The 52,009-nt window shown below is 70.5% G+C and carries 46 protein-coding genes; 30 read left to right on the top strand and 16 right to left on the bottom strand.

What is annotated here, in order from left to right; all coding sequences use genetic code 11:
* Positions 1-8: 8 nt before the first annotated feature.
* The 3 genes from ACFUPX_RS18555 to ACFUPX_RS18565 form a co-directional block, all read right to left on the bottom strand.
* Entirely contained in the window at positions 9-1,499 is a 1,491-nt protein-coding gene (locus ACFUPX_RS18555) for a glutamate synthase subunit beta (protein WP_383323062.1), read from the bottom strand.
* A 151-nt stretch (positions 1,500-1,650) separates the two neighbouring features.
* Positions 1,651-2,130, bottom strand: coding sequence for a DUF1772 domain-containing protein (locus tag ACFUPX_RS18560; protein WP_383323065.1), 480 nt, complete (start codon positions 2,128-2,130; stop codon positions 1,651-1,653).
* 424 nt (positions 2,131-2,554) lie between these two features.
* Positions 2,555-3,250, bottom strand: coding sequence for a DUF2293 domain-containing protein (locus ACFUPX_RS18565; RefSeq protein WP_383323068.1), 696 nt, complete (start codon positions 3,248-3,250; stop codon positions 2,555-2,557).
* A gap of 65 nt (positions 3,251-3,315) precedes the next feature.
* Here ACFUPX_RS18565 and ACFUPX_RS18570 point away from each other — a divergent pair, with 65 nt between their 5' ends.
* From ACFUPX_RS18570 to ACFUPX_RS18580, 3 genes are all read left to right on the top strand, one after another.
* Complete coding sequence (locus tag ACFUPX_RS18570) at positions 3,316-3,957, top strand: uridine kinase (RefSeq protein ID WP_383323070.1); 642 nt, start codon at positions 3,316-3,318, stop codon at positions 3,955-3,957.
* 63 nt (positions 3,958-4,020) lie between these two features.
* Positions 4,021-4,425 carry a PPOX class F420-dependent oxidoreductase gene (locus tag ACFUPX_RS18575; protein ID WP_383323072.1) on the top strand — a complete coding sequence of 135 codons (405 nt, stop codon included), beginning with the start codon at positions 4,021-4,023 and terminating at the stop codon, positions 4,423-4,425.
* 197 nt (positions 4,426-4,622) lie between these two features.
* The gene (locus ACFUPX_RS18580; RefSeq protein WP_383323075.1) at positions 4,623-5,042 is read left to right on the top strand and encodes a CBS domain-containing protein; all 420 of its coding nucleotides are present in this window, start codon (positions 4,623-4,625) and stop codon (positions 5,040-5,042) included.
* 12 nt (positions 5,043-5,054) lie between these two features.
* Here ACFUPX_RS18580 and ACFUPX_RS18585 read toward each other — a convergent pair whose 3' ends face one another.
* Both ACFUPX_RS18585 and corA read right to left on the bottom strand, forming a co-directional pair.
* Positions 5,055-7,295, bottom strand: a complete 2,241-nt coding sequence (locus tag ACFUPX_RS18585; protein ID WP_383323078.1) for a PQQ-binding-like beta-propeller repeat protein — start codon at positions 7,293-7,295, stop codon at positions 5,055-5,057.
* A 49-nt stretch (positions 7,296-7,344) separates the two neighbouring features.
* Positions 7,345-8,481, bottom strand: coding sequence for a magnesium/cobalt transporter CorA (gene corA / locus ACFUPX_RS18590; protein WP_383323081.1), 1,137 nt, complete (start codon positions 8,479-8,481; stop codon positions 7,345-7,347).
* 146 nt (positions 8,482-8,627) lie between these two features.
* On the opposite strand from corA, the gene ACFUPX_RS18595 reads away from it, so the two are divergent.
* Positions 8,628-9,443, top strand: coding sequence for a methyltransferase domain-containing protein (locus ACFUPX_RS18595; RefSeq protein ID WP_383323083.1), 816 nt, complete (start codon positions 8,628-8,630; stop codon positions 9,441-9,443).
* 689 nt (positions 9,444-10,132) lie between these two features.
* On the opposite strand, the gene ACFUPX_RS18600 is transcribed toward ACFUPX_RS18595, so the two are convergent.
* On the bottom strand, positions 10,133-11,098 hold the full coding sequence (locus tag ACFUPX_RS18600; RefSeq protein ID WP_383323086.1) for a carbohydrate kinase family protein: 966 nt from the start codon (positions 11,096-11,098) through the stop codon (positions 10,133-10,135).
* A gap of 56 nt (positions 11,099-11,154) precedes the next feature.
* Positions 11,155-12,099: a pseudouridine-5'-phosphate glycosidase gene (locus ACFUPX_RS18605; RefSeq protein WP_383323087.1), complete on the bottom strand. Its 945-nt coding sequence runs from the start codon at positions 12,097-12,099 to the stop codon at positions 11,155-11,157.
* A gap of 158 nt (positions 12,100-12,257) precedes the next feature.
* On the opposite strand from ACFUPX_RS18605, the gene ACFUPX_RS18610 reads away from it, so the two are divergent.
* Positions 12,258-12,626 carry a cupin domain-containing protein gene (locus ACFUPX_RS18610; protein ID WP_383323090.1) on the top strand — a complete coding sequence of 123 codons (369 nt, stop codon included), beginning with the start codon at positions 12,258-12,260 and terminating at the stop codon, positions 12,624-12,626.
* A gap of 64 nt (positions 12,627-12,690) precedes the next feature.
* Here ACFUPX_RS18610 and ACFUPX_RS18615 read toward each other — a convergent pair whose 3' ends face one another.
* The 3 genes from ACFUPX_RS18615 to ACFUPX_RS18625 form a co-directional block, all read right to left on the bottom strand.
* Positions 12,691-13,953: an MFS transporter gene (locus tag ACFUPX_RS18615; protein ID WP_383323092.1), complete on the bottom strand. Its 1,263-nt coding sequence runs from the start codon at positions 13,951-13,953 to the stop codon at positions 12,691-12,693.
* Between the two features lie 63 nt (positions 13,954-14,016).
* Positions 14,017-14,595: a methylated-DNA--[protein]-cysteine S-methyltransferase gene (locus ACFUPX_RS18620; RefSeq protein ID WP_383323095.1), complete on the bottom strand. Its 579-nt coding sequence runs from the start codon at positions 14,593-14,595 to the stop codon at positions 14,017-14,019.
* 104 nt (positions 14,596-14,699) lie between these two features.
* A complete protein-coding gene (locus tag ACFUPX_RS18625) occupies positions 14,700-15,596 on the bottom strand; it encodes a glycerophosphodiester phosphodiesterase (RefSeq protein WP_383323097.1) in 897 nt (298 codons plus the stop codon).
* A gap of 249 nt (positions 15,597-15,845) precedes the next feature.
* Here ACFUPX_RS18625 and ACFUPX_RS18630 point away from each other — a divergent pair, with 249 nt between their 5' ends.
* The 7 genes from ACFUPX_RS18630 (at position 15,846) to ACFUPX_RS18660 (ending at position 24,409) form a co-directional block, all read left to right on the top strand.
* Positions 15,846-16,715 (top strand): MHYT domain-containing protein, encoded by an 870-nt coding sequence (locus ACFUPX_RS18630; RefSeq protein WP_383323100.1) that lies wholly within the window; start codon positions 15,846-15,848, stop codon positions 16,713-16,715.
* 40 nt (positions 16,716-16,755) lie between these two features.
* Positions 16,756-18,894 carry an excinuclease ABC subunit UvrB gene (uvrB, locus tag ACFUPX_RS18635; protein ID WP_383323103.1) on the top strand — a complete coding sequence of 713 codons (2,139 nt, stop codon included), beginning with the start codon at positions 16,756-16,758 and terminating at the stop codon, positions 18,892-18,894.
* Between the two features lie 134 nt (positions 18,895-19,028).
* Positions 19,029-19,607: a TerD family protein gene (locus ACFUPX_RS18640; RefSeq protein WP_383323106.1), complete on the top strand. Its 579-nt coding sequence runs from the start codon at positions 19,029-19,031 to the stop codon at positions 19,605-19,607.
* Between the two features lie 46 nt (positions 19,608-19,653).
* A complete protein-coding gene (locus ACFUPX_RS18645) occupies positions 19,654-21,603 on the top strand; it encodes a TerD family protein (RefSeq protein WP_383323109.1) in 1,950 nt (649 codons plus the stop codon).
* A gap of 299 nt (positions 21,604-21,902) precedes the next feature.
* A complete protein-coding gene (locus ACFUPX_RS18650; protein WP_383323112.1) occupies positions 21,903-22,892 on the top strand; it encodes a TerC family protein in 990 nt (329 codons plus the stop codon).
* An 83-nt stretch (positions 22,893-22,975) separates the two neighbouring features.
* Positions 22,976-23,278: a hypothetical protein gene (locus ACFUPX_RS18655; RefSeq protein WP_383323115.1), complete on the top strand. Its 303-nt coding sequence runs from the start codon at positions 22,976-22,978 to the stop codon at positions 23,276-23,278.
* A 33-nt stretch (positions 23,279-23,311) separates the two neighbouring features.
* Positions 23,312-24,409: a calcium:proton antiporter gene (locus ACFUPX_RS18660; RefSeq protein WP_383323118.1), complete on the top strand. Its 1,098-nt coding sequence runs from the start codon at positions 23,312-23,314 to the stop codon at positions 24,407-24,409.
* A 25-nt stretch (positions 24,410-24,434) separates the two neighbouring features.
* Here ACFUPX_RS18660 and ACFUPX_RS18665 read toward each other — a convergent pair whose 3' ends face one another.
* Entirely contained in the window at positions 24,435-25,697 is a 1,263-nt protein-coding gene (locus ACFUPX_RS18665; protein WP_383323199.1) for an MFS transporter, read from the bottom strand.
* A gap of 169 nt (positions 25,698-25,866) precedes the next feature.
* Here ACFUPX_RS18665 and aroQ point away from each other — a divergent pair, with 169 nt between their 5' ends.
* On the top strand, positions 25,867-26,328 hold the full coding sequence (aroQ, locus tag ACFUPX_RS18670; RefSeq protein ID WP_363314384.1) for a type II 3-dehydroquinate dehydratase: 462 nt from the start codon (positions 25,867-25,869) through the stop codon (positions 26,326-26,328).
* A gap of 19 nt (positions 26,329-26,347) precedes the next feature.
* Here aroQ and ACFUPX_RS18675 read toward each other — a convergent pair whose 3' ends face one another.
* Entirely contained in the window at positions 26,348-27,004 is a 657-nt protein-coding gene (locus ACFUPX_RS18675) for an MBL fold metallo-hydrolase (protein ID WP_383323122.1), read from the bottom strand.
* Between the two features lie 10 nt (positions 27,005-27,014).
* Positions 27,015-27,740 (bottom strand): maleylpyruvate isomerase family mycothiol-dependent enzyme, encoded by a 726-nt coding sequence (locus tag ACFUPX_RS18680; protein ID WP_383323125.1) that lies wholly within the window; start codon positions 27,738-27,740, stop codon positions 27,015-27,017.
* Between the two features lie 223 nt (positions 27,741-27,963).
* On the opposite strand from ACFUPX_RS18680, the gene uvrA reads away from it, so the two are divergent.
* Entirely contained in the window at positions 27,964-30,999 is a 3,036-nt protein-coding gene (gene uvrA, locus ACFUPX_RS18685; protein WP_383323128.1) for an excinuclease ABC subunit UvrA, read from the top strand.
* 115 nt (positions 31,000-31,114) lie between these two features.
* Complete coding sequence (locus ACFUPX_RS18690; RefSeq protein WP_383323131.1) at positions 31,115-31,885, top strand: crotonase/enoyl-CoA hydratase family protein; 771 nt, start codon at positions 31,115-31,117, stop codon at positions 31,883-31,885.
* Here ACFUPX_RS18690 and ACFUPX_RS18695 read toward each other — a convergent pair.
* Positions 31,882-32,457: a YceI family protein gene (locus ACFUPX_RS18695; RefSeq protein WP_383323134.1), complete on the bottom strand. Its 576-nt coding sequence runs from the start codon at positions 32,455-32,457 to the stop codon at positions 31,882-31,884. The genes ACFUPX_RS18690 and ACFUPX_RS18695 overlap by 4 nt on opposite strands.
* Positions 32,458-32,559: 102 nt before the next feature.
* Between ACFUPX_RS18695 and ACFUPX_RS18700 the strand changes: the two genes are divergently transcribed.
* Positions 32,560-33,414 carry a helix-turn-helix domain-containing protein gene (locus ACFUPX_RS18700; protein ID WP_383323137.1) on the top strand — a complete coding sequence of 285 codons (855 nt, stop codon included), beginning with the start codon at positions 32,560-32,562 and terminating at the stop codon, positions 33,412-33,414.
* 6 nt (positions 33,415-33,420) lie between these two features.
* On the opposite strand, the gene ACFUPX_RS18705 is transcribed toward ACFUPX_RS18700, so the two are convergent.
* The gene (locus ACFUPX_RS18705; RefSeq protein WP_383323140.1) at positions 33,421-34,350 is read right to left on the bottom strand and encodes a carbohydrate kinase; all 930 of its coding nucleotides are present in this window, start codon (positions 34,348-34,350) and stop codon (positions 33,421-33,423) included.
* Between the two features lie 192 nt (positions 34,351-34,542).
* On the opposite strand from ACFUPX_RS18705, the gene ACFUPX_RS18710 reads away from it, so the two are divergent.
* On the top strand, positions 34,543-34,965 hold the full coding sequence (locus tag ACFUPX_RS18710; protein ID WP_383323143.1) for a Rieske (2Fe-2S) protein: 423 nt from the start codon (positions 34,543-34,545) through the stop codon (positions 34,963-34,965).
* A gap of 16 nt (positions 34,966-34,981) precedes the next feature.
* Here ACFUPX_RS18710 and ACFUPX_RS18715 read toward each other — a convergent pair whose 3' ends face one another.
* Positions 34,982-35,929 carry a hypothetical protein gene (locus ACFUPX_RS18715; protein WP_383323146.1) on the bottom strand — a complete coding sequence of 316 codons (948 nt, stop codon included), beginning with the start codon at positions 35,927-35,929 and terminating at the stop codon, positions 34,982-34,984.
* 229 nt (positions 35,930-36,158) lie between these two features.
* On the opposite strand from ACFUPX_RS18715, the gene ACFUPX_RS18720 reads away from it, so the two are divergent.
* The 13 genes from ACFUPX_RS18720 to pgi all read left to right on the top strand — a co-directional run bounded on the left by ACFUPX_RS18720 (position 36,159) and on the right by pgi (position 51,969).
* Positions 36,159-36,848 carry a papain-like cysteine protease family protein gene (locus ACFUPX_RS18720; protein WP_383323148.1) on the top strand — a complete coding sequence of 230 codons (690 nt, stop codon included), beginning with the start codon at positions 36,159-36,161 and terminating at the stop codon, positions 36,846-36,848.
* A gap of 5 nt (positions 36,849-36,853) precedes the next feature.
* Positions 36,854-37,714 (top strand): hypothetical protein, encoded by an 861-nt coding sequence (locus tag ACFUPX_RS18725; RefSeq protein ID WP_383323151.1) that lies wholly within the window; start codon positions 36,854-36,856, stop codon positions 37,712-37,714.
* 153 nt (positions 37,715-37,867) lie between these two features.
* A complete protein-coding gene (gene uvrC, locus ACFUPX_RS18730; protein WP_383323154.1) occupies positions 37,868-39,880 on the top strand; it encodes an excinuclease ABC subunit UvrC in 2,013 nt (670 codons plus the stop codon).
* Positions 39,877-40,809: an RNase adapter RapZ gene (gene rapZ / locus ACFUPX_RS18735; RefSeq protein ID WP_383323157.1), complete on the top strand. Its 933-nt coding sequence runs from the start codon at positions 39,877-39,879 to the stop codon at positions 40,807-40,809. Before uvrC ends, rapZ begins: the two co-directional genes overlap by 4 nt.
* On the top strand, positions 40,806-41,813 hold the full coding sequence (gene yvcK / locus ACFUPX_RS18740; protein ID WP_383323160.1) for a uridine diphosphate-N-acetylglucosamine-binding protein YvcK: 1,008 nt from the start codon (positions 40,806-40,808) through the stop codon (positions 41,811-41,813). The genes rapZ and yvcK overlap by 4 nt, the downstream gene beginning before the upstream one ends.
* Entirely contained in the window at positions 41,804-42,793 is a 990-nt protein-coding gene (whiA, locus tag ACFUPX_RS18745; RefSeq protein WP_383323163.1) for a DNA-binding protein WhiA, read from the top strand. The genes yvcK and whiA overlap by 10 nt, the downstream gene beginning before the upstream one ends.
* Before the next feature lie 159 nt (positions 42,794-42,952).
* Positions 42,953-45,925, top strand: coding sequence for a M14 family zinc carboxypeptidase (locus tag ACFUPX_RS18750; protein ID WP_383323166.1), 2,973 nt, complete (start codon positions 42,953-42,955; stop codon positions 45,923-45,925).
* A 189-nt stretch (positions 45,926-46,114) separates the two neighbouring features.
* Positions 46,115-47,125 (top strand): type I glyceraldehyde-3-phosphate dehydrogenase, encoded by a 1,011-nt coding sequence (gene gap, locus ACFUPX_RS18755; protein WP_383323169.1) that lies wholly within the window; start codon positions 46,115-46,117, stop codon positions 47,123-47,125.
* Positions 47,126-47,231: 106 nt separating this feature from the next.
* On the top strand, positions 47,232-48,443 hold the full coding sequence (locus ACFUPX_RS18760) for a phosphoglycerate kinase (RefSeq protein ID WP_383323172.1): 1,212 nt from the start codon (positions 47,232-47,234) through the stop codon (positions 48,441-48,443).
* 6 nt (positions 48,444-48,449) lie between these two features.
* Entirely contained in the window at positions 48,450-49,226 is a 777-nt protein-coding gene (gene tpiA / locus ACFUPX_RS18765; RefSeq protein ID WP_383323175.1) for a triose-phosphate isomerase, read from the top strand.
* Between the two features lie 124 nt (positions 49,227-49,350).
* Entirely contained in the window at positions 49,351-49,581 is a 231-nt protein-coding gene (gene secG, locus ACFUPX_RS18770; RefSeq protein WP_383283369.1) for a preprotein translocase subunit SecG, read from the top strand.
* 193 nt (positions 49,582-49,774) lie between these two features.
* Positions 49,775-50,110 carry an RNA polymerase-binding protein RbpA gene (locus ACFUPX_RS18775; RefSeq protein ID WP_078077905.1) on the top strand — a complete coding sequence of 112 codons (336 nt, stop codon included), beginning with the start codon at positions 49,775-49,777 and terminating at the stop codon, positions 50,108-50,110.
* 206 nt (positions 50,111-50,316) lie between these two features.
* A complete protein-coding gene (pgi, locus tag ACFUPX_RS18780) occupies positions 50,317-51,969 on the top strand; it encodes a glucose-6-phosphate isomerase (RefSeq protein ID WP_383323179.1) in 1,653 nt (550 codons plus the stop codon).
* Positions 51,970-52,009: the final 40 nt, after the last annotated feature.

Raw genomic sequence — 52,009 nt, forward strand, 5'->3', positions numbered from 1 at the left:
GGGCGGGCTCACGCGGTCATCGGCCGGTCGTACGGGCCGATCGGCGCCGCGAGCTGGGTCGTGCCGGTCAGCCACCGGTCCACCGCGGCGGCGGTCGCACGCCCTTCGGCGATGGCCCACACGACCAGTGACTGGCCGCGGCCCGCGTCTCCCGTCGCGAAGACACCCGGCACGCCGGTCGCGAAGTCCGCGTCACGGGCGAGGGTGCCGCGGTCCTCGACGTCTAGGCCGAACTGGTCGATCAGGCCGCCCGGCGTCCGCTCCGGGCCGGAGAATCCGAGCGCGAGAAGGACGAGATCGGCGGGGAGCGCCCGTGCCGTGCCGGGACGCGGGCGGCGGTCCGCCTCGACCTCGGTCAGGTGCAGGGCCTGTACCCGGCCCGACGCGTCCCCGGAGAAGCGGAGGGTGGACGCGGCGAACAGGCGCGCGTCGGCGTCCGCCGCGGGGGCGGTGCGCAGCTCGCCCGCCTCCTCGTGCGCGGCGGAGAGGCGGTAGACCTTCGGATACGTCGGCCAGGGCTCGGTCAGTTCGTCGCGCACGGCGTCCGGCTGCTCGTAGATGTCCAGCTGTGTGACGGAGGTGGCCCCCTCACGCACCGCCGTGCCAAGACAGTCCGCTCCGGTGTCCCCGCCGCCGACGATCACGACGTGCTTGCCCGCGGCGGACAGCGGGGAGGTGTCGAAGTCTCCCTCGCACACGCGGTTGGCGAGCGGGAGGTACTCCATGGCTTGCTGGATACCGCTCAACTCCCGCCCCGGCACGTTCAGTTCGCGCCACGCGGTGGCTCCGACGGCGAGCACCACCGCGTCGTGCCTGGCGCGCAGATCGGCGGCGCCGATGTCCCGCCCGACCGTGACGGACGTACGAAAGACCGTGCCCTCGTCCCGCATCTGCGCGAGCCGCCGCTCCAGGTGGTGCTTCTCCATCTTGAACGCGGGGATCCCGTACCGCAGGAGCCCGCCCGCGCGGTCCGCGCGCTCGTACACGGCGACGGTGTGTCCGGCCCGCGTCAGCTGCTGTGCGGCGGCGAGTCCGGCCGGCCCCGAGCCGACGACGGCGACGGTCCTGCCGGAGTGCCGGTCCGGGGGCCGTGACGGGTTGAGGCCGTCCTGCCAGGAGCGGTCGGCGATGGCGGCCTCGACGTTCTTGATGGTCACCGCGGGCTGGTTGATCGCGAGGACACAGCCCGACTCGCAGGGGGCGGGGCAGAGGCGGCCGGTGAACTCGGGGAAGTTGTTGGTGGCGTGCAGCCGGTCCGCCGCCGTGCGCCAGTCGGCGCGCGAGACGAGTTCGTTCCACTCGGGGATCAGATTGCCCAGCGGGCACGCGTCGTGGCAGAAGGGGATGCCGCAGTCCATGCAGCGGTCGGCCTGCCGCTCGACGAGGGGCAGCAGCGCGCCGGGGACGTACACCTCGTCCCAGTCCTTGATCCGGTCGCCGACGGATCGGCGCGGCCATTCCTGGCGGGCGGTGGTGAGGAAGCCTTTGGGGTCGGCCATGGCCGTCTCCCTCGCGTGCTTTCGAAGGATTTCGAAGGCTTTCGGCCACTGTACGACGGGTGGGTGGGGGCGGCGCGCTCGCGGGGCGGGGACGGGCTTCGGGGGTCTTTGGGCGCCTTTGGGTGCCTTTCGGGCGGGGCGGCCAGGTCGGTCAGGCCAGGGCGAGGATGAAGGACGCCGACGCGGCCAGTGAGGCTCCGACGCGGATGTGGTTCCACATGGTCCATTCACTGACGTACGTACGCCAGCGGTCCGCGCTCTGCGGCGCCTGCGCGTCGAGCTTGGCGAGGGCGTCGTTGCGGGGGACGTTCGCGACGATGGTCACTCCGAACGAGCCGAACAGATACAGCGCGCTGCCCAGCAGCAGCTCGACGGTGCCCTCGTCGGGCCAGAGCACGAAGGTGACGACGGCGACGACGGCGCTGAGCCCCGCGGCGCCCATGAACACGGTCATGAACCCGGCGGTGACCGCCTTGACGTTGATCGACTGCATCGCCGCGATGCCCTGCGCAGGGGGCAGCGCGGCCAGGGCGGGCATCACGAAGGTGGAGAACGCGACGAACGCTCCGGCGACCAGGCCGCAGGCGAGCGCGCCCAGGACGACGAGCACGAAGTAGGGTCCCTCGATCATGGCAACTCCCGCGTTATGTAAGGCAGCCGTCAGGTGAGCGAGCCGCAGTGATCCTCCATGGCGCGGCGCCGCACCACAAGTGAATTGCCCTTACCGGGTGGGGGGCCATGTGTGGGGCGCGCGGGCGCATAAGCGGGAGTCTGACCCCTGGGCCTTGGGCGGGGATTCGTTGCTGGGGGTGGGGGGGAGGGGTGTCCTGCCTGGGGTGGGGCTTTTGCTTTCCGTCGTCTGGGGCGATCCTGTTCCGCCGCTTCCCGGCGGGGTTTCCCCGCCCACCTACCCGATTGCCCGGGAGGGATCCGGAGAGGTCGGGAGGGCGGGTCGTGTCCGGCCCATCCGATTGCCCGGGAGGGCTGGTCGTGTCCGGCCCACTCGACTGCCCGGGAGGGGCGGGATCGGGCGGAGAGCTTCGCCGGCCCGGGGCTCAGCCCGCCACCCCCTGCCGCCCAGGTTCCTGCCAGGCCCGAAGGACCGCCTCCACCGTCGGGGCGATCCGGCGGCGTGCCTCGCCCCGGGGGACTCCGCTCATGAGGAGGCGGTCGTACGGCGTGTCCGTGTGCCGGACGGCGGCCACCACCGCCGCTGTCACCGCACCGGCAAAGAGGGCCCGCCCCGCCGCACTCCGCCCCACCCGCCCACTGCCCCGCACGGCCGCGTGCGCGGCGATCGCCCGGGACCGCTCCTCGGGGCACCCCGGGAAGAGGCGCCGTATCTCGTCCGCGAAGGCCGCGGTGAAGCGGACGTCCTGCGCGGCCCGCCGCACCGCGTCCCGTGCCCGCCGCCGCGCCCGCGCCTCCGCGTCCGCGAGGCACCGCTCCTCGGCCCGTGCGAGCGCCGGCTCCTCGACGAGCACCCCCTGGCGTTCGTACCGGCCCTGGCGCCGGTTGAAGCGGACGACCACCGCCGAGAGCCCGCTCCCCTCGCGGGCCCGCCGCGTCAGCGCGGTGTCGCCGCGCGGCAGGAAGACGAGATGGCCCAGGTCGGCGCAGTCCAGGCAGCGCGGCTCCGCGTCCTCGACGACCAGGAGGGTAAGCGGCCCGACGCGGCACTCCGCACAGTGGCGGCGCTTCAGGGGCTGGATGGCGAGAAGTCCTCTTCGGGCGAGGGGGGTTGGTGCCATACAGGGTTCATTCCCCGGCCGACGGGCGCGTACCGCCCGGGGGAGGGGTGGCAGGGCCCGGCATCATGGGACGGGTGCGACTCGAAGCGATCACCTGGGACCGGCTCACGGACACCCTCGCCGACCGGCTGCTCGACCTGAAGACGGCCGACGCGAGCCCCTGGCCCCGCGTCGCCTTCGACGGGGCCCCGGCGGGCAGGCCGGGCGAACTGGCCCGCGGTGTGGCCGACGCGCTGCGGGTGCGCGGGCGGTCCGCGCTCGTCGTCGGCGCGGAAGGGTTCCTGCGCCCCGCCTCGCTGCGCCTCGAATACGGGCGCGAGGACGTGGAGGCGTACTACAGCGGCTGGTTCGATCACGGCGCGCTCTGGCGCGAGGTCTTCGGGCCGCTGGATCCGGGCGGCACGGGCAGGGTGCTGCCCGACCTCTGGGACCCGGCAACGGACCGCGCGACGCGCAGCCCGTACGTCCGACTCCAGCCCGGCGCCCTGCTGTTGCTGCACGGCCCGCTGCTGCTCGGCCACTGGTTCCCCTTCGACCTGACCATCCACACGAGCCTGTCGCCGGGCGCCCTGCGACGACGTACGCCGGAGAGCGAGCGGTGGACGCTGCCCGCCTTCGAGCGGTACGAGGCGGAGGCGGATCCCGGCGCGGTGGCGGACGTGGTCGTACGCGCGGACGATCCACGGCATCCGGCATGGAGTGGATGAGAGATCGCGAGCAAGATGCCGAAACCCCTTTTATATGCACGTGCATGTAGTTAGAGTCTGGGCATGGCAACGACAGCGCTCCACTTCAGCGAATCGGTCCGCACCCTCCTCGACGGCAAGAACTTCGCCAGCGTCGCCACCCTCGGCCCCGCCGGCGCACCCCAGAACTCGGTGGTGTGGATCAAGCGGGAGGGCGACACCGTGCTGTTCTCCTCCACGGCGCGCCGCCAGAAGGTCCGCAACCTCGAACGTGACCCGCGCATCAGCGTCTCGGTCTTCGACCTGGCCAACCCGTACACGTCGACCGAGATCCGCGGCGTCGCCGAGATCCTCCCCGACCCGCAGAAGCGGCTCCCGCGCGAGCTCTCGCAGAAGTACCTGGGCATCGACCCGCCCGGCGAGAAGGACGAGGAGGCCCGGGTGATCATCAGGGTGACCCCGGAGAAGATCGTCGGATTCTCCGTCTGAGGGTGGCTCCCCGTCCGGCCCCGGCGGCTCCCGTCCGGCCCCGGCGGCTCCCCGCCGGAGGCCCGGCTGCTCCTTGGCCAAGGCCCGGCGGCCCGGGTCTCGGCGTGCGGACCTCCGGGGGCCCGGCGAGAATGTAGGGCGCCGGGACTAGCGGTGCCTCCGCGCCGCGCCGGCCGCCCGGCACCGGGAGGTACCTCATGACCACCGCCGGAGACATCATGCACCGCGGCGCCCAGTGGATCCCCGCACACGAGACCCTGGACCGCGCCGCCCAACTGATGCGTCAGCTCGACGTGGGCGCCCTGCCCATCAGCGACGAGAACGAGCGGCTCTGCGGCATCCTCACCGACCGCGACATCGTGGTCGGCTGCGTGGCGATGGGGCACGATCCGTCCAGGGTGACCGCGGGCGACATGGCCAAGGGCACGCCGCGCTGGATCGACGCGGGCGCGGACGTCGACGAGGTCCTCCAGGAGATGAAGGGCAGCCAGATCCGCAGGCTCCCGGTCATCGAGAACAAGCGCCTCGTCGGCATGATCAGCGAGGCCGACCTCGCCACGCACCTCGCCGACGACCAGCTCGCGAGCTGGGTCGAGAGCGTGTACGCGAAGGGCTGACCCGCCACCGGGTCAACCCTTGGCGGCCACCGAGAACGTCCCCTCGTCCGTCACCCCGTAGAGCACGCCCCCCAGCGACAGCGGGGCCACCCCGTTCGGGGAACGGTCGTCGACCGAGCCGCCTTGGTCGTCCTTGGAGCCACCGGCGTTCTTGGAGTCCTCGAAGCTGGGCTGCTCGGAGCGCCAACGCTCGCGTCCCGTACGTATGTTGATCGCGATGACGCTGCTGTCGGGCATCGTGGCGTACAGGTTGTCGCCCCGCACGGACGGTTCGCTGAAGATCCGCAGTTCGCGGGAGGTCGTCCAGAGCGGTTTGCCGCGCTTGAGGTCGAGCGCGAGCACCGTCTCGTTGGCGTAGTCGAAGAGGTACATGGCGTCGCCGCGCACCAGCGGCGGCGCCTCCGGCCTGACCGCCCAGGGGAAGTCGATGCCGCGCACTTTCCCCGACGTCAGGTCCTGGATGAAGAACCGTGACGAGACCCCGGAGTCGTCGTCCTCCCAGCGCGCGAAGTACCCCTTGCCCGCGTGCACCGTGGCCAGCCACAGATCGCCCTTCGGCGCCTTGGTCCCGCCCAGCTTCCGGCCGGTCCGCGCGTCATAGCGGGCTATCTCCGACGATGCGGCCCCGCCCTTGCGCGCGGCGGCGCGCAGATCGGCGAAGAGCGTCCCGTCCGGACCCGCGTAGAACGCGCCCGCCGAGTCGCTCGTCACCTCGTGGTGCCACAGCTCCCGGCCCGACCGCGGTTCGTACGCCGTGTACGTCGACGTGTGCGAGGCGTTCAACTCGCCCTTGTGCACCACGAGTACGCCGCTCAGATACTGGAACTCCGCGTGCGGCCCAGGCAGCCGCCACAGCCGCCTTCCGCTCTGCGCGTCGTACGCGTCGACTCCTCCAGAACCCTCCGCGCTGTACGTGAACACCGCGTCGGCGCCCACGACCGGATCGGTGACCGAGTACCCGGTGACCGCCTTCGGGCGGTGCATCGGCTTCGTCCAGCTGACCTTGCCCGTCAGGGGATCGAGCCGGGTCAGCGCCGTGGTCGGCGAGGCGCAGTAGACGCCCCGCGCGTGCGGAGTGCAGGCCTCCGACGAGGGCATCATGTCTTCCTCGTCCTTCTGGGCGCCGACATGCCACGGCTTCCAGCCCTCCGGGACCCCCGCTCTCGCCTCCGTGCCGCGCCCGCCGGAATCAGTGCCGTCCAGAAATGCCGCCGAGACCCCCGTGCCGATCATGGCCACCAGCGCCACGGCGCTCACGAGGGCGACCTTGAACCGGCGCCCGCGGCGCGGACGCGGAGCGGCGACGGCCGTCGCCCCCTCCTCTGCGTGTTCTGCGCGTTCTGCGTGTTCTGCGTGTTCTTCGGGCGTACGCTCCCGTGGCTCGCCCCGCGGACCCTCGTCCGGCAGTGCGGCCAGCGCGTCGAGGACCTGGGCCGGGGTGGGCCGGTCCTGCGGGGACTTGGCGAGGCAGGACATCACCAGCGGGTGCAACGCCTCGGGCAGCGCGCCCAGTTCGGGATCGTTGTGCACGGTCTGGTAGGCGGCCAGGTACGCGTTCTCCGCCTCGAACGGGCTGCGCCCCGTGGCCGCGTACACAAGGAGGGCGCCCAGCGCGAAGACGTCGACCGGCGGCCCGACGTCGCGCGGGCTGCTGAACTGCTCCGGCGCCATGAACGGCGGCGACCCCATCACCAGGCCGGTCTGCGTCCGCACGTCGCTCTGCGCGGCGCGGGAGATGCCGAAGTCGATGACGCGCGTCATCCCGCCGTCACCACCGGTGCCGCTGCCGCCGCCGCTGTCCGCGCCGTCCGTGGACTCGAGCAGCAGCACATTGCTCGGCTTCAGGTCGCGGTGCACCACTTCGGCGCGGTGGATCTCCCGCAGCGCCTCTGCCAGTTCGCCGCCGAGCCGCTTCAACTGCGGCCAGTCCAGCGGTCCTTGGTCGGCGATGCGCTGGGCGAGCGTGTCCCCGGGGACGTACGCCGTCGCCATCCAGGGCAGCGCGGCCTCCGGGTCGGCGTCCACGACCGGCGCGGTGAAGGCCCCGCTGACCCGGCGTGCGGCCTTGACCTCCTGGCGGAAGCGGGCACGGAACTCGGGGTCGTCCGCGTACTGCGTATGGACGACCTTGACCGCGACCGCGCGGCCCGAAGCCGAGCGGGCGAGATAGACGACGCCCATGCCACCGGCGCCGATCCGCGACTCGATCCGATAGCCGCCGATCGACTCCGGATCACCCTCGCGCAGAGGCATCGGTCACCGTCCCCCCGGTTTCCCCCGTAGTTGGCATGGCCCGTACACCCTAGAGCCAGCCGCTGCGCCGGAAGCCGCGGTAGAGCGAGAAACAGATGACGGCGATGACGCCGACCACCAGTCCGTAGCCGTACTTCCAGTGCAGTTCGGGCATGTGGTCGAAGTTCATGCCGTACAGACCGCAGATCATCGTCGGTACGGCGATCACGGCGGCCCAGGCGGTGATCTTCCGCATGTCCTCGTTCTGCGCGACCGTCACCTGTGCGAGATGGGCCTGGAGGATGGAGTTCAGGAGCTCGTCGAAGGACGCGACCTGCTCTGTGACGCGTTTGAGGTGGTCGTCCACGTCCCGGAAGTAGGCCTGTATCTCCGGGGCGACCGCCTGCATCGGCTGGGTGGCGAGGACCTGCAAGGGGCGGCCGAGCGGGACCACGGCCCGCTTCAGTTCGAGGAGTTCGCGCTTGAGCTGGTAGATACGACCCGGATCGGCGCGCTCCCCGTCCTTGGAGAACACGTCCATCTCCACCTGGTCGATGTCGGCCTGGACCGCGTCCGTCACGACGAGATAGTCGTCCACGACGTGGTCGGCGAGCGCGTGCAGGACCGCCGCCGGGCCCTTGGCGAGCTGCTCGGGCGCTGATTCGAGCTCCTCGCGCAGCGGGCCGAGCGAGCCGTGGCGGCCGTGCCGCACGGTGATCACGAACTCCTTGCCCACGAAGACCATGATCTCGCCGGTGTCCACCACCTCGCTGGTCGCGGTGAGTTCGGCATGCTCCACGTAACAGACCGTCTTGAACACGGCGAACAGCGTCTCGTCGTACCGCTCCACCTTCGGCCGCTGGTGGGCGTGGACCGCGTCCTCCACGGCGAGCGGGTGCAGGTCGAAGAGCTCGGCGATGCCGGCGAACTCCTGCTCCGTCGGTTCGTGCAGCCCGAGCCAGACGAATCCGTCACCGCTCTTGCGGACGCGCTCGACCTCCTCGACGAGATCACGGCCGCCCTCCTGGCGCACACCGCTCCGGTACGTCACGCATTTCACCACCGCTGAGCCCAGCGGGGAGCGGGCGGGGTGGCTCAGGTCGACGCGGCTGTGCTTGCGTACGAACTGGGCGACCCGCGCGACTTTCCGCAGGCCGCCTACCTTGCGGAGGTTCCCTACCTTTCGCAGGTTGCCTGCCATCGACATGCGTGGCTCCTCGTTCGGTGACTTGACGTGCCAGTCTGCCAGTCCGTTCCGACGGCTCCGCCTGAGCCTGGGGGAACGGAAGACTCCGCTCCGGGCCATCGGAGCTGCCTCCCGGGAGCAAGCGGAACAATTGGGATAATCGCCGCATGACGCTCATCGATCGCTATCTGACCGGTAATCGGAATCGACGTGCCGAGGGCGCGGGTGCGGGTGCGGGTGCGGGGCGCTCCGCCGAAGCCTTCTCCGCGCTCTTCGACCCCACGACCTTCCGGCACATCGAGCGGCTCGGCATCGGGCCCGGGTGGCGCTGCTGGGAGGTCGGCGCGGGAGGCACGTCCGTCGTCTCCTGGCTCGCGAAGCGGGTCGGCCCCACCGGGCGGGTCCTGGCCACGGACGCGGACATCTCCTGGCAGACGTCGGCCGCTCGTCCGCCGGTCGAGGTGCGTACGCACGACGTCGGGGTGGACGCGGCGCCCGCCCAGGGGGGCTTCGACCTCGTCCACGCGCGGCTCGTCCTCGCGGGGGCGGCGGACCGTGAGCTGGCCTTGCGGTCGATGATCCGGGCTCTGCGGCCCGGGGGGCGGCTGCTGGTCGAGGAGGCGGATCCGGCTCTGCAGCCCCTTCCCTGCCCGGACGAGTACGGTCCCGCGCAGCGGTTGGCGAATCGGCTGCGGCACGCGCTGCTCGCTCAGCGTGGGGCTGAGTCCGCGTATGGGCGCGGATTGCCCCGCCTGCTTCGGGAGGCGGGGCTGCGGCAGGTGGAGGCCGATGCGTACTTCCCTCTGGGCTCGGTCGGATGTGTGGCGCTGGAGGCGGCCACGGTGCAGCAGGCGCGGGCGGCTTTGACCTCGGCGGGTCTCGCCACGGACGAGGAGATCACCACTCACCTCGCGAACATCGCCGCGGAGCCGATGGACTTGGCCGCGGCCCCCCTGATCTCGGCCTGGGGCCGAAAGCCGTAGCCCCCCAACCACACAAGCCTCCCCACCCACCCGCCCGATTGCCCCGCATCCACCCTTCGGCGAACAAGCTTTCCCGCCCACCCGCCCGATTGCCCGCATCCGACCCTGGGCGAACGAGCGCCCCCCGCCTGTCCGATGGCCCCACGGTGCTGGGAGACCTGCAGCGGTGGGTGGGGGGCGGGGACGTACAGGCAGGGGGCAGGCGGGGCGCATCAATGACGTAGCACCGCACCCAGCGGTGGGGCCCCGAGCACCCGCGGTCGGCATCGAGACGCGAGGGGACGGGCCGGTATGTCTGCCCGGAGCACGGTTCGCACCACTCCGGAACCGAAGCAACAAGACGGCCACCGGACGATAGCGAGGACGGACATACCGGCACGGCCCCGCCCCCAACCCGAACCACCACCGCATCAGGCCCCCCGGACCCGCAGGCGCCCCGCCCTCAAGGACGGATCGGCCCGCAGGCGCCCTGCCCTCAAGATGGCAGCCGCCGCATCAGGCTCCCCGGCCGTAAGGCACCCCCGCCTCCAGGGACGGACCAGCCTCACAGCACACCTCCGGCCCGCAGGCGCCCCCGTCCCCAAAGCGACCTCCACCGCAACAGGCCCCCGGCCCGCAGCCGCCCCGGCCCCCAAGACGACCTCCACCGCAACAAACCCCTGCCCCGCAGGCACCCCCCACCCCGCAACCTAGGCCGGCCGTCCTCCCACCAGTTCAACCGCCCGCGCCCCCGCCCGACACCCCTCCGCCGCAGCCTCGCAGAGCCCCGCCCCGCTCAGCCGCGACGCAAGGAACGCCCCCGTGAACGCGTCGCCCGCCCCCGTCGTGTCCCGCGCAGCGGCAGGCAGCGCGGGAATCTCGGCCCGTACCTCACCGCCCAGGGCGACCACCGCACCCGCAGCACCGCGCTTGACCACCACCACCGGGTACCGACGGCTCAGCCTCGCCGCCGCTTCCGCCAGCCAAGACACATCCGCAGCATCCACTGGCCCTAGCCCATCCACCGCCCCCGCCCCAGGCGCCCCCGCCAGGCCCAGCACCTCCACCTCCCCCTCACTGGGCAGCAGCACCTCCACCCCCTCAGTCGCCGCCAGGAACCGCCCCGCACCCAGCTCCCCGAGGAACCCCGCCGATGCCGGGTCCACGCTCACCGGTATGCCACGCGCGCGTGCCGCCGCCAGCGCCTTCCTGGCCACCTCCCGGCTCGGTTCCGCGAAGAACAAGTAACCCGACAGGTGCAGCCACCCCACACCCTCCAGAAGCGAGGGCGACCAGTCGGTGCCCGACAGGCGTAGCGACGCGCCGCTGTCCGTCAGGAACGTTCGCTCGGCCCTGCCCCCGCCGCCCCCGTCGACCAGGCAGATCACGGTCCCCGTAGGCGCCTCGGAGTCGACGACTAGCCGGGAACGCACCCCCGCGCGCGTGAGCGCCTCCTCGTGCCACGCCGCTGAATCCGCCCCGACCCGCCCCAGGAGCCGTACATCGCGGCAGCCCCAAGCGGCCGCCCAGCACGCCACGTTGGCGCCCGCGCCACCCGGCACCGTACGGATCGCCGCAGCCGTGTCCGTGCCGGGAAGCGGCGGCGTACGGTGCCGCGCGACGATGTCCGTCACCACGTCCCCGACGACCAGCAGAGCCCCACCCCCTGGACTCACGGACCCACCCCGGGACTCCACCCGGCCCCATCCCCTGGCCCCACCGCCCCGCGACCTCACCGCCCCACCCAGGCCGCCGCGATCCGCCCCGCCAGCCGCACATTGCCCCGCACCGCCGCGAGGTTGGCGCTCAGTGAGGCGCCGTCGGTGCGGCGGACCAGTTGGTCCAGGAGGAACGGGGTGACCGCCTGGCCGGTGATGCCCCGCTCGGCGCACGCCTCCAACGCCTCGGCCAGTACGCGCGCGTGCAGCGCGGGATCCAGTTGCTCGGACTCCGGGACGGGGTTCGCCACGAGCAGTGCGGACTCCGGGCCGCCGACCGCGTCCTGGGCCCGCATCACCGCCGCGACCTCCGCGGGCGTACGCAGCGTCCAGTCCACCGGATGCCCGGAGTCGGTGAGGTAGAAGCCGGGGAAGCGGTCCGTCCCGTACCCCGCCACCGCGACGCCCAGCGTCTCCAGGCGCTGCAACGTCGCCGCCACGTCCAGGATCGACTTCACCCCCGCGCAGACCACCGTGATCCGTGTCCGGGCGAGCAGCCCCAGGTCGGCGGACTCGTCCTGGGTCACCGTCCACTCCCGGTGCACCCCGCCGAGCCCACCCGTGGCGAACACCCGTACGCCCGCCCGCGCGGCGAGCAGCGCCGTCGCGGACACGGTCGTCGCCCCGCTCGCGCCCGCGGCGACCGCGAGCGCCAGATCGCGGTGGCCCAGCTTGCGGATGCCGTCCTCGTTCGCGACCCGCTCCAACTGCTTCTCTTCCAGGCCGACATGGGGGCGCCCGTCCAGAACGGCGATCGTCGCCGGAACGGCCCCCTCCTCGCGTACGGCCTCTTCGAGCTCACCCGCCACCTGGAGATTGCGTGGGCGCGGCAGCCCGTGCGCGATGATCGTGGACTCCAGGGCGACGACGGGCCGCCGCTCCGCCACCGCCGCCCGCACCTCGTCGGATATCACCAAGCCGGACACCACCGAGCCGGACTCCACCTCATCGGACTCCACCAACACGGGCCTGCCTCCTGCCGTCGGGTCTCCCCTCATCCCTGGCGGTCCGCGCACCCCGCCAAACCCTTGCGGCGCCCGGGACGGGACAGCAGTCGAGGGGTGTGGCGCAGGGGTGTGACGCAGGGGCGCGCAGGCCCCGGCTAGGGTGACCGGCCATGACCACGAATGATCAAGCCCTCGCGCCGTCCTTTGCCGTGCACATTCCGGATGCCGAACTGGAGAACGAACCGCTCGACCCCGAGCAGATCGTCTCCGGCAGCCCGGAGGTCACCGGCAAGGTCCTGTGGGAGTCGGCCGACGGCAAGCAGGTGCGCGGCATCTGGCAGATCACGCCCGGCGTGGTGACCGACACCGAGGCCAACGAACTCTTCGTGGTCGTCAGCGGCCGCGCCACCATCGAGGTCGAGGGCGGCGACGTGATCGAGATCGGTCCCGGCGACGCGGCCGTCCTGCGCGAGGGCGACCGTACGACGTGGACCGTGCACGAGACGCTGCGCAAGGCGTACCACATCACGCTTCCGTGACTGCTGGCCGCTGACCCCGGGCCTCGGCGCTAAGCGCCGACCACCCGAGTCACGGCTCCCCGCATCAACCCCGCTTGAGCGTCCGCCGCAACGCCAGCGCCGCCAGCGGCAGCAGTACGCAGACGCCGATGAGGTTCAGCCAGCCGTAGCTCGCCTGGGCGACGATCAGGCCGGCCGCCGCGCCGCCGATGCCCGCCGCCGTGTTCATGGTCAGGTCCGACAGGCCCTGCACGGCGGCCCGGGCGGGCTGCGGCACCGAGTCGGTGAGCAGCGCGGAGCCGGAGACCAGGCCCGCGGACCAGCCCAGGCCGAGGACGAAGAGACCTGCGGCGGTCTGGCCGTGGCTGGGGCCCGCGGTGCCGGCGAGGAGCGCGGCGCAGCACAGCAGGCCGACCGCGAGGCCGATGACGGAGAGCCGCCCGAACCGGTCGGAGAGCCAGCCCATCAGCGGCGAGAGCGCGTACATGCCCGCGATGTGGCCGCTGATGACCAGTCCGACCAGTTGCAGACTCGCCCCGTGGTGCCCCAGGTCGACCGGGGTCATGACCATGATCGAGACCATCACGGTGTGCGAGGCGGCCACCGTCACCAGGGCGAGCCGGGCCATCGGCGACGCGGCCACCGCGGCGACACCGGCCCGCAGCGAACGGCTCTGCGCGGACTGGTTCTCGTGCGGGGCGAGTGCGCGGGCGGTGAGCAGCGGGTCGGGCCGCAGCAGGACCGCCACCACGAGACCGGCGACGGCGAAGATCCCCGCGGCGAAGAGGAAGGGGCCCGCCGACTCGGGTATGGAGGTGCCGGAGAAGGCGCGGCTCGTGGGCGCGGCGATGTTCGGGCCGAGGACCGAGCCGATGGTGGTGGCCCAGATGACCAGGGAGATGGCACGGCCGCGCCGCTCGGGCTCGGCGAGGTCGGCCGCCGCGAAGCGGGCCTGGAGGTTGGCCGATGAGCCCGCACCGAAGCCCGCCATGCCGAGCAGCAGCAGGGGGAAGCTCTCGACGACGGCGGCGAGTACCACGAGCCCGGCTCCCAGCGCGCCGATCAGATACGCGAGGACGAGGCCGGGCCGCCGTCCGCGCGACGTCATCAGGGCGGCGAGCGGCAGCGAGAGCAGGGCCGTGCCGGCCACGGACGCGGTGGGCGCGAGGCCGGACAGCGCCTCCGTCCCGCTCACCTCGGTGGCGAGCATCGGGGCCAGCGCGATACCGATCGGCACCCCGAGACCGCCCAGAATCTGACTGGCGACCAGCACCGCGGTGGTGCGGTGGCGCAGGGCGGGCAGGGCCTCTGGCGCGGGTATGTCAGGAGCGTCGACGGTCGAAGTCACTGACGCAGTGTGCCAGGACGTTCGTACGCGGGAAACAGAGTTGTCCGGGGTGTGCTGTGAGCGTCAGAAGAGCGGCTGCGGGAGCACTCCTTCCAGGGCGAGGAGCTGCCGCTTGGTCTCGACGCCGCCGCCGAAACCGCCGATGCCGCCGTCCCTCTCGACCACCCGGTGGCAGGGCACCACGACCGGCAGCGGGTTGGCGCCCATCGCCATGCCGACCGCCTGGGACGCGCCGGGCTGGCCGACGCGGCGGGCCAGGTCGCCGTACCCCACGACGGCGCCGTACGGAACGGCGGTCAGCTCGCGCAGGACCTGGCGGTTGAACCCGGAGATCAGCGACCAGTCGAGCGGCAGCTCGAAGGCGTGCCGCTCGCCCGCGAAGTAGGCCGCGAACTGGCGTATGGGCTCGGCCAGGAGCGGGGAGCCGGGTGCTTCGAGCGGCTCGGCCCCCAGCCGGGAGCCGAGCCGCTCGAGTGCCTTGTCGCGCACGTCGTCCGTGGCGTGGAAGACGACGCTGACCAGACCGTCCTCGGTCGCGGCCAGCAGCAGCGGGCCGATGTCGCTCGCGACGACGGCCCACACCACCTGCCGCAGGTCGTCCTGGTCCGGACGGTCCTGCCCGTGCTGCCCCTTGGCGTTCATGTGGACCACCGTACGACCGGGCACTGACAACGCCGTCGCCCGAGCCTGCCGGTGCTGGTCAGTGCTGGTCAGTGCTGGTCAGTGCTGGTCGGTGCCAGTCGGTGCTAGTCGGAGAGGGCCTTGCGCACCACGTCGGGCGTGTTCGTGATGATGCCGTTCACCCCGAAGCCCGCCACCCGCTTGGCGGCGGCCGCGTCGTTCACGGTCCAGGTGAAGATCTCCAGGCGCCCCCGGTGCGGGCCCTTGAGGGAGTGGATCGCGGCGACGTACTCACGGGATATGGAGCCGTGCGTCGAGTTGATCTGGTCGGAGAACTTGGCGTACTCGGGCAGGTCGGCGACCTTGGGCGTGCCCAGGAAGCCGGTCTTGATGTCGGGCCGCAGCTTGTGCACCTTCTTGACGCTGTCGGCGCTGAAGCTCTGGATGACGAGCTTGCTCTTGACGTGGTGGCGGTCCAGCCAGCCCGTCTTGCGCAGGACGGCGAGACCCTGCTTCTCGATGCCCGGGTACAGCTCGGGCTTCTTGAACTCGAAGATGAGGCTCTGGTGGTTGCGCGAAACCCGGTTCATGTACTGCTTCAGCGTCGGCACCCGCTGCCCCGCGTACTTGGGGCTGAACCAGCTGCCCGCGTCCAGCTTGGCTATCTCGGCGGCGGTGAAGTCCGCGACCTTCCACGGCGCGCGGCCGGGGAAGAGCTGCTCGACGTTCGTCGTCCGCGCGAGCGTGTCGTCGTGCATGATCACTAGCTCGCCGTCCTTGGTGCGCTGGACGTCGTTCTCGACCCAGCGGAACCCCATGTCAGCCGCCTTGTCGATGGCTGAGAAAGTGTTCTCGGGCGCAAGGGCGGAAGCGCCCCGGTGCGCGACGACCACGGGTCTGTCGTGCGAGACGGACCTCTGCGCCGACGGCTGGTCGGCGGCGTGAGCGGTGGCGGATGGGAGGACGAGTGCACCGGCTCCAAGAAGAGCGGCGGTGGTGGCAGCGGCAACGCGTGCGGACAACGGTGACTCCTCGTGATGTACGGGCACGGACCGGATGAGAGTGACAGTCCACGGCCAACGCGAGACAGGTGCAGGATGGCCACAGGTTGAACGGAGACAACCGGGTTTCTTTCCCGGAAAATCGTTCGCAAGTTCCGCAGTGAGCTTTACTCTCTGCGTCAGCCCATGGCCTGTCAGTAGACGGTTGGCCGGGGCCACTTGGGGGCAATCCCGAGCATTTGGACACAACAGGCGGAAGGGTTACCGCGCATGCAGGGCACGGTCGACGGTTTCAGTTATGGACTGGTCACACCTGTGGCGGCATACCTCATGGCGTGCCTCGGCGGCGCGCTCGGCCTGCGCTGCACGACCAGGTCGCTCCTCGTCGCGCACTCCTGGCGACCAGGATGGCTCGCACTCGGGTCGGCGGCGATCGGGTCCGGCATCTGGACCATGCACTTCATCGCGATGATGGGCTTCACCGTCGAGGAAGCCCCGATCCACTACGACAAGGCGCTGACCTTCGCGAGTCTTGCCGTCGCCATCGTCATGGTCGGCGTCGGGATCTTCATCGTGGGCTACCGCGGCGCGACCGGGGCGGCACTGTTCACCGGCGGAACGATCACCGGCCTCGGTGTCGCTTCCATGCACTATCTGGGAATGGCCGGAATGCGTCTGCGTGGGACGCTGGAGTACAACACCCTGACCGTCTCCGCGTCCGTGGTGATCGCCGTCGTCGCTGCCTGTGCGGCCCTGTGGGCGGCCGCGCAGGTCAGAGGCTTCCTCTGGAGCCTGGGCGCGAGCCTGGTCATGGGGCTCGCCGTCAGCGGCATGCACTACGTGGGGATGGCCGCCCTCAGCGTCCATCTGCACGGCTCGTCGTCGGCGGCGCCGGTCGCGGGGGACTCACCCGCCGAGCTGCTCGCGCCCATGATGATCGGCCCGCTCGCCTTCCTGCTCCTCGCGGGCGTGATCGTGATGTTCGACCCGCTGATGGTGATGGGCAAGGCCGACCTCCAGAGCGCCACCCAGGGGCAGCACCCCCCTTACCCCGTGCCGCGCTCGGGCGACCGGCACGACCCCCGCGCGGGCCGCAGGCCCCCGCAGCGCCCCGGCCCCAGGACGCCGCAGAGCTGGTGATCGGACCCCGTTGTCAGTGCGGGGTCGTACGGTGGGTTCCATGCGGCCCGTATCCAAGATCGAACGCACGGTGGCGCCTTTCGAGGTCGTCAGTAACTACACGCCAAGCGGCGACCAGCCGGCGGCCATCGCCGACCTGGAGCGGCGCATTCGCGCAGGTGAGAAGGATGTAGTCCTGCTCGGCGCGACCGGCACCGGCAAGTCGGCCACCACCGCGTGGATGATCGAGAAGCTTCAGCGCCCCACGCTCGTGATGGCGCCGAACAAGACGCTGGCCGCCCAGCTGGCCAACGAGTTCCGAGAGCTCCTCCCGAACAACGCGGTGGAGTACTTCGTCTCGTACTACGACTACTACCAGCCCGAGGCGTACGTCCCTCAGTCGGACACGTACATCGAGAAGGACTCCTCGATCAACGAGGAGGTCGAGCGCCTGCGCCACTCCGCGACGAACTCGCTGCTCACCCGGCGTGACGTGATCGTGGTCGCCTCCGTCTCCTGCATCTACGGCCTCGGCACGCCGCAGGAGTACGTCGACCGGATGGTCTCGCTCAAGGTCGGCGACGAGATCGACCGCGACCAGCTCCTGCGCCGCTTCGTGGACATCCAGTACACCCGCAACGACATGGCCTTCGCCCGTGGCACCTTCCGGGTCCGCGGCGACACCATCGAGATCTTCCCGGTCTACGAAGAGCTGGCCGTCCGCATCGAGATGTTCGGCGACGAGATCGAGGCGCTCTCCACGCTGCACCCCCTCACCGGCGAGGTCATCAGCGACGACGACCACCTGTACGTCTTCCCGGCCTCGCACTACGTGGCGGGCCCGGAGCGCATGGAGAAGGCGGTCACCGGCATCGAGAAGGAGCTCGCCGAGCGCCTCGCCGAGCTGGAGAAGCAGGGCAAGATGCTGGAGGCCCAGCGCCTTCGGATGCGCACGACGTACGACCTGGAGATGCTCCGCCAGATCGGCTCCTGCTCCGGCATCGAGAACTACTCGATGCACTTCGACGACCGCGACCCCGGCTCGGCGCCGAACACCCTCATCGACTACTTCCCCGAGGACTTCCTCCTCGTCATCGACGAGTCGCACGTCACGGTCCCGCAGATCGGCGCGATGTACGAAGGGGACGCGTCGCGCAAGCGCACCCTGGTGGACCACGGCTTCCGGCTGCCGTCCGCGCTGGACAACCGCCCGCTGAAGTGGGAGGAGTTCCTCGGCCGCATTGGCCAGACCGTCTACCTCTCGGCGACCCCGGGGAAGTACGAGCTCTCGCGCGGCGACGGCTTCGTCGAGCAGATCATCCGCCCCACCGGCCTCATCGACCCGGAAGTCGTGGTCAAGCCCACCGAGGGGCAGATCGACGACCTGGTGCACGAGATCCGCACGCGCACCGAGAAGGACGAGCGCGTCCTGGTCACCACGCTCACCAAGAAGATGGCCGAGGACCTGACCGACTACTTCCTCGAACTGGGCATCCAGGTCCGCTATCTGCACAGCGACGTCGACACCCTGCGCCGCGTCGAGCTCCTGCGCGAACTGCGCGCCGGTGAGTACGACGTCCTGGTCGGCATCAACCTCCTGCGTGAGGGACTCGACCTGCCCGAGGTCTCCCTGGTCTCGATCCTCGACGCCGACAAGCAGGGCTTCCTGCGCTCCGGCACCTCGCTGATCCAGACGATCGGCCGCGCGGCCCGAAACGTCTCCGGCCAGGTCCACATGTACGCGGACAAGGTCACCCCGGCGATGGAGCAGGCCATCGACGAGACCAACCGCCGCCGCGAGAAGCAGATCGCGTACAACAAGGAGAAGGGGATCGACCCCCAGCCGCTGCGCAAGAAGATCAACGACATCGTGTCGGCGATCGCGCGCGAGGAGGTCGACACCGAGCAGCTGCTCGGCACGGACTACCGCAAGTCGAAGGACGGCGACGCGAAGGCCGCCGCCAAGACGCCGGTGCCCGCGCTCGGCGGCAAGGCGAAGAAGGCCGCCAAGGGCAAGGCCGCCGAGAAGGTCCCCACGGACCGTCCCGCCGCCGAACTGGCCGAGCAGATCGAGGAGATGACCGCGCGGATGCGCGCGGCCGCCGCCGACCTGCAGTTCGAGATCGCGGCACGGCTGCGTGACGAGGTGTCGGAGATGAAGAAGGAGCTCAGGCAGATGAGGGAGGCGGGGCAGGCCTAGGCGTACTGCCTGGTGTGTTGCAAGACCGACACAAAGTGCTTCCCGCACTGCGGCACTGTCAGTGCCTCTGCGTAGGGTGCTGGGCAACCGCACAGACCGGCGGTTGCCCAGGGCAGTTCGAGAGGGGACAGCGCGTGACGGTCAACATGACCAAGGGTCAGGCCATCAGCCTGCAGAAGGACGACGGGGGCGCCCTGACCGCGGTGCGCATGGGGCTCGGCTGGCAGGCGGCCCCGAGGCGCGGCCTGTTCGGCACCCGCACGCGCGAGGTCGACCTGGATGCCTCGGCGGTTCTGTTCGCCGACAAGCAGCCGGTGGACGTCGTGTTCTTCCGTCACCTCGTCAGTGACGACGGTTCCGTGCGGCACACCGGCGACAACCTCGTCGGCGGTGTCGGCCAGGGCGGGGACGACGAGGCGATCCTCGTCGACCTGGCGCGGATCCCGGTCCACATCGACCAGATCGTCTTCACGGTGAACTCCTTCACGGGCCAGACGTTCCAGGAAGTGCAGAACGCGTTCTGCCGCCTGGTCGACGAGACCAACGGCCAGGAGCTCGCCCGCTACACACTCGACGGCGGCGGTCAGTACACCGCGCAGATCATGGCGAAGGTCCACCGCGCGGGCACGGGCTGGCAGATGACGGCCATCGGCACTCCCGCCAACGGCCGTACGTTCCAGGACCTGATGCCGTCGATCCTGCCGCAGCTGTAGTCGCGCGGCACCAGTAGGTACAGAGGGCACGAGGGGGACGAAGGCGATGACGGCCGAGCTGGTCCGGGGGCAGAACCACCCGCTTCCCGAGACCCGTCTGGAGATCCGGGTCTCGGTCGGCAAGCCGATCGTGGCGGGGGCCACGCTCAGCGACGACCAGGGCAAGGTGCGCGGCACGGAGTGGGTGGCCCACCCCGGCTCGCCCACGCTGCCGGGGCTCGAAGTGCCCCGGCAGGCAGCGGCCGACCACCGCCTCGCGGTGGACCTGGGCGCCGTGCCCGAAGCGGTCCACCGGGTCAACGTCCTGCTCGCGCTGCCCGTCGGCGTCGGGGGACCGGTGAGCTTCGGTTCCCTCGCCGCCCCCTTCGTCGCCGTCACCGGACTCGACGGCTCCGAGGTCGCCAGCTACACCATCACCGACCTGGACGCCGAGTCCGCCGTCGTCGCCCTGGAGCTCTACCGCAGGCAGGACGCGTGGAAGGTGCGCGCCGTCGGCCAGGGGTATGCGGGCGGTCTCGCGGACATGCTCACCGACCAGGGCCTCGCGCAGGCCCACGAACTGGCGGCCACGATCAACGAAGCGGTGGCCCAGGGCCTCGCCCGCTCGGTGGCCGCGCCGCCGCCCCGCCCCTCGGACGAGGCCCGCGTGCGGACGAGCGGCCAGAGCGCCGCCCCCGGCCCGGGAGCACCGGGCCCGGACAGCACGGCCGCCGCCCAGCCGCCGCAGCCCGCCCCGGCGACCCACCAGCCGGGCGACGCGAGCCCGGCCGCCGGCGGCCCCGTCAACTACACCCACCCCGGCCGCCAGACCACCGCCCCGCCCTCGCCCCCGCCGACCGCGGCCCCCGCCGAACCGGGCAGGCCGGCCCAGCCCGTGGCGGGCGACGCGACCGGCTGGTCCCTGGAGGAGCGCCTCTACAACCAGGTGTGGGGCATGTTCGAAGACCTGGCCCGCACCACGGCCGCGTACCGAAGCGCCGTCGACTTCGCCGAGTCGCGCATGGACCAGGAGCTCGACAAGGCCCTCTCCGACCCGCGCAGCCGCATAGGCAACACCGGAGACGTCGCCCGCGAGGCCGCCCGCACCAAGCACGGCCTCCTCGTCGACCGGGCGAGGGTGGCCCTCGACCGAGACCTCGGCCAGCTCGCCGCCGAGTCCGAGGTCGTCGAGCCCGCCCTGCCCCTGGCGTACGCGGGCTGGGACAGCCCCGTCTGGCACGCCTACCGCACCCCCATGGAGATCCCCATGGCGCTGCGCCTCGGCGACCTCCACCTGCCCGAGCGCCCCGACCTGCGCATCCCCATGCTGGTCCGGCTGCCCCTGGAGCGCGGCCTGTGGATCGACAGCGGCCGCTCGTCCGGCACGGACACCCTGGCCGACACCGACCAGCTGCGCCGCCTCGCCATGGACAGCGCGGTCGCGCACGCCGCGCGGCTGCTCGCCGTCTATCCGGCGGGCGAGTTCACGGTGCACGTCATCGACGCGGCGGGCTCCGCGGCAGGCGCGCTCTCCCCGCTGGTGACGGCGGGCGTCCTCGGCGAGGCTCCGGCCGCCGGCGCGGCGGGCGTCTCGGCGGTGCTCGCCAAGCTCACCCAGCGCGTCGACCTGGTGCAGATGGCGATCCGCGCGGGCGCATCCGACGCGCTGCCGCCGGACCTGGACACCGCCGAGCAGCTCCTGATCGTCAACGACTTCCCGCACGGCTTCGACGACCGCGCCGTGACCCAGCTCCGCTACCTCGCGGACGAGGGCCCCGCGGTCGGCGTGCACCTGATGCTGGTCGCCGACCGTGAGGACGCCGCCGAGTACGGCCCGCTGCTCGACCCGCTCTGGCGCGCGCTCCTGCGCCTGACCCCGGTGGCCGACGACCACCTCGCCGACCCCTGGGTGGGTCATGCGTGGACGTACGAACCACCGATGGCACCCCCAGGCAGCCGAGTGCTCGAACAGGTGCTGAACCAGGTCGCGCACGCCCGGCGCACGGGCGGCCGCTGACCGTGCGGGCGGGCCGCGTGAGCCGTCGGGCCCACGGCCGGTAAAGCGACTTTTGGCCCCGGCTGACCTGGCCTTTTGGCTCTTGTTTGGATCCCCCTTTACCAAACCTTGGTGTTTCGCGTACTCTTCTTGCAGCGGAGGGGAGTACTCCCGAACGCGACGTACCCGTCAATACGGACCGCCATCGGTCCCGGGGCGTCGGCCCGCGGGGCGGTGAGCCGCCTCGGGTGGAAGAGACCTCCGGCAGCGACGACGCTGATCAGTAGCCGTACGACGCCGGAGGCGCAGTGGACGTTTCAATGACCCTGTGGGTACTGACCATTCTTGGTCTGTGTGCCCTGATCGCGGTCGACTTCTTCATCGGCCGCAAACCGCATGACGTATCGATCAAGGAAGCCGGAATCTGGACGGGTGTCTGGATCGCCCTTGCCGGGCTCTTCGGAGTGGGCCTGCTGATCTGGGGCGGCGGCCAGGCGGGCGGTGAGTTCTTCGCGGGCTTCATCACCGAGAAGTCGCTCAGCGTCGACAACCTCTTCGTCTTCATCCTGATCATGGCGAAGTTCTCGGTGCCCAGCCATCTCCAGCAGCGGGTGCTGCTGTTCGGTGTGCTGATAGCGCTCGTCCTGCGAGCGATCTTCATCGCCGCCGGCGCCGCGGTCATCGCCAACTTCTCCTGGGTCTTCTACATCTTCGGTGCGTTCCTGATCTACACCGCCTGGAAGCTCATCCAGGAGGCGCGCTCCGGTGACGAGGAAGAGGAGTGGGAGGAGAACCGCCTCCTGAAGGCCGCCGAGAAGAAGTTCGGCGTCGCCGACCAGTACCACGGCACCAAGCTGTTCATCCAGAAGAACGGCAAGAAGATCATGACGCCGCTCATGATCGTCATGCTCGCCATCGGCACCACCGACATCCTCTTCGCGATGGACTCGATCCCCGCGATCTTCGGCCTCACCCAGGACCCGTACATCGTCTTCACGGCGAACGCCTTCGCCCTGATGGGTCTGCGCCAGCTGTACTTCCTCATCGGCGGACTGCTCAAGAAGCTGGTCCACCTCAGCTACGGCCTCTCGGTCATCCTGGGCTTCATCGGCGTGAAGCTGGTCCTGCACGCCCTGCACGAGAACGGTGTGCACGTCCCCGAGATCTCCATCCCGGTCTCGCTCGGCGTCATCTGCGGTGTCCTGGTGATCACGACGATCACCAGCCTCATGGCCACCAAGAAGCAGGCGAAGAAGGAAGCCGCCGAGAAGGCGGCCGACGAGACTCCGAAGGACAGCATCGGCGCCTGACGGCATCGGACGTAGGAGTTACCAGCACGGGGTGTGGCCCGCGGCGGATTGCCGCGGGCCACACCCCGTGCTTGCTTGGACGCATGAAGTTCGTCCAGATGATCGAGTTCGAGACCGACCGCATCGACGACATGCGCTCCGTGATCGAGCAGGATGACCAGCAGGCGACGGGCCGCGAGGGCGGCCCCACGCACCGCCTCGTCCTGCAGGACCGGGGCAACCCCCGCCGCTTCTTCGTCGTGCTCGAGTTCGCCTCGGCCGAGGACGCGCGGCGCAACAGCGAAGCTCCTCAGACGGCGCGGACGGCGGAGCGGCTCACCGCGATGTGCACGAGCGGGCCGTCCTTCACGGACTGCGACGTACGGGAGATGACAGACCTGAAGTAGCGGGGCCCCGGTGCCCGGTGCAGCATCGAAGACATGATCACTCGGCTCCGGACGCTCGCCACACGGTGGACCGCGGCCGTGCCGGTCCTGGCCGTCGTGCTGCTCGCCTTCACCTGGAGACGCGATGTGCCCGGCGTGGTCGTGGCCGTGGTGACGCTCGTGCTCGCCGGGGCGGTGCTCGCCGCCGTCCACCACGCCGAGGTGATCGCGCACCGCGTCGGTGAACCCTTCGGCTCGCTCGTCCTCGCGGTCGCCGTGACGATCATCGAGGTCGCGCTGATCGTCACCCTCATGGCCGACGGCGGCGACAAGAGCGCCACACTGGCCCGCGACACCGTGTTCGCCGCCGTGATGATCACCTGCAACGGCATCTTCGGCCTCTGCCTCCTGGTGGGCGCCCTGCGTCACCGCGTCGTCGTCTTCCAGCCCGAGGGCACCGGCGCCGCCCTCGCGACCGTCGCCACGCTCGCCACCCTCAGCCTGGTCCTGCCGACCTTCACCACGACCAAGCAGGGCCCGGAGTTCTCCACGGCGCAGCTCACCTTCGCCGCCCTCGCCTCGCTCGTCCTGTACGGCCTCTTCGTGACGACGCAGACCGTGCGCCACCGGGAGTACTTCCTGCCGATCACCCGCAAGGGCGAGGTGATCGACTCCGAGGAGGCATCGGGACCCTCCAGCCGCACCGCCCTGATCAGCGTGGGCCTGCTCGCCCTCGCCCTGATCGGCGTGGTCGGCCTGGCCAAGGGGGTCTCGCCGACCATCGAGTCCGGAGTGGAGAGCGCCGGCATGCCGCACTCCGTGGTCGGCGTGATCATCGCGCTGCTCGTGCTGCTCCCGGAGACGATCGCGGCGGTGCGGGCCACCCGCAGGGACCGGGTGCAGACCAGCTTCAACCTCGCGCTCGGGTCCGCGATGGCCAGCATCGGCCTGACCATCCCGGCCGTCGCGGTCGCCTCGGTCTGGCTCTCCGGGCCACTGGTCCTCGGGCTCGGCCCGACCCACATGGTGCTGCTCGCGCTCACGGTGATCGTCGGCACGCTCACGGTCGTGCCGGGGCGCGCCACGCTTCTGCAGGGCGGGGTCCACCTGGTGCTGTTCGCGGCATACCTGGAGCTCGCGGTCACGCCGTGAGCACGCGACCGGAACCCGCTCGCGCTCACGCCGTGACGGGGGCCGCTTCCGGAACGGGCCGCGTCTCGGGCAGCAGGGCGAAACAGCCCAGGCTCAGCAGCGCCACCGCCGTCAGATAGGCCGCGACGCCCCAGGGCGTGCCCTCGCCCTGCGCCACCGCCGTCGCCACGATCGGGGTGAGCGCACCGCCGAGCACCCCGCCCAGGTTGTAGCCCACGGCGGCTCCCGTGCAGCGCACCCGGGGCTCGTACAGCTCGGGCAGATACGCGGCGATCACGGCGAACATCGTGATGAACGCGAGCATCGCCACCAGGAAGCCGAGGAACATCAGCAGCGGCTCACCGGTCGCGAGCAGGGCGATCATCGGGAACATCCAGAGCGCGGAGAGCGCGCAGCCCAGCAGACACAGGGGCCGCCGCCCGTACCGGTCGCCGAGGATGGCGGCCACGGGCGTCAGCGCGCCCTTCACCACGACCGCCGCCATGATGCAGGCGAGCATGACCGTACGGCTCACGTCGAGCCGGTCGACCGCGTACGCGAGGGACCAGGTCGTCACGGCGTAGAACACGGCGTACCCGACGGAGAGCGCGCCCGCCGTGAGCAGCACGAGCCGCCAGTGGTCGCGCACCACTTCGGCGAGCGGCACGCGCGCGTGCTCCCGCAGTTCCAGGAAGCTCGGGCTCTCCGCGAGGGACGTACGCAGCGCGAGCCCGGCCGCCGCGAGCACGCCCGCGGCCCAGAACGGCACCCGCCACCCCCAGGAGGCGAACTGCGCGTCCGTCAGGGTCACCGAGAGCACCAGCATGATCCCGTTGGCGAGGAGGAAGCCGAGCGAGGGCCCCATCTGCGGAAAGCTCGCCCACAGCCCGCGCCGCTCGGCGGGTGCGTGCTCGGCGGTAAGCAGCACCGCCCCGCCCCACTCACCGCCGAGCCCGAGCCCTTGCAGGAACCGCAGCACGAGGAGCAGCACCGGAGCGGCCGTCCCGATCGAGTCGTACGTGGGCACACAGCCGACGGCGACCGTGGCCAGACCCGTCAGGAGCAGCGAGCCGACGAGCACCGGCCGCCGCCCGCGCCGGTCACCGATGTGCCCGAAGAGGACGGACCCCAGGGGCCGCGCCACGAAGCCCACTCCGAAGGTCGCGAAGGCGGCAAGCGTTCCCGCGAGCGGCGAGAAGGTCGGGAAGAACAGGGGCCCGAGGACGAGAGCCGCCGCCGTCCCGTAGATGAAGAAGTCGTAGAACTCGATGGCGGTCCCGGCGAGCGAGGCGGCCGCGAGCCGTGGCAGAGATGGAGTCCCGGCAGTGGATTCGGCAGGACGGCTGGCAGGGGAGTCGGCAGGGGAGTGGGTCTTGCGCATGCCGCGTCAACTACCCGCTGTGACGGCCGGTTACGGGGGCGTGCGGAGGTGCGGGGGCTTCCTCGGTACGCGGGGGCTTCCTCAGTACGCTGACGGCATGACGCGCACTCTTGCCAACGCCCCGATCATGATCCTGAACGGCCCCAACCTGAACCTGCTCGGTCAGCGCCAGCCGGAGATCTACGGCTCCGACACCCTCGCCGACGTCGAGGCGCTGTGCGCCAAGGCGGCGGCGGCGCACGGCGGCACCGTGGACCTGCGGCAGAGCAACCACGAGGGTCAGTTGGTGGACTGGATCCACGAGGCGCGCGAGCACCACGCCGGGATCGTCATCAACCCGGCGGCCTATTCACACACGTCGGTCGCGATCCTGGACGCGCTCAACACCTGTGACGGAATGCCGGTGTTGGAGGTCCACATCTCCAACATCCATCAGCGGGAGGCCTTCCGGCACCATTCGTACGTCTCCCAGCGCGCCGACGGCGTCATCGCGGGGTGCGGTGTGCAGGGGTACGCGTTCGCCGTGGAGCGGGTGGCCGCGCTGGTCGGCGCGGCCTGAGCCCCGGCGGCGTACGCGCTCACCAACCGCGCCGGCGCCACTCCGCGATGTGCGGGCGCTCGGTGCCCAGCGTGGTGTCGTTCCCGTGGCCGGGATAGACCCAGGTCTCGTCCGGCAGCGTGCCGAAGATCTTCGTCTCGACGTCGTGCAGCAGGGTCTCGAAGGCCCGCGGGTCCTGGTGCGTGTTGCCGATGCCGCCGGGGAAGAGGCAGTCGCCGGTGAAGACGTGCGGGTGGCCGTGCGGGTCGTCGTACACGAGGGCGATCGAGCCCGGCGTGTGGCCCACCAGGTGGCGCGCGGTGAGCGAGACCCGGCCGACCTGCACGGTGTCGCCGTCCACCAGCGGGACGTCCGTGGGCACCGGGATGCCGACCGTGTCCTCGCGGCCCGCGAAGGTGCGGGCGGCGGTCGCCGCGACGATCTCGTCGAGGGCCTGCCAGTGGTCGCCGTGCTGGTGGGTGGTGACGACGGACGCGATGCCGTCGTCACCGATCAGCGTGAGCAGCGTCGGGGCCTCGTTCGCCGCGTCGATCAGGAGCTGCTCACCGGTGGCCCGGCAGCGCAGCAGGTAGGCGTTGTTGTCCATCGGGCCGACGGCGACCTTCGAGATCATCAGGTCCCGCAGCTCGTGCACGTCCGCACCGCCGCCGACCTTCACTGCTCCGCTGTACGTCATGTTCCTCAGCCTATAGCGGGGGCAGGGAGGGCAGGAGGCCGCCTTCGGCCGTCAGCGCGGAGCCGTCGCGACGGCCCGCGAGCCAGCCGAGGATGTCGGCCTGGCGACCGCTGACGGTGATGTCCACGGGGGTTTGGTAGCCGTTCTTGATCTGTTCGAGAGTGGCGCCCTCGACGCGTCCGGTGTATTGCCCCCGGCCGTCGTCCTGCTTGATGAGCAGCGCGGGCAGACCCGGGGCGTTCCGGAAGCGGCTGGTGAGGAAGTTGATCTCCCGCTGCGTGAACTCCTCCGAGAGGTCCTCCAGCTCGTAGCCGATCCCCAGGTCCACGTGGTGCAGCTCGACCTCGATCCACCGCCGGAAGGGCACGTTCGCCGCCGAGTCCGTGACGCCGTTGCGCAGCTCCACGGTGCGGGACCAGTCCGCGGCCTTCGCCCCTTCGTCCTGGAAGCGGTCCGCGCTCTCGCGTACGTCCACAAGCTGCTCGGGCAGTGGCCGGGGCGCGTCCCGCTCGATGTCCGCGTCCCGCGCGTCGCCGCTCACGTACATGGGCCGTCCGGCGAGGACATTGACGAGCGCGTCCGCGTTCCGGGCGACGTGGGCGAGGAGGTGACCGCGGGACCAGCCCGGAAGGCGTGACGGCTCCGCGGTCGAATCGTTGTTCAGTTTCGCGGCTGCTGTGAGCAGCCGGTCGGTCGCGTCACGTACAGACGCCAGGTCGCGCACATGATCAATCATGCGCTCGACGATAGTCGCGCCACACGTTCGGGTGAAGGTGTCTGAGCAGCACCGCAAATCGAATGCACGTGCTATATGGTCGGGGGCGGCATCGGGCATTCTTGGTGGTCCGGGTTTGTTATCACCCAGGGCATCCGTCCCGGCGTTGTCAGTGGCTCGCCCTAGTCTGTGAATGACGGGGGTCCCGCCCCTGTCACTTCTCTCAAGAAAGGTGCGGACCGGCGTGGCCGACCGTCTCATCGTCCGTGGCGCGCGCGAGCACAATCTCAAGAACGTCTCGCTCGACCTCCCGCGTGACTCCCTCATCGTCTTTACCGGGCTCTCCGGGTCGGGCAAGTCCTCGCTCGCGTTCGACACGATCTTCGCCGAGGGTCAGCGGCGGTACGTGGAGTCGCTTTCCTCGTACGCCCGGCAGTTCCTCGGTCAGATGGACAAGCCGGACGTCGACTTCATCGAGGGCCTCTCGCCCGCGGTCTCCATCGACCAGAAGTCGACCTCGCGCAACCCGCGCTCCACGGTCGGCACCATCACCGAGGTCTATGACTACCTCCGCCTGCTCTTCGCGCGCATCGGCAAGCCGCACTGCCCCGAGTGCGGGCGCCCGATCTCCCGGCAGTCGCCGCAGGCCATCGTCGACAAGGTCCTCGAGCTGCCGGAAGGCAGCCGCTTCCAGGTCCTCTCGCCGCTGGTGCGCGAGCGCAAGGGCGAGTTCGTCGACCTCTTCGCCGACCTCCAGACCAAGGGCTACAGCCGCGCGCGGGTCGACGGCGAGACGATCCAGCTCTCCGAGCCGCCCACGCTGAAGAAGCAGGAGAAGCACACCATCGAGGTGGTCATCGACCGCCTCACGGTGAAGGACTCCGCCAAGCGCCGCCTGACCGACTCCGTGGAGACCGCGCTCGGTCTCGCCGGCGGCATGGTCGTGCTCGACTTCGTCGACCTCCCCGAGGACGACCCCGAGCGCGAGCGGATGTACTCGGAGCACCTGTACTGCGCGTACGACGACCTGTCCTTCGAGGAGCTCGAGCCCCGCTCCTTCTCCTTCAACTCGCCCTTCGGCGCCTGCCCGGACTGCTCGGGCATCGGTACGCGCATGGAGGTCGACCCCGAGCTGATCGTCCCGGACGAGGACAAGTCGCTCGACGAGGGCGCCATCCACCCCTGGTCGCACGGCCACACCAAGGACTACTTCGCGCGGCTCGTCGGAGCCCTCGCCGACGCCCTCGGCTTCTCCACGGACATGCCCTGGGCCGGTCTCCCGCAGCGCGCCAAGAAGGCCCTCCTGAACGGCCACAAGACGCAGATCGAGGTGCGCTACAGGAACCGGTACGGCCGCGAGCGGGTCTACACCACCGCCTTCGAAGGCGCCGTCCCCTTCGTCAAGCGCCGCCACAGCGAGGCCGAGAGCGACACGAGCCGCGAGCGCTTCGAGGGCTACATGCGCGAGGTGCCCTGCCCCACCTGTGAGGGCACGCGCCTCAAGCCGATCGTCCTGGCCGTCACGGTCATGGGCCGGTCCATCGCCGAGGTCGCCGCGATGTCCATCAGCGACTGCGCGGACTTCCTCGCCGAGCTGAAGCTGGGCGCCCGCGACAAGAAGATCGCCGAGCGCGTCCTGAAGGAGGTCAACGAACGGCTGCGCTTCCTGGTCGACGTCGGCCTGGACTACCTCTCGCTGAACCGCGCGGCGGGCACCCTCTCCGGAGGCGAGGCCCAGCGCATCCGCCTCGCCACCCAGATCGGCTCGGGCCTCGTCGGCGTGCTCTACGTACTGGACGAGCCGTCCATCGGCCTGCACCAGCGCGACAACCACCGCCTGATCGAGACCCTCGTGCGCCTGCGCGACATGGGCAACACGCTCATCGTCGTCGAGCACGACGAGGACACCATCAAGGTCGCCGACTGGGTCGTCGACATCGGCCCCGGCGCGGGCGAGCACGGCGGCAAGGTCGTGCACAGCGGTTCCATGAAGGAGCTGCTCGCCAATCCCGACTCGGTGACCGGGCAGTATCTGTCGGGCAAGAAGTCGATCCCGGTGCCGGAGCTGCGCCGCCCCACGACCCCGGCCCGTCAGCTGACGGTGCACGGCGCCCGGGAGAACAACCTCCAGGACATCGACGTCTCCTTCCCGCTCGGCGTCCTCACCGCCGTCACGGGCGTCTCGGGCTCCGGCAAGTCGACGCTCGTGAACGACATCCTCTACACGCACCTGGCGCGCGAGCTGAACGGCGCCCGGTCCGTCCCCGGGCGGCACACGCGCGTGGAGGGCGACGACCTCGTCGACAAGGTCGTGCACGTCGACCAGTCGCCCATCGGCCGCACACCGCGGTCGAACCCGGCGACGTACACCGGAGTCTTCGACCACGTCCGCAAGCTGTTCGCGGAGACGATGGAGGCGAAGGTCCGCGGCTATCTGCCCGGCCGGTTCTCCTTCAACGTCAAGGGCGGTCGCTGCGAGAACTGCTCCGGTGACGGCACGATCAAGATCGAGATGAACTTCCTGCCGGACGTGTACGTCCCCTGCGAGGTCTGCCACGGGGCGCGCTACAACCGCGAGACGCTGGACGTGCACTACAAGGGCAAGTCCATCGCCGAGGTCCTGGACATGCCGATCGAGGAAGCGCTCGACTTCTTCGAGGCGGTGCCGGCCATCTCCCGCCACCTGCGCACGCTCAACGACGTGGGCCTCGGGTACGTCCGGCTCGGCCAGTCCGCGCCGACCCTCTCCGGAGGCGAGGCCCAGCGCGTGAAGCTGGCGAGCGAGCTCCAGAAGCGCTCGACCGGCCGGACCGTCTACGTACTGGACGAGCCGACCACCGGTCTGCACTTCGAGGACATCAGCAAGCTGATCACGGTCCTCTCCGGCCTGGTCGACAAGGGCAACACGGTCATCGTCATCGAGCACAACCTCGACGTCATCAAGACCGCGGACTGGGTCGTCGACATGGGCCCCGAGGGTGGCAACGGCGGCGGTCTGGTCGTCGCCGAGGGCACGCCGGAGGAGGTCGCCGGGGTTCCGACGAGCCACACGGGCAAGTTCCTGCAGAACGTCCTCGCCTCGCCCGTGCCCTCGCAGGGGCGCAAGCGGGTCGCCGCCGCCGCGACGGGGAAGAAGACGGCGGCGGTCAAGGCCGCCGCCAAGACGACCGCAGCCAAGGCGGCTCCGGCCAAGAAGGCCACGGCCAAGAAGGCTGTCGCCAAGAAGGCCGCCCCTCAGAAGGCTGCTCCGAAGAAGGCGGTCAAGGCCCGCAAGAGCTGACGGTCGGCCGTGCGTGTCCGCGGACGCGTCATGGCTCTTCGGACGCGCGTCCATGAACGGGCCGCCGGACAAGTTCCCTTGTCCGGCGGCCCGTTCACGTGGTCGGCTTGGGCGCATGACCGTACGCAGTGAACGCGCAGGCCCCGTCACCACGATCGTGCTGTCCCGGCCCGACGTGCGCAACGCCGTCGACGGGCCCACCGCCCGCGCCCTCGCCGACGCGTTCCGTGCCTTCGACGCGGACCCCGACGCGGCCGTCGCCGTGCTCTGGGGCGAGGGCGGCACCTTCTGCGCCGGTGCGGATCTCAAGGCCATCGGGACGCCCGCCGGGAACGAGGTGGCGGAGCAGGGTGACGGTCCCATGGGGCCGACCCGGCTGCGTCTCTCCAAGCCCGTCGTCGCGGCGATCTCCGGACACGCGGTCGCCGGAGGCCTGGAGCTGGCGCTCTGGTGCGATCTGCGGGTCGCCGACGAGGACGCCGTACTCGGAGTCTTCTGCCGCCGCTGGGGCGTCCCGCTCATCGACGGCGGTACGGTACGGCTGCCCCGGCTCATCGGCGAGAGCCGGGCCATGGACCTCGTGCTCACCGGCCGCCCCGTCCCCGCCGCCGAGGCGCTGGCGATGGGCCTGGTCAACCGGACCGTACCGCCGGGCACCTCCCGCGCCGCGGCCGAACGCCTCGCCGCGGAGATCGCCGCGTTCCCCCAGACCTGCCTGCGCCACGACCGGCTCTCCGTACGGGAACAGGGCGGCCTCACCGAGGAGGAGGCCATGGCGGGCGAACTGCGCCACGGCCTGCGGTCCCTCGCCGACGCGGCGGACGGCGCGGCCAGGTTCGCCGCGGGGGAGGGGCGGCACGGCGCCTTCACCGACGGCGTGGGCTAACCCTCGGCGGGCGCGGCCTGTGGCTCCAGGAACTGCATGTCGAGCTGGATCTTCACCACGTCACCGAGCAGCCCGGCACCGAAGTCGAGCCCGTAGGTACTGCGGCTGATCTCCCCGGTCGCCTCGAACCCCGCATGACGCCGGGTGTCGCCGGGGAAAGCCTGGAGCCCGCCGAACTCGACGGCGAGGGTGATCGGCTTGGTGACGTCACCGATGGTCAGTTCGCCCTCCAGGCTCCACTCGTCGTCCTCGCCGACGACCCGCGTCGAGCGGAACGTCATCGTGGGCCTGCGCTCGACGTCGAGCAGGTCCGGCGCGCGGACGTGCGCGTCCCGGTCCTTGTTGCCGGTGTCGATCGACGCCAGGGCGATGGTCGCCGTCACCGACGACGTCGCGGCGCTCTCGCCCACGACCAGACCGGCCGTGACCTCCGAGAACCGGCCCCGCACCTTCGAGATCCCGAGGTGGCGGATGGTGAAGTTGACGGCGGAGTGGAACGGGTCGATCTCCCAGCTCCCCGCGGGGAGGGGAAGCGCGCTCTTCGCGGTGGCGGTGCTCGTGTCAGAAGTCATGCCGTCCACGATGGGAGGCCGCCCGCGCCCGAGGAAGGCCGGGCCGAGACTGGTAGTGACAGGGCCACGATCCGGTCCGATGCCTGCTGGTACGTTCGGCCGGTGAGCGACAACGAGCTGGGTACCTTCCTGCGCACCTGCCGTGAAGCGGTCACGCCCGCCGAAGTGGGGCTCCCCACCGGCCCCCGGCGCCGCACGCCCGGCCTGCGCCGCTCCGAGGTCGCCACGCTCGCGGGTGTCAGCGTCGAGTACCTCGCCCGGCTCGAACAGGGGCGGGACCGCCACCCGTCCCCGCAGGTGATGGGGGCGCTCGCGGACGCCCTGCGGCTGTCCGTGGAGGAGCGCTTCCACCTGCGCCGCCTGGAGAAGGAGACGAGCGGGGATCCGTGCTGCCCGACGGCGAGCGTGCCGTCCCGTGCGGTTCGCCCCACCGTGCGGGCGCTCGTCGACCGCCTGGAGCCCGCCCCCGCCGTCCTGTTCAACCGGCTGAGCGACGTCCTCGCGTACACCTCGGGCTATGAGCGGATCGCGGGGCCCACCGGTCTCCTCGACGACGAGCGGCCCAACCTCATCCGGTTCCTGTTCACCGACGAGCGGGCCCGCGCCGCCTACCCCGACTGGGACGGCGTCGCCGACGAGCAGATCGCCCTGTTCCGGGCCCAGTCCATGCTCGCCGATCCGCATGCCGAGGTATTCGCCGACGAGTTGACCGTCATCGCCGGTGCGCCGTTCACCGACCGTATGACGGTCGTGCCGCGGCTGCCCCGGCTCAGTGGCGTCGAACGCGTGGCGCACCCCGAGGCAGGGGCGCTGCGGCTCTCTTACGAGACGCTGACGCTGCCCGACGCCGACGGCCAGCGCCTGGTCGTCCACCTGCCGGCGGACGAAGCCACGTCGGCCGCGCTCGACCGCCTCAACGGCCGCCAGCCCGGCGGCCTGCGCGCGGTGACGGGCTGACCGGCCTCAGTCCACCTCCCGCGCGTACGGCGGCTCCGCCCCCGCGCGGGACACGGTGACGGCGGCCGCGCGTGCCGCGAAGCGCAGGACCTCGCCCCAGCGGTCCGCGCCGAGCCCGGAGAGGGCCTCCACGGACAAGGCGTCCCGTGCGCGAAGCCCGTGCAGCAGGGCCGCGTTGACCGTGTCGCCCGCCCCGATGGTGTCCACCACGTCGACCCGCTCGCCCGGCACCGACCACTCCCCGCCGTCCCGCGTGAAGACGGTGAGACCGCTGCCGCCCCGCGTGATCACCACCGCGCCGGGGCCGGAGGCGAGCCACTCCCGTGGCGTACCGCCGAGCCAACTCGCGTCGTCCTCCGACAGCTTGAGCAGCGCGACCGACGGCAGCCAGCTCTTGAACCGGGCCCGGTAGGCGTCCGCGTCCGGGATCAGACCCGCCCGGATGTTCGGGTCCAGGGCGGTGAAGACACCCCGCGCCGACTCCCCGCGCATCAGCTCCTCGTACGCGCTCGCACCCGGTTCCAGGACCAGCGAGCACGTGCCGAACGACACCGCGCGTACGCCGTCGGGCAGCCGCTCCGGGGCCCTGAAGAGGCGGTCCGCCGTGCCCTCGACGTAGAAGGAGTAACCGGCGGAGCCGTCCGCGCCGATCGAGGCCACCGCGAGGGTCGTCGGTTCGGCGCCCCGCTGGACGTACGACACGTCGACGCCCGCGCCCCGCAACCCGTCCACCAGCGCGTCGCCGAACGCGTCCGCCGAGATCCGCGAGCAGAAGGCGACGGGGGAGCCGAGACGGCCGAGGGCCACCGCGGTGTTGTACGGTCCGCCGCCGAGCCGCGGGGCGAGCGCGGGCAGCCCGGCGTCACCCGTGCCAGAAGCGCCGGTGGACTCCTGCGGGACGAGGTCGATCAGGGCCTCTCCGGCGACGACGATCACGGGTGGTTCCTCTCGGCTCTGCGGTCGTGGCTCGGGCGGTCGTGTCCCCGGCTTCCGCCACAGGCTAGGGCTTCGCGGCGGGCCAGGCCCTGCGCGGGCGGCACTCGGGCACGGTCGCGCCCAACGCGGGCACGCGGCATCCCACCGGTATGGTCTGATCCGTCACCGAAGCGCCTGACCTGTGGAGATTCCATGCCCGGCACGCCGCCCCCCGCCCGCCGCACGGTGCTGCGCGCAGCCGCCCTCGCCCCGGCCGCCGGCCTGGGAATCACGGCCTGCTCGTCCGGCGGCGGTGACGGCGGTGCCAGCCGCTCGGCGCCGACCGCGCCGACGGACCTCGGTGGGTCCGACGAGGTGAAGGTGGGCGCCTCGAAGCTCTACACCGACGAGAACGTGGTCGTGAGCCGTATCTCGGACGACGAGTACAAGGCGTTCAGCACGATCTGCACGCACGCCAAGTGCCCCATCAACAAGCTGGAGGGGCACAAGCTCATCTGCCCCTGCCACGGAAGTCAGTTCGACGCCACCAACGGCAAGGTGCTGCACGACCCGGCCGTCAACCCGCTCTCGGAGCTGCCGGTCAAGGTCGCGAAGGGCAAGATCATCGCGGGCTGACGATCGGCACGGCCGGTCACTCCCAGTCCCACGCGATCCCCAGGATCCCCGCCCGCACCTGCGGCTCCACCAGGTGCACCGACCGGTGGCTGCCGCTCAGTGTCAGCTCCTGGCGTCCGCCGCGCGGCGCGGCGGCCGAATGCTGGGCGAAGCGGTGGCAGCGTACGGGCAGCGCGCCCTCGTCGAAGCGCACCTGGAGCGCGTACTGCCCGCCCGCGAAGGTGAAGCCCCGGAAGTACTCCGTGGCAGGGCCCGCGGTGCCGTCCTCGAAGCCGTAGCGGAACAGGTGCGTGTCGCCCGCGCGCAGGCGCGCGTCGAACAGCAGCTCGGCGACGAGCACCCCCGTCTCGTGGTGCCAGCGCACGCGTCCCGTGCGGCAGTTCTCCAGGGCGCGCACGCCGACGTGTTCCGGTACGCAGCCGGGGTCGCCGCGGTAGATCGCGAGGTAGCGGTCCACGGCGTCCCGGTGGGCGCGCACGACGTGCTGCGAGTCGCGGCCGAGCAGCTCGCGGCGCCCGCCGATCCGCACCCGCTCGTGGTGGCCGACGGTGTGCAGGCCGCCGTCGAGCGGTGAGCCGAGCTCGGCGATCAGGTCCTGGACGACGTCGGACGCCTCCAGGAGGGAGCGGTAGGAGCGGGCGGCGGGACGTTCGCAGTCGGGCTGGTCGAAGGGCTTGGCGAGGAGCCGGATCAGTGACTCCTCGGGGAGCCCGAGGATCTCCTCCAGGGCGCGCACGGCACGGAGCGACTCGGTGCGCTGGGGGCGCCGCGCACCTTGCTGCCAGTAACTCAGGCTCGTCACCCCGACGTTGACGCCCTGGCGCGCGAGATGGTGCCGTACGCGTTGCAGGGGAAGGCGCCGTGCGGCGATCGCGGCCCGCAGCGCCACGTGGAAGGGGCCGGTGCGCAGCGCGGCCTCCAGGTCGGCGGGCGCGCCGTCCGCGAGCTGTGTTCCGTGCCGCATCGCAGGACCCTTCTGTGAACATTCACATCGGCCGTCCGGGCGTACGCACCGGTCGGAGCGGGCCACCAGGTGGGCGTACGAGGGGTGTTCACATACGTACGCCGCCGTTCACGGCCCAAGTAATCCCGCATTGAACCTTGTTGACCTGCACCCGACAACACTCGATGCTCAATCGCAGCGTCCGGACGCGCTCCTCCACCCCCTTCACCCCCCGCTCGGGAGGAACGCGATGCGCCAACGAATCACCAGATTCAGCAGACACGGCAGACGCAGTGGGCACGGCGGACACAGCGGGCACGGCGGACGCAGAGGGTTGTCCGCGCTCGCCGTCGTGGTGGCCGCGCTGGTCGCCGCACCGGCCGCCACGGCCACGGCAGCCCCCGTGAGCCCTCCGTCCGCCGCCGCACCCGGCACGGACACGGCAGGCCCTTCCCTCCTCGCCGCCAAGCGTCTGAACATCACGATGCAGGCCCAGCAGAAGACCAACTGGTGCTGGGCGGCGGCCGGGAACACGATCGCCACCTTCTACGGCAAGAACTACAGCCAGAACCAGTTCTGCAACGCCGCCTTCGGGCGCAACCAGAACACCGAGTGCCCCAACTCGCAGGCCACGCTCGGCGACGTCCAGAACGGTCTGGACTGGGCGGGCATCAACGCCGGTTCGTACGTCAGCGGCTGGCTGCGCTACCCGACCGTGCAGGCCGAGATCAACGCGGGCCGCCCGGTCGAGACCCGCATCCAGTGGTCGAACGGCGGCGGTCACATGCACGTGCTCTACGGGTACGACGACGCGAGCAGCTGGGTCTACTGGGGCGACCCGTGGCCCTCCAACGACCGCTACAACTGGGCCTCGCACAGCTGGTACGTCAACAACAACACCTTCTCCTGGACCCACTCGCTGTACCGGATCGGGGCGTGAGCGCGATGACCCGTCACCTTCACCTCCACCTTCACCGTCCCCGTCGCCTTCCCGGCCACCTGCTGAGGGCGGCCCTCGCCGGCTCGGCCGCCACCCTGCTGCTCGGCCTCGCGGCGCCGCACGCCACGGCCGACTCCGGTCCCTCGAACCCTTCTCCCGCTTCCCGTGAGGCGGCCCACGACGCCGCGAGCACTCCCGGGACCCTCGACACGCTCTCCCGCTTCTTCGCACGCGAGGGGGCGGTCAGCAAGGCCGCGGCCGACCCGCGCGTGCAGGGCGACGACGCCGTTCCCGTGCGCTACCTCTCCCCGGAGTTCGTCGCGGGTGAGAAGGGCGCGCCGATCGCCCGCGTGGAGTTCCTCGCCAGCAAGGCGGTCTCCTCCGACGGGCAGGAGGCCTCCCTCTGGACGGTAAGGAAGGGCGGCTCCTGGCAGGTCGTGAACATCGCCACCGGGGACGACGAGACGCACTACGCGCGCGTAGGCGCCGACAAGCTCCCCGGGGGCGCCGTTTTCCATGAGCCGCAGATCAACGCCTGGTACGTGACGGGGCGGGGCCGGGTGCTGCCGCTCGACGCGGACGCGGTGCGTGCCGTGGGCTCGGGCGGGGCCTCGGTCGCCGCCTATCAGAAGCGGGTGCACGCCGCGTACGCCGACAAGCTGCCCGGTTCCGAGTACGCGAAGTCCGGCAAGGCGGGAGGCTTCGCCCCGAAGGAGCGGAGCGAAGAACCCCCGGCGCCCGCCACCACGGCTTCGGCCGACGGCCCCGTCACGGTCGCCTCCTCCGTGGCCGGAGCGGGCGCCCTGCTGGCCCTCGGCCTCTCCGGGGTCGCCGTCCAGCGCCGTCGCGCCCGGCAGCACGGCTGACCCGCCCCGGCCTCCGGCCGGAAGCTTCCCCGCCCACCCGCCCGCCAGGGCGGGTGGGCCCGAGGGCGGGGGAGGCGGAGGAAGCCCCCCGCACCCTGCCCGTCGGCCCCCTCCGCACCCTGACTGTCAGCCCCCGCCAGTAGGGTGTGGAGCATGGCAGACCCCTCCAGCTACCGCCCCAAGCCGGGACAGATCCCCGACTCGCCGGGGGTCTATCGGTTCCGCGACGAACACCGCCGGGTGATCTACGTGGGCAAGGCGAAAAGCCTGCGCCAGCGCCTGGCCAGCTACTTCCAGGACATCACCAATCTGCACCCGCGCACCGCCACGATGGTGACGACGGCCGCCTCCGTCGAGTGGACCGTGGTCTCCACCGAGGTCGAGGCGCTGCAGCTCGAATACTCCTGGATCAAGGAGTACGACCCCCGGTTCAACGTCAAGTACCGCGACGACAAGAGCTATCCGTACCTCGCGGTGACGATGAACGAGGAGTTCCCGCGCGTCCAGGTGATGCGCGGCCAGAAGAAGAAGGGCGTCCGCTACTTCGGGCCCTACGGCCACGCGTGGGCGATCCGCGACACCGTGGACCTCCTCCTGCGGGTCTTTCCCGTCCGCACCTGCTCGGCCGGAGTCTTCAAGAACGCCGAGCGCACCGGCCGCCCCTGCCTCCTCGGCTACATCGGCAAGTGCGCGGCGCCCTGCGTGGAGCGGGTCTCCCCGGAGGAGCACCGTGAACTCGCCGAGGACTTCTGCGAGTTCATGACCGGGCGCACGGGCACGTACATCCGCCGTGTCGAGCGGCAGATGGCGGACGCGGCCGAAGACATGGAGTACGAGAAGGCGGCCCGCCTGCGGGACGACGTCGGGGCGCTGAAGAAGGCCATGGAGAAGAGCGCCGTCGTCCTCGCCGACGCCACGGACGCCGACCTCATCGCCCTCGCCGAGGACGAGCTGGAGGCGGCCGTCCAGATCTTCCACGTCCGCGGCGGCCGTGTGCGCGGTCAGCGCGGCTGGGTCACCGACAAGGTCGAGGCGGTCACCAGCGGCGACCTCGTCGAGCACGCCCTCCAGCAGCTCTACGGAGAGGAGAGCGGCGACTCCGTACCGAAGGAAGTCCTCGTCCCGGCGCTGCCCGAGCCCATAGAGCCCGTCCAGGAGTGGCTCACCGAGCGCCGCGGTTCGAACGTCTCGCTGCGCATCCCGCAGCGCGGCGACAAGAAGGCGCTCATGGAGACCGTGGCGCGCAACGCGCAGCAGTCGCTCGTGCTGCACAAGACCAAGCGCGCGTCCGACCTGACGACCCGCTCCCGGGCCCTGGAGGAGATCGCCGAGGCGCTGGAGCTCGACGGCGCGCCGCTGCGCATCGAGTGCTACGACATCTCGCACCTCCAGGGTGACGACGTCGTGGCCTCGATGGTCGTGTTCGAGGACGGCCTCGCACGCAAGAGCGAGTACCGCCGCTTCCAGATCAAGGGCTTCGAGGGCCAGGACGACGTCCGCTCCATGCACGAGGTGCTCACGCGCCGCTTCAAGCGCTATCTCTCCGACAAGGAGAAGACGGGGGAGTGGGACGCCGAGGGCGAGCAGGAGAGCCTGACCGAGGAGGACGGCCGCCCCAAGCGCTTCGCCTATCCGCCGCAGCTCGTCGTCGTGGACGGCGGCCAGCCGCAGGTCGCGGCCGCCCAGCGGGCCCTGGACGAGCTCGGCATCGACGACATCGCGGTGTGCGGCCTGGCCAAGCGCCTCGAAGAGGTCTGGGTGCCCGGCGACGACGACCCGGTGATCCTGCCGCGCACCAGCGAGGGCCTGTACCTTCTCCAGCGGGTGCGTGACGAGGCGCACCGGTTCGCGATCACGTACCAGCGGGCCAAGCGGGCCAAGCGCTTCAAGGCCGGACCGCTGGATGCCGTGCCGGGCCTGGGTGACGCGCGCAAGCAGACGCTGATCAAGCACTTCGGTTCGGTGAAGAGGCTGCGATCCGCGACAATCGACCAGATCTGCGAGGTTCCGGGCATAGGCCGCAAGACGGCCGAGGCGATCGTCGTGGCCCTGGCCGGAGCGGTACCGGCGGGACCCGCCGTGAACACGGCGACCGGAGAGATCATTGAGGACGAGGAGCCCGTGTCCGCGGGCGCCTCGGAAGAACGACGGGGGCAGGAGACATGACCGAGCACGACGAAGGCGGCGAGCAAGTGAGTACGGGCACGACCATCACGCCAGGTGAGCCCACCGAAGTGGTCCCCGAGCTGGTGATCATCTCCGGTATGTCGGGAGCCGGCCGCAGCACCGCGGCGAAGTGTCTCGAGGACCTCGGCTGGTTCGTCGTCGACAACCTGCCGCCCGCGCTGATCCCCACCATGGTGGAGCTCGGCGCCCGCTCGCAGGGGAACGTCGCCCGCATCGCGGTCGTCGTCGACGTACGAGGCCGCCGCTTCTTCGACAATCTGCGCCAGTCCCTCGCGGACCTGGAGGCCAAGCACGTCACCCGGCGGATCGTCTTCCTGGAGTCCTCGGACGACGCCCTGGTGCGCCGCTTCGAGTCGGTCCGCCGCCCGCACCCGCTGCAGGGCGACGGCCGCATCGTCGACGGCATCGCGGCCGAGCGCGAGCTCCTGCGCGAGCTGCGCGGCGACGCCGACCTGGTGATCGACACGTCCAGCCTGAACGTGCACGAGCTGCGCGCCAAGATGGACGCCTCGTTCGCGGGCGACGAGGAGCCCGAGCTGCGGGCCACCGTCATGTCCTTCGGCTTCAAGTACGGCCTGCCGGTCGACGCCGACCTCGTCGTGGACATGCGCTTCCTGCCCAACCCCCACTGGGTCCCGGAGCTGCGCCAGTACACCGGGCTCAACGAAGAGGTGGCGGCGTACGTCTTCAACCAGCCGGGGGCCAAGGAGTTCCTCGACCGGTACGCCGAGCTGCTCCAGCTCATCGCCGCGGGATACCGCCGCGAGGGCAAGCGTTACGTGACGATCGCGGTCGGCTGTACGGGTGGAAAGCACCGCTCCGTCGCCATGTCGGAGAAGCTCGCGGCACGCCTGGTGTCCGAGGGCGTCGAGACCGTACTCGTCCATCGGGACATGGGGCGGGAGTGAAGTCCTCCCTGCGGCTGAACCGCCTGGGCCGCAAGCGGGGCGCGCAGCCCAAGGTCGTGGCGCTCGGCGGCGGGATGGGCCTGTCCGCGTCCCTGGCCGGGCTGCGCCGCATCACCGGTGACCTCACGGCCGTGGTCACCGTCGCCGACGACGGCGGCTCCAGCGGGCGGCTCCGCGCCGAGCTGGGCGTCCTTCCGCCGGGCGACCTGCGCAAGGCGCTCGCCGCCCTGTGCGGCGACGACGACTGGGGCCAGACCTGGGCCCGCGTCATCCAGCACCGCTTCCAGTCCAAGGGCGACCTGCACGAACACGCGGTCGGCAATCTGCTGATCGTCGCCCTGTGGGAGCAGCTCGGCGACCATGTCCAGGCCCTCGACCTGGTCGGCAAGCTGCTCGGCGCGCACGGCCGCGTGCTGCCGATGTCCGCGGTCCCGCTGGAGCTCCAGGCCCTGGTCAAGGGGCACGACCCGGAGCGCCCGGACGACGTGGACACGGTGCGCGGACAGGCCACGGTGGCGCTCACCCCGGGTGAGGTGCAGTCCGTGCACGTGGTCCCGCACGACCCGCCGGCCGTCCCCGAAGCGGTCGCCGCCGTGCTCGACGCGGACTGGGTGGTGCTCGGTCCGGGCTCCTGGTTCTCCTCGGTGATCCCCCATCTGCTGGTCCCCGAACTGCTCGACGCGCTCATCCAGACGAAGGCCCGCAGGGTGCTCTCGCTCAACCTCGCGCCACAACCCGGTGAAACAGATGGGTTCTCTCCGCAGCGTCATTTGGAGGTTTTGGCCCGACACGCCCCTAAACTCGCCCTGGACGTGGTGCTGGCCGACGACGCCGCCGTGCCCGACCGTGAGTCACTCTCCGATGCCGCGAAGCGGCTCGGCGCCACGGTCGAGCTGGCGCCGGTGGCCAGGCACGATGGCACTCCGAGGCACGATCCGGAGCTCCTGGCCACCGCGTACGACCGTATTTTTCGGATGCATGGAAGGATCGGCCCATGGCGATGACGGCAGCGGTGAAGGACGAAATCTCCCGGCTTCCCGTCACCCGGACCTGCTGCAGGAAGGCAGAGGTCTCGGCCATCCTGCGGTTCGCGGGCGGCCTTCACCTGGTGAGTGGCCGCATCGTGATCGAGGCGGAGCTGGACACGGCAATGGCCGCGCGGCGGCTGAAGCGGGACATTCTTGAGATTTTCGGGCACAGCTCGGAGCTGATCGTGATGGCTCCCGGCGGCCTGCGGCGCGGCTCGCGCTACGTCGTACGGGTCGTGGCGGGCGGCGATCAGCTGGCCCGGCAGACGGGCCTGGTGGACGGCCGTGGCCGCCCCATCAGAGGGCTGCCGCCACAGGTGGTCTCGGGGGCCACCTGTGACGCCGAGGCGGCGTGGCGCGGGGCCTTCCTCGCGCACGGCTCGCTGACCGAGCCGGGGCGCTCCTCGTCCCTCGAGGTGACCTGCCCGGGTCCGGAGGCGGCGCTCGCCCTGGTCGGCGCCGCGCGCAGGCTGCAGATCCCGGCCAAGGCCCGCGAGGTGCGCGGCGTGGACCGCGTCGTCGTCAGGGACGGTGACGCGATCGGCGCCCTGCTCACCCGGCTCGGCGCCCACGAGTCCGTGCTGGCCTGGGAGGAGCGGCGGATGCGCCGCGAGGTGCGCGCCACCGCCAACCGGCTCGCCAACTTCGACGACGCGAACCTGCGCCGCTCGGCCCGCGCGGCCGTCGCCGCGGGCGCCCGTGTGCAGCGCGCCCTGGAGATCCTGGGCGACGAGGTCCCCGAGCACCTCGCGGCGGCCGGACGGCTGCGCATGGAGCACAAGCAGGCCTCCCTGGAGGAGCTGGGCGCGCTCGCCGAACCGGTGCTGACGAAGGACGCCGTCGCGGGCCGTATCCGCCGGCTGCTCGCCATGGCGGACAAGCGGGCGCAGGACATCGGGATTCCGGGTACGGAGTCCAACCTGAGCGAGGAGCTCGCCGACAACATGGCGGTCTGACCGCCGCCGCACGTCACACGAGCCGCCGGGGCCGCCGAGGCCCCGGCGGCTTCTTCGCGTCCTTTTCGCGTCGGCCTTCACGCCATATTGACATGATCATGAAGTGTCACGAGCCTGGCGTTCGCGCACAAATGTGCCGGACAACCGCAAGGGGGGCTCATGAGACGAAGAGCGAGATCCAGAGCGGGCTTCAGATCGGTCGTCGCCGCGGGCGCACTGCTCGTCGGCGGCCTCGTCGGCGTGCCGCACGCCCAGGCGGACAGCGGGGAGAAGGCCCCGGCCACCGACGATCCGGCGGCCGTGAAGGTCTACGAGGCCGAGGTCACCAAGCAGCAGATCCCGATCCTCATCGAGGCGGGCCAGGACGCCCACGAGCTCGCGGGGCAGGCCCCCGAGCGCGGCACCGCCCGCGTCGAGGTCTATCTGACCCGGGCGCAGGCCAAGGGCGTCGAGCGGGAGGGCGTCGAGCTCACCGAGCAGAAGGTCTCCGCGAAGACGGAGCAGAAGCTCAAGGCCGCGGGGGACGGCGTGTTCCGGCCGTACAGCGGCGCGGGGGGCCTCAAGGAGGAGATCGTCAAGACCGGGCAGGCCCATCCCGGCCTGACCAAGGTCGTGTCCATCGGCAAGACGCTCAAGGGCCAGGACATCCTCGCCCTGAAGCTCACCAAGGGCGCGGACAAGTCAAAGGACGGCTCCAAGCCGTCCACGCTCTACATGTCCAACCAGCACGCGCGCGAGTGGATCACCCCCGAGATGACCCGCCGCCTCATGCACCACTACCTCGACAACTACGGCAAGGACCAGCGCATCACCAAGCTCGTGGACTCCACCGAGCTGTGGTTCGTGCTCTCCGCCAACCCCGACGGCTACGACTTCACGCACGCCGCCGACGGCGACCGCCAGTGGCGCAAGAACCTCCGCGACATCGACGGCGACGGAAAGACCGCGGCGGGCGACGGCGTCGACCTCAACCGCAACTTCGCCTACAAGTGGGGCTACGACAACGAGGGTTCCTCCCCGGAGGCCTCGTCGGAGACCTACCGCGGCACCGGCCCCATGTCCGAGCCCGAGACCAAGGCGCTGGACCGCTTCCAAAAGCGCATCGGCTTCACGTACGGGATCAACTACCACTCGGCGGCCGAACTGCTCCTCTACGGGATCGGCTGGCAGGTCGCCACGCCCAGCCCGGACGACGTCCTCTACAAGGCGCTGAACGGCACCCCGGAGAAGCCCGCCGTCCCCGGCTACCACCCGCAGGTCTCTTCCGAGCTCTACACCACCAACGGCGAGGCGGACGGCCACGCGGGCAACATCAACGGCATCTCGATGTTCACGCCGGAGATGTCCACCTGCCAGACGGCCTCCAACATCGACCCCAACGACGCCTGGAAGCCCGAGGACTGCGCCTCCATCTTCACCTTCCCGGACGACGAGAAGCTGATCCAGCAGGAGTTCGCGAAGAACGTCCCGTTCGCGCTCGCCGTCGCCGAGACCGCACTCCACCCCGACCAGCCGGTCTCCGTCACCGGCATCGAGGCCCCCGACTTCACCCCTGACGCCTTCACCACCTCGTACGCGCGCGGCGGCGACCAGGAAGTGGCCGTCACCGCCCGCAAGTCGGTGCGCGACAAGGAGCTCAACTACCGCGTGAACGGCGGCCGTACGCAGAAGGAGGACGTCAAGGCCTGGAAGGGCGGCGAGACCTACGGCGGTGAGGACAACCTCCACTTCGACCAGTACCGCGCCGAGATCGAGGACGCGCGCGTGGGTGCCAAGGTCGAGGTCTGGTTCACCGGCCGCAACAAGAAGGGCCGCACGGAGAGCCCGCACTTCACCTACACCGTCGCCGAGCGGGCCAAGGCGAACACCCTCGTCGTCGCCGAAGAGGGCGCTCCCGCGACGCAGGCCCAGAAGTACGTCGACGCGCTGAAGGCCAACGGCCGCCCGGCCGTGGTCTGGGACGTCGCCAAGCAGGGCACCCCGCACCCGCTCGGCGTCCTGTCGCACTTCTCCGCGGTCACGCACTACACCGGCGACCCGGTGCCGTCGGCGGCCACCCAACTGGCCCTGCGCGCCTACCTCAACGAGGGCGGCAAGCTGATCGAGTCCGGTGAGCGCACCGGCTCGAACGTGGACCTCGGGGACGCGCTCTCCGACGACTTCGCGCAGTACTACCTCGGTGCGTACGAACGCCTCTCCGCCCCCGGCGCCACCAGCTTCGAGGGCAGCGGCGCCCTCAAGGGCGTCAAGACGCCGCTTGCGGCGGCCGACACCAACCCGCTGGACAAGGCGGGCCGTTACACCGTCACGTCCGACACCCTGCCCGCCGACAAGTTCCCGCAGTTCAAGAGCGCGGCGGCAGGCAGCTACCCGGGGATCACCAACCCGTACGCACCCTTCGAGGGCCAGGGCATGGCATCGGCGACCCACGCCGACCAGGACTGGAAGCGGCTGACCCGCACCATCGACCTGACCGGGGTCACGGCCGCGGACCAGCCGCAGCTGCGGTTCGCGCTCAACTGGAACCTCGAGACCGGCTACGACCACGGGGTCCTGGAGGCGCACACCACCGGCGCCGACGACTGGACCACGCTCCCGGACTCGAACGGCAACTCGTCCCAGGCGGTGCCCGCCGAGTGCGGGGCCGGGTTCTTCATCAACGGCCACCCGTTCCTGCGCCACTACCTGACGCAGTCGGCGACCGGCTGCACGGCGTCCGGCACCAGCGGCGCCTGGAACAGCTTCACCGGGTCCTCCGGCGGCTGGAAGCCCGTCTCCTTCGACCTGAGCGCCTACGCGGGCAAGACGATCGAGGTGTCGCTCAGCTCCATCACCGACCCCTCCAGCGGGGGCCGCGGTCTCTTTGCCGACAACGCTCAGCTCGTGATAGGGGGCAACGCCACGCAGACCGAGGGATTCGAGGCCTCGCTGGGCACCTGGGCGGTCGCTCCGGCGCCCCCCGGCAGCCCCAACATCACGGGTGACTGGACCCGTACGGGGGAGCTCTACAAGCCCTACGCGGCCGTCACAGCGCGTGACAGCGTACTGCTCGGCTTCGGGTTCGAGCACGTACCCGGAAGTGCCGAACGGGCCGCTCTTATGGGCGCATCCCTTGCACATCTGCGCCGCTGACGCTGCGTAATCAGGACCTAGGTCCCGGTGGCTCGTGCCCCCTACTCGGGGGTACGGGCCACCGTGCCGTCCAGGACCCCTGTCGATGTCACCCAAAGGCCCTCAGAGAGGTAGGGTCGGAGGCGGTCGGGGACATCCCATACAACTCGCCGGCGTCTGAAACCGGCGTACCAACGAGGAGATCGGTTCGTGACGATCCGCGTAGGCATCAACGGCTTCGGCCGCATCGGGCGCAACTACTTCCGGGCGCTGCTTGAGCAGGGTGCGGACATCGAGATCGTGGCTGTCAACGACCTGGGTGACACCGCGACTACGGCGCACCTCCTTAAGTACGACACCATCCTGGGCCGTCTCAAGGCCGAGGTGTCGCACACCGAGGACACCATCACGGTCGACGGCCGCACCATCAAGGTGCTGTCCGAGCGCAACCCCGCAGACATCCCGTGGGGTCAGCTCGGCGTCGACATCGTGATCGAGTCGACCGGCATCTTCACCAAGAAGGCCGATGCCGAGAAGCACATCGCCGGTGGCGCCAAGAAGGTCCTCATCTCGGCTCCGGCCAAGGATGAAGACATCACCATCGTGATGGGCGTCAACCAGGAGAAGTACGACGCGGCCAACCACCACGTCATCTCGAACGCGTCCTGCACCACCAACTGTGTGGCGCCGATGGCGAAGGTTCTCGACGAGAACTTCGGCATCGTCAAGGGCCTGATGACGACGGTCCACGCGTACACCAATGACCAGCGCATCCTGGACTTCCCGCACTCGGACCTGCGTCGCGCCCGCGCCGCCGCCGAGAACATCATTCCGACCACGACCGGTGCCGCCAAGGCCACCGCTCTGGTCCTTCCGCAGCTCAAGGGCAAGCTCGACGGCATCGCGATGCGCGTCCCGGTCCCGACCGGTTCCGCCACCGACCTCGTCGTCGACCTGCAGCGCGAGGTCACCAAGGACGAGGTCAACGCCGCGTTCAAGAAGGCCTCGGACGACGGCGCCCTCAAGGGTTTCCTCACCTACACCGAGGACCCGATCGTGTCCTCGGACATCGTCGGCGACCCGGCCTCCTGCACCTTCGACTCCTCCCTGACCATGGTCCAGGAGGGCAAGACGGTGAAGATCCTCGGCTGGTACGACAACGAGTGGGGCTACTCCAACCGCCTCGTCGACCTCACGGTCTTCGTCGGCGGTCAGCTCTGATCACCGGAGCAGGCACCTCGATGTGAGCACAGGGTCCGGACCGCGCGATACTGCGTGGTCCGGGCCTTGTTGCACGTCAGCCCTCTAAAGGAGTCCTGGACCAGTCATGAAGACGATCGACGAACTTCTCGCCGAAGGGGTCGAAGGCAAGCGGGTCTTCGTCCGCGCCGACCTCAATGTGCCGCTCGCCGACGGCACCATCACCGACGACGGCCGCATCCGCGCCGTCCTGCCGACCGTCACCAAGCTCGCCGACGCGGGCGCCAAGGTGATCGTCGCCTCGCACCTCGGCCGCCCCAAGGGCGCCCCGGACCCGCTGTTCTCGCTGCTTCCCGCCGCCGAGCGCCTCGGTGAACTCCTCGGCAAGCCCGTGGCGTTCGCCCAGGACACCGTCGGCCCCGCCGCGCACGACGCGGTGGACGGGCTCGAGCCCGGCCAGGTCGCTGTCATCGAGAACCTCCGCTTCAACGCGGGCGAGACGTCCAAGGACGACACCGAGCGCGGCGAGTTCGCCGACCGGCTCGCCGCCCTCGCGGACGTCTACGTGGGCGACGGCTTCGGCGCCGTGCACCGCAAGCACGCCTCCGTGTACGACCTCCCGGCGCGCCTTCCGCACTACGCGGGCTTCCTCATCGCCACCGAGGTCGGCGTCCTGAAGAAGCTCACCGAGGACGTCAAGCGTCCCTACGTCGTCGCGCTCGGCGGCGCGAAGGTCTCCGACAAGCTGGCCGTCATCGACCAGCTGCTCGGCAAGGCCGACCGCCTCCTGATCGGCGGCGGCATGGCGTACACCTTCCTCAAGGCCCAGGGCCACGAGGTCGGCATCTCCCTCCTCCAGGAGGACCAGGTCCCGAAGGTCAAGGAGTACATCGAGCGCGCGAAGGAGAGCGGCGTCGAGCTCGTCCTCCCCGTCGACGTGCTGGTCTCCACCGAGTTCCCGGACCTGAAGACCAAGGCCCCGGCCAACCCCACCACGGTCGCCGCGGACGCCATCCCGGCCGACCAGGAGGGTCTCGACATCGGACCCGAGACCCGCAAGCTCTACGCCTCGAAGCTCGCCGACGCGGGCACCGTCTTCTGGAACGGCCCGATGGGCGTCTTCGAGCACCCCGACTACGCCGAGGGCACCAAGGCGGTCGCCCAGGCTCTCCTCGACTCCCCGGCCTTCACGGTCGTCGGCGGCGGCGACTCCGCCGCGGCCGTCCGGATCCTGGGCTTCGACGAGAACGCATTCGGCCACATTTCCACCGGCGGCGGCGCCTCCCTCGAATACCTCGAGGGCAAGACGCTCCCCGGCCTCGCCGCACTGGAGAACTGAGACCTGATGACTACGCGTACCCCGCTGATGGCGGGCAACTGGAAGATGAACCTCAACCACCTCGAGGCCATCGCGCACGTCCAGAAGCTCGCCTTCGCCCTGGCCGACAAGGACTACGAGGCCGTCGAGGTCGCCGTCCTGCCCCCCTTCACCGACCTGCGTTCGGTGCAGACCCTGGTCGACGGCGACAAGCTCAAGATCAAGTACGGCGCCCAGGACATCTCGGCGCAGGACTCCGGTGCCTACACCGGCGAGATCTCGGGCCCGATGCTCTCGAAGCTGAAGTGCACGTTCGTGGCCGTGGGCCACTCCGAGCGCCGTCAGTACCACGACGAGACCGACGAGATCTGCAACGCCAAGGTGAAGGCCGCCTACAAGCACGGCCTGACCCCGATCCTCTGCATCGGCGAGGGCCTGGACATCCGTGAGGCCGGTCAGCAGATCGAGTACACCCTCGCGCAGCTCGACGGCGGCCTGAAGGACGTGCCGGCCGAGCAGGCCGAGTCCATCGTCATCGCCTATGAGCCCGTGTGGGCCATCGGCACCGGCAAGGTCGCGACCCCCGAGGACGCCCAGGAGGTGTGCGGCGCGATCCGCGGCCGCCTCACCGAGCTGTACTCGCAGGAGCTCGCCGACAAGGTGCGCATCCAGTACGGCGGCTCCGTGAAGTCCGGCAACGTGGCCGCGATCATGGCGCAGCCCGACGTCGACGGCGCCCTCGTCGGCGGCGCGGCGCTCGACACGGACGAGTTCGTCAAGATCGTCCGCTTCCGCGACCAGTGAGTATGCGGTAGCGCCGATACGTCGTACCCTTGCGGGGGCCGGGCGGCTTCTCATCCAGAGGCACCGGCCCCCGTCGTCGATACAGAGTCGATTCAGATCCGAGGAAGTTGGTCCAGCCGTGGTTATGGGGTTCTCGATCGCCCTGATCGTCTTCAGCCTGCTGATGATGCTGCTGGTGCTGATGCACAAGGGCAAGGGCGGCGGTCTTTCCGACATGTTCGGTGGCGGTATGCAGTCGTCCGTCGGTGGCTCTTCGGTCGCCGAGCGCAACCTCGACCGCATCACCGTCGTGGTCGGTCTTTGCTGGTTCGCGTGCATCGTCGTGCTCGGCCTGTTGATGAAGGTGAACAACTGACCGCGGAAGCGGCTTGATTGCTACCTTGCTAAAGCTTCGCTTAAAGCCCCATGTACGGTGCGCGCCTCAAAACGCGGATTATCATGGGGCTTGCGTGTCGGGGTGAGGGTGTAACTCCGAACACTGGACGCGCGTTGGGCCTTACGTAGACTGAGGCGCCCGCAGCAGCACCATCACGCAGGGAGTTACGACCGTGGCAAGTGGCAACGCGATCCGTGGAAGTCGGGTCGGGGCGGGGCCGATGGGCGAGGCCGAGCGCGGTGAGTCCGCGCCGCGATTGCGCATCTCCTTCTGGTGCTCCAACGGACACGAGACGGTGCCCAGCTTCGCCAGCGACGCGCAGGTCCCCGATACGTGGGACTGCCCCCGCTGCGGCTTCCCTGCTGGTCAGGACCGGGACAATCCGCCGGACCCGCCCCGCACCGAGCCGTACAAGACGCACTTGGCGTATGTGCGTGAGCGGCGCAGCGATGCGGACGGCGAGGCGATTCTCGCGGAGGCGCTCGCCAAACTGCGGGGCGAGATCTAGTACTTGCGATGGGGCCGGGCATCTGGGGATGTCCGGCCGCTGTGCTTTTCCCGGATCGTTCATCATTCACGCTTTCACGTGAGGTTTACCGGCACGTGTCCGGACAGACAGCTGCAGACATCTCATACCGGGCCCTGATCAATTAGGTTGGAACGTGCAGCGGGGCAAGGTACGTACACAGGTACGAGAGAAGGCTGAAGTCCGAGATGAACGCAGAAAGCCGCGCCAGGCTCAACCAGACGCCCGAGTGGGCGGCGCTCAGCAAGCACCGGGAGCAGCTTGGGGAGGTGCAGCTGCGTGAGCTGTTCGCCAAGGATCCGGCGCGCGGCACGGGGTACACGCTCGAGGTCGGCGACCTGCACGTCGACTACTCCAAGCACCTCGTCACGGACGAGACGCTGACGCTCCTGCGCGAGCTCGCGGTGGCCACCGACGTCTTCGGCCTGCGGGACGCCATGTTCCGCGGCGAGAAGATCAACACCACCGAGGACCGCGCCGTCCTGCACACCGCGCTGCGCGCCCCGCGGGACGCGGTCGTCGAGGTCGACGGCGAGAACGTGGTGCCGGACGTACACGCCGTGCTCGACAAGATGACGGTGTTCGCGGACAAGGTCCGCTCCGGCGAGTGGACCGGCCACACCGGCAAGCGCATCAAGAACATCGTGAACATCGGCATCGGCGGCTCGGACCTCGGCCCCGCCATGGCGTACGAGACGCTCCGCTCCTTCACCGACCGCGACCTCACCGTGCGCTTCGTGTCGAACGTCGACGGCGCCGACTTGCACGAGGCCGTGCGCGACCTGGACCCGGCCGAGACGCTGTTCATCATCGCCTCCAAGACGTTCACCACGATCGAGACGATCACGAACGCGACCTCCGCGCGCGACTGGCTCATGACCGAGCTGCGCGCCGACCAGAGCGCCGTTGCCAAGCACTTCGTGGCCCTGTCGACCAACGGCGGCAAGGTCTCGGACTTCGGCATCGACACGGCCAACATGTTCGAGTTCTGGGACTGGGTCGGCGGCCGCTACTCGTTCGACTCGGCGATCGGCCTCTCGCTGATGATCGCCGTGGGACCGGACGCCTTCCGCGAGATGCTGGACGGCTTCCACCTCGTCGACGAGCACTTCCGCACCGCGCCCGCCGAGTCCAACGTGCCGCTGCTGCTCGGCCTGTTGGGCATCTGGTACGGCAACTTCCACGACGCCCAGTCGCACGCGGTCCTGCCGTACTCGCACTACCTCTCCAAGTTCACCGCCTACCTCCAGCAGCTGGACATGGAGTCCAACGGCAAGTCCGTCGACCGTGACGGCAAGCCGGTCGACTGGCAGACGGGTCCGGTGGTCTGGGGCACGCCGGGCACCAACGGACAGCACGCGTACTACCAACTCATCCACCAGGGCACGAAGTTGATCCCGGCCGACTTCATCGGCTTCGCCGAGCCCGTCGCCGATCTGCTGCCCGGCCTGGTGCCCCAGCACGACCTCCTCATGGCCAACTTCTTCGCGCAGACGCAGGCGTTGGCCTTCGGCAAGACGCCCGACGAGGTGCGTGCCGAGGGCGTGGCGGACGAGCTCGTCCCGCACAAGACGTTCCAGGGCAACCACCCGACGACGACGATCCTCGCCAAGGAGCTGACGCCGTCGGTTCTCGGCCAACTCATCGCGCTCTACGAGCACAAGGTGTTCGTGCAGGGCGCGGTGTGGAACATCGACTCCTTCGACCAGTGGGGCGTCGAGCTCGGCAAGGTCCTCGCCAAGCGCATCGAGCCCGCCCTGACCGAGGGCGCGGACGTGCCGGACCTCGACGGTTCGACGACGGCGCTCGTCGCCAAGTACCGCACGCTGCGCGGCCGTTGAGCCGGTAAACGCCAAGGCCCGGTCCACCGAGAGGTGGACC

Source organism: Streptomyces sp. NPDC057302, assembly GCF_042667685.1.
Lineage (GTDB): Bacteria > Actinomycetota > Actinomycetes > Streptomycetales > Streptomycetaceae > Streptomyces.

Bases quoted from the DNA above. Each gene is read 5' to 3' on its own strand.
- ACFUPX_RS18710 (WP_383323143.1), top strand. From the start codon at position 34,543: ATGCCCGGCACGCCGCCCCCCGCCCGCCGCACGGTGCTGCGCGCAGCC.
- ACFUPX_RS18630 (WP_383323100.1), top strand. From the start codon at position 15,846: ATGCAGGGCACGGTCGACGGTTTCAGTTATGGACTGGTCACACCTGTG.
- ACFUPX_RS18695 (WP_383323134.1), bottom strand. From the start codon at position 32,457: ATGACTTCTGACACGAGCACCGCCACCGCGAAGAGCGCGCTTCCCCTC.
- ACFUPX_RS18660 (WP_383323118.1), top strand. From the start codon at position 23,312: ATGATCACTCGGCTCCGGACGCTCGCCACACGGTGGACCGCGGCCGTG.
- ACFUPX_RS18580 (WP_383323075.1), top strand. From the start codon at position 4,623: ATGACCACCGCCGGAGACATCATGCACCGCGGCGCCCAGTGGATCCCC.
- ACFUPX_RS18645 (WP_383323109.1), top strand. From the start codon at position 19,654: ATGACGGCCGAGCTGGTCCGGGGGCAGAACCACCCGCTTCCCGAGACC.
- pgi (WP_383323179.1), top strand. From the start codon at position 50,317: ATGAACGCAGAAAGCCGCGCCAGGCTCAACCAGACGCCCGAGTGGGCG.
- ACFUPX_RS18720 (WP_383323148.1), top strand. From the start codon at position 36,159: ATGCGCCAACGAATCACCAGATTCAGCAGACACGGCAGACGCAGTGGG.
- whiA (WP_383323163.1), top strand. From the start codon at position 41,804: ATGGCGATGACGGCAGCGGTGAAGGACGAAATCTCCCGGCTTCCCGTC.
- ACFUPX_RS18750 (WP_383323166.1), top strand. From the start codon at position 42,953: ATGAGACGAAGAGCGAGATCCAGAGCGGGCTTCAGATCGGTCGTCGCC.
- ACFUPX_RS18680 (WP_383323125.1), bottom strand. From the start codon at position 27,740: ATGATTGATCATGTGCGCGACCTGGCGTCTGTACGTGACGCGACCGAC.
- rapZ (WP_383323157.1), top strand. From the start codon at position 39,877: ATGACCGAGCACGACGAAGGCGGCGAGCAAGTGAGTACGGGCACGACC.
- ACFUPX_RS18565 (WP_383323068.1), bottom strand. From the start codon at position 3,250: ATGGCACCAACCCCCCTCGCCCGAAGAGGACTTCTCGCCATCCAGCCC.
- ACFUPX_RS18570 (WP_383323070.1), top strand. From the start codon at position 3,316: ATGGGACGGGTGCGACTCGAAGCGATCACCTGGGACCGGCTCACGGAC.
- ACFUPX_RS18690 (WP_383323131.1), top strand. From the start codon at position 31,115: ATGACCGTACGCAGTGAACGCGCAGGCCCCGTCACCACGATCGTGCTG.
- ACFUPX_RS18555 (WP_383323062.1), bottom strand. From the start codon at position 1,499: ATGGCCGACCCCAAAGGCTTCCTCACCACCGCCCGCCAGGAATGGCCG.
- secG (WP_383283369.1), top strand. From the start codon at position 49,351: ATGGGGTTCTCGATCGCCCTGATCGTCTTCAGCCTGCTGATGATGCTG.
- ACFUPX_RS18715 (WP_383323146.1), bottom strand. From the start codon at position 35,929: ATGCGGCACGGAACACAGCTCGCGGACGGCGCGCCCGCCGACCTGGAG.
- ACFUPX_RS18595 (WP_383323083.1), top strand. From the start codon at position 8,628: ATGACGCTCATCGATCGCTATCTGACCGGTAATCGGAATCGACGTGCC.
- ACFUPX_RS18725 (WP_383323151.1), top strand. From the start codon at position 36,854: ATGACCCGTCACCTTCACCTCCACCTTCACCGTCCCCGTCGCCTTCCC.
- ACFUPX_RS18760 (WP_383323172.1), top strand. From the start codon at position 47,232: ATGAAGACGATCGACGAACTTCTCGCCGAAGGGGTCGAAGGCAAGCGG.
- uvrC (WP_383323154.1), top strand. From the start codon at position 37,868: ATGGCAGACCCCTCCAGCTACCGCCCCAAGCCGGGACAGATCCCCGAC.
- ACFUPX_RS18655 (WP_383323115.1), top strand. From the start codon at position 22,976: ATGAAGTTCGTCCAGATGATCGAGTTCGAGACCGACCGCATCGACGAC.
- ACFUPX_RS18610 (WP_383323090.1), top strand. From the start codon at position 12,258: ATGACCACGAATGATCAAGCCCTCGCGCCGTCCTTTGCCGTGCACATT.
- aroQ (WP_363314384.1), top strand. From the start codon at position 25,867: ATGACGCGCACTCTTGCCAACGCCCCGATCATGATCCTGAACGGCCCC.
- corA (WP_383323081.1), bottom strand. From the start codon at position 8,481: ATGTCGATGGCAGGCAACCTGCGAAAGGTAGGGAACCTCCGCAAGGTA.
- uvrB (WP_383323103.1), top strand. From the start codon at position 16,756: ATGCGGCCCGTATCCAAGATCGAACGCACGGTGGCGCCTTTCGAGGTC.
- ACFUPX_RS18650 (WP_383323112.1), top strand. From the start codon at position 21,903: ATGACCCTGTGGGTACTGACCATTCTTGGTCTGTGTGCCCTGATCGCG.
- ACFUPX_RS18620 (WP_383323095.1), bottom strand. From the start codon at position 14,595: ATGAACGCCAAGGGGCAGCACGGGCAGGACCGTCCGGACCAGGACGAC.
- ACFUPX_RS18575 (WP_383323072.1), top strand. From the start codon at position 4,021: ATGGCAACGACAGCGCTCCACTTCAGCGAATCGGTCCGCACCCTCCTC.
- ACFUPX_RS18675 (WP_383323122.1), bottom strand. From the start codon at position 27,004: ATGACGTACAGCGGAGCAGTGAAGGTCGGCGGCGGTGCGGACGTGCAC.
- ACFUPX_RS18560 (WP_383323065.1), bottom strand. From the start codon at position 2,130: ATGATCGAGGGACCCTACTTCGTGCTCGTCGTCCTGGGCGCGCTCGCC.
- tpiA (WP_383323175.1), top strand. From the start codon at position 48,450: ATGACTACGCGTACCCCGCTGATGGCGGGCAACTGGAAGATGAACCTC.
- ACFUPX_RS18585 (WP_383323078.1), bottom strand. From the start codon at position 7,295: ATGCCTCTGCGCGAGGGTGATCCGGAGTCGATCGGCGGCTATCGGATC.